Raw genomic sequence first — 57,671 nt, forward strand, 5'->3', positions numbered from 1 at the left:
ACCTGGCCTACCTCAAGCAAGTGTTCCATGTGACGCATTAAGGAGCCGCCATGCTCAAGATCACCCTGGCCCAGCTCAACCCCACCGTGGGCGACATGGACGGCAACATCGACCAGATGGTGGCCGCCGCCCGCCAGGCGCAGGCCGACGGCGCGCAACTGGTCGTGTTTGCCGAGCTGTCGCTGACCGCCTACTACCCCGGCGACCTGCTCGACGAGCCCGATTTTCTGGCCCGTGTGGATGCCGGCATTGCGCGGCTGCTGCAAGAGAGCCAGCAGCTGCCCGAGCTGCACTGGGTGCTGGGCGCGCCCACCCGCGCCGCCGGCCCCGGCAAGCATCTGCACAACAGCCTCTTGGTGCTGCACAACGGCGCCATCCGCCTGCAGTACGACAAGCAGCTGCTGCCCACCTACAACATCTTTGACGAACGGCGCCATTTCGAGCCCGGCCGCGATGTGGCCAAGGTGCTGCGCATCGGCCAGATGCAGGTCGGCTTTCTGATCTGTGAGGACGGCTGGAACGACAGCGGCGCCGACTACGCCACCAACCCCTTCGAGCGCATGGCCGATGCCGCCCCCGATGTGGTCGTCAGCATCAATGCCAGCCCCAGCCACCTGGGCAAGCGCGAGGAGCGCCACCAGATCTTCAGCCATGCCGCCCGCCGCCATGGCCTGCCGATCCTGTATGTCAACCAGATCGGAGGCCAGGACCAGATCGTGTTCGATGGCGCATCGTTTGCGGTGCAGCCCGAGCGCGGCATCGTCTGGGAAGCACCGCGTTTTGTGCAAACCGTCTGCACGCTGGGCTTTGACAACGGCGACTTCTGCCTGCCCGATGGCACACGACCCGCCACCCCTCCGGCAGAAGGCCTGCCGACGATGGAGTTCTACCGCCAGCAGATCATTCTGGGTCTGCGCGACTACGCGCGCCGCTGCGGTTTTCGCCAGGTGGTGGTCGGCAGCTCCGGCGGTATCGATTCGGCGTTGACCCTAGCACTGGCGGCCGAGGCGCTCGGACCCGAGAACGTGGTCGGCATCACGATGCCCTCGCGCTACTCCTCCAGCGGCTCGGTGGACGATTCGGTGGCGCTGTGCCGCAACCTGGGCATTGCGCTGCACACGCACCCGATTGCCGATCTGGTGCAGGGCTATGCCCAGCAGTTTGAGACCAGCTTTGGCGCGCCCTTGCAAGGCCTGCCGCTGGAGAACGTCCAGGCCCGCATTCGCGGCACCATCCTGATGGAGTACAGCAATGCCTTCGGCCACCTGCTGCTGACCACGGGCAACAAGTCCGAGATCTCGGTGGGCTACTGCACCTTGTATGGCGACACCAATGGCGGCCTGGGCCTGATCGGCGACCTGTACAAGACGGAGGTCTTCGCGCTCTCGCGCCATATCAACGCCAGCGCCGGGCGCGAGATCATCCCCGAAGCCATCATTGACAAGCCGCCATCGGCCGAGCTGGCCCCCGACCAGAAGGACGAGGACAGCCTGCCGCCCTATGCCCTGCTCGACGAGATCCTCAAGATCCTCATCGAAGGCCAGCGCCTGTCGAGCCTGGAGTACGACGCCGCCCGCCTGTTTGTTGATCGCTTTGTGCAAACCGAGGCCGGGCGCCAGACCCTTGCCAAGGTGCAGCGCATGGTCCATCGCAGCGAGTACAAGCGCCGCCAGGCGCCACCCATCCTGCGCCTGCGCCCGCGCGCCTTTGGCACCGGCCGGCAAATGCCGATTGCGGCCTACTACCCCTGAAACGCCCCGCCGCATCCGCAGCGCATAATCCCCAACCAGCACACCAGCAGGCACCAAGACAACGAGACATGACCGCAGCTACCGAGCACTATGACCTGGCCGTATTGATTGGCCGCTTCCAGCCGCCGCACCTGGGCCACCTGGCCTTGCTGCAGCAGGCACTTGCCCGCGCCAGCAAGGTGGTGGTGGTATTGGGATCTGCACTGCAGGCCCGCAGCCCCAAGAACCCCTTCACCTGGCAAGAGCGTGCGCAGATGTTTGCTGCAGCGCTGAGCCCCGCCGATGCGGCACGCCTGATGTTTGTGCCCATCCGCGACTACTACGACGAGCCGCGCTGGGTGACTGCCGTGCGCGAAGCCGTCACCAGCCACAGCAGCCCGGGTGCCCGCATTGGCCTGGTGGGCCATTTCAAGGACGAAAGCAGCAGCTATCTGGCCCACTTCCCCGGTTGGGAGCTGGTCATCCTGCCGCGCCAGAACAGCATCGACGCCACCCCCATCCGCGACGCCTACTTTGGCTTGCAAGGCGATGATTCCGCCGCAGGCCTGGCCGCCTTGGCCGAGATGCTGCCAGCCAGCTCGCTGCAGTTTCTGCAGCAGTTTCGCAGCTCCCCGGAATACGCCGCACTGCAAACCGAATGGCAGATGCTGCGCCGCTACCAGGCCTCCTGGGCGACAGCGCCCTACCCGCCAGTCTTTGTCACCGTCGATGCGCTGCTGCGCTGCGGCAACGAGGTGCTGCTCATCCGCCGAGGCCATGCGCCCGGCAAAGGCCTGCTGGCTTTGCCCGGCGGCTTTGTCGAGCCGCGCGACAACCTCTGGCAATCCTGCCTGCGCGAGCTGCAGGAAGAGACGCATTGCGCGCTGGACGAAGCGCAGTTGCAGGCCAGCCTGCAATCGGTGACCGTGTTCGACCACCCCGACCGCAGCCAGCGCGGCCGCACCATCACCCATGTGCACTACTTCGACCTGCAGCGCAGCCCCAAGCCCGCCGTGCGCGCCGACGATGACGCCGCCGAGGCCTTCTGGCTCAGCATCGATGCGATACGCGCCCGCGAGGCCGAGTTTTTTGAGGACCATTTCCAGATTCTGCAAAAACTGGTGGCAGCCTCGCATTGATGGGCAGCGCCAACGCAACGCGGGCGCAAGCTTCCCCATACCACAGCCAACCCTGTAGGCCGCCCGCTGCACGGCCTGCATTTATTGACTCGCCAGGGCTACCCTCTAGCCACCGACCTATGACAACAGCGCTTCACATCCGTCCCGCCACCATCGACGACACCAACACCATCCTGCGCTTTGTGCGCGATCTGGCGGTCTATGAGAACGCCGAGCACGAGGTGCTCTCCACACCCGCCCATGTGCACAAGACCATGTTCAACGCGGGCGCCACTGCGCATGGCCTGATCTGCGAGCAGGATGGCCAGGCCATTGGCTTTGCGGTGTATTTCTTCAACTACTCCACCTGGCAGGGTCGCAATGGCCTCTACCTGGAAGACCTCTATGTGGACCCCAGCCACCGTGGCAGTGGCGCGGGCAAGGCCTTGCTGCGCCATCTGGCGCGCATTGCCGTGGACAAGGATTGCGGGCGCTTCGAGTGGAGCGTGCTGGACTGGAACACGCCCTCGATCCAGTTCTATGACAGCCTGGGTGCCAAGCCGCAGAGCGAATGGATTCGCTACCGGATGACGGGCGAGACGCTGGAGGCTTTTGCCAAGGGTTGAGGACAAGGCTCAGCCCAAAGGGGCCGAGCCATCGCCTCAGACCGCTGCCGGGTCAAAATCCAGCTGGTAGTTTTGCGGGCCGCGTGCGGCGATCTTCAAGGCGCCCATGCGGTTGCCCAGTTCCACACAGCTGCGCAGCGGACGGCCTTGCTCCAGGCCCCAGAGCAAACCACCGCGCCAGGCATCGCCACAGCCGGTCGGATCGACGACGGCAGTAGCCTGGATGCCAGGCACATGGGTCCGCACACCGTTTTCCCAGAGGTCGCAGCCCTCGGCGCCCAGGGTCACCATCAGGCCTTGCACCTGGGTGGAGATCTCGGCAAACGACAGACCGGTGCGCTCGCTCAGCATTTTGCCTTCGTAGTCGTTCACGGTCACCCAGGTGGCCAGGCTGATGAAGTGGCGCAGGTCATTGCCATCGAACATCGGCAGGCCCTGGCCGGGGTCAAACACAAAGGGAATACCGGCGGCATGCAGCTGCTCGGCGTGCTGCAGCATGGCATCACGGCCATCCGGCGCCACGATGCCAATAGCGGCGCCGCAGTCCTTGGTGATGATGTTTTCATGGGCCTGCATCATCGCGCCGGGGTGGAAGGCGGTGATCTGGTTGTTGTCCATGTCGGTGGTGATCATGCACTGAGCGGTGTAGTGGTCGTCGAGCTTCTTGATGAAGCGCGTGTCGATGCCCAGCTGCTTGAAATGCGCCACATAGCCATCACCGTCATGGCCTACCACAGCCATCGGCAGGGCCTGGCCGCCCAGCAGGTGCAGCGCATAGGCAATATTGCCGGCGCAGCCGCCAAAATCCCGGCGCAAGGTCGGCACCAGAAAGGACACGTTCAGGATATGAATCTGATCGGGCATGATCTGGTCGGCAAAGCGGCCAGAGAAGGTCATGATGTTGTCAAACGCGAGCGAGCCGCAGATCAGCGAAGCCATGAAGCTATTCTTTCTGTTATCAAAAATTCAAGGGTAGAACGCGAGCACACGGTAGCCCACCACATCACCGGCAGCCTCTGCCACCTGGATGACCATCTCGGCCGTCCACTCGCCATGCGCGTCCAGCGCGGCCGGTGCCTGCAGCTCCTGTGGGCTCAGCACGCGGCGCAGCACCAGCTTTTCTGCCGCGTCATTGAGGCTCAGTTCCAACGCAGGCACTGCTACCGGGTAGTCCGCCCCATTGCGCAAGACCACCCGCAGCCGGAACTGGCGCGCCCCCACGGCGTTGAAACTGGTGCTGTCGATAGAGACGGCCTGCAGCAGCCGAGGCGGCGCAATCTCGCAATCCGCCAGGCGGCAAGCCGCTTGCAGTGCTGGCCGCCACTGGGGTTGGGCCAGCGCCAGGCGGTCCCGCTGGGTCAGCGCGATCTGCAGCAACAAGGCTGCCAACAGCAGCAGACTGAGCAACAGCGACAGCACGACCACCCAGGGCTTGCGCCAGAATGCCTTGCGCTTGGCAGCGCGCACAAAGCCTGGCTCTGCCGCTATATCCATGCCAATGGCAGCTGCGGCATCCGCGGCCGCCACGGCCTCATCCATCTGCGCCACATAGTTGGTCGGCGCGGACAGCGAGGGCTCCACTTTGCCGGCGTGCATGCTTCTGCCCGCCATCTCGGGCGCCAGCAGCAGCGCATCCTCTTGCCGCGCCACTGGGTCAGGGTCGGACAGATCATGGGCGCTGCTCTGCCTCAAATACGGCGGAGGTGAAGCAGGCTCCTGGACCTGCAGGTCTTTCGCAGCCGGGGCAGCGGCAGCTGCCACCACCTCCTCCGCGACCAGCGGTAAGGCCTCGGGCGCTGCCTCTGGCGGCACAGGCGCTGGTGCGGGCTTCTGGCGCTCGGCAATGGCTTCCAGCAATCGGCTCTCGCGGGCTTGCAGCTCTGCCAGGTCGTCGGTGGCCGAAAAATCTACCTTGCTGCTGCGCAGCGATTCGGGGCGCTGGTCCGCCATCGGCTGCCATTCGCTCTCCAGGCCGCTGCGGTCCTGGCCTGCAGGGGGCGCGACCGGGGTTTGCGCCTGGGCCTCTTCCTCATAGGCCTGCATCCAGGACGAGTCCACATAGCCCGAATCCCCGCTGGCATTGGCGCGGCGCGGAAACACCAGCACCGACAGCTCGGGCACCTGGGCATTGGGGTCGACCTGCAGCGAGTTCTCGGTCCGAAGCACGGCAGCCCCATCCTGCGCCGGCTCGGCGCTGGGCATGGGCACGACGGGCGCAGCCACCTGCGGCTGCGCCGCTTCCGGGGCCGGCGCGGCAACAGAGGCATGCTCCACAGCGGGTGCCTGCGGGCCGGCGGGCGCTGCCGCCGGCGCACCGGCTACCAGGTGCGTGAGCGCATCAAATACCGCCTTGCACTTGCCACAGCGCACCCAGCCATCGGAGATGCGCAATTGGTCATCCACCACCTTGAAGCGGGTCTGGCACTGGGGGCAACGCGTTATCTGGCTCATCGCAGTGGATTGTAGGGTCTGAAGTTCAGCGGCCTGTTCCGGCGGCGGAATCTGCTGCGCGCCGTGCTGTCATCAGCACCCAGCCGTCTTCGGTATCGGCTACGTCCAGCTGCAGATAAGGCGCATAGGCGGCCTTGAGCTCATCGGTCTGGCGCTCCAGAATGCCGGCCAGCACCAGGTGACCGCCCTGTGCAACATGGGCGCAGAGCAAGGGAGCCAGCACCTTCAGCGGGGTGGCCAGGATGTTGGCCAGCACCGTCTGGTACTCGCCCTGGGCCGCATCGGGCAAGCCGGCGCGCAGCTGCACATGGTTGGCCTGGGCGTTATACTCGGTCGATTCCACCGCAGCGGTGTCGATGTCCACCGCATCAATGTCCAGCGCGCCAAACTTGGCGGCGCCAATGGCCAGAATGCCGGAGCCGCAGCCGTAGTCCAGCACGCGGCCCAAGTCCTGCCCCTCTGCACCGCGCTGCGCAATCCAGCGCAGGCACATGCGGGTGGTGGGGTGGGTGCCGGTGCCAAAGGCCAGGCCCGGGTCCAGGCGGATGCTGCGGGTGGCAGCTGCTGGCAGCTCATGCCAGGTGGGCACAATCCAGAAATCCGGGGTGATGTCCACCGGCGCGAACTGCGATTGGGTCAGACGCACCCAGTCCTGTTCGGCCACTTCACGGATGCCCAGCAGGCTGCAGCCTGCAAAGAAATCCTGCAGCTGCAGCAGGCTCTGCGCCTCTTCGGCCGCACCGCGCTGTGGGAACAGCGCGACGATGCGGCTGCGCTGCCAACCATCCTTGGGCGGCGGCATGCCGGGCTCGCCAAACAGTGCCTGCTCGGCATCGGTCTGGGCATCGGCATCTTCGACCGAGACGCTGAGCGCATCGAGCGCATCCAGCGCTTCGCTCACGCTCTCGACCCGGTCTTCCGGGCACATCAGGCACAGTTCGTACATGACAGGGTTTCCTTAATGCAAAAAGCTGGCATTCCCTTGGAAATGCCAGCATCTATCACGATGAAAGGGGGCGCGTCAACGCTTGCGCGCAGCCAGCCACTCTTCCAGATAGTGGATATTGGTGCCGCCAGCATTGAACTTGGCATCCACCATCAGTTCAGCGTGCAGCGGGATATTGGTCGAAATTCCTTCGACCGCCGTCTCCAGCAGCGCGGTGCGCATGCGGGCGATGGCTTGCTCGCGGGTGTCGCCGTAGACGATCAGCTTGCCGATCATCGAATCATAGTTCGGTGGCACGAAGTAGTTTGCATACACGTGCGAGTCCACGCGCACACCAGGGCCGCCAGGCATGTGCCAGGTGGTGACCCGGCCAGGCGACGGGGTGAACTTGTAGGCATCTTCGGCGTTGATCCGGCATTCGATCGCATGACCGCGCATCTGTGCGTTGATCTGGCGCTGCGTGAACGGCAGTTTCTCGCCAGCAGCCACCATGATCTGGGTGCCGACCACGTCCACACCGGTGATCCATTCGGTCACCGGGTGCTCCACCTGCACGCGGGTGTTCATTTCGATGAAGTAGAACTCGCCGTTTTCGTACAGGAACTCGAAGGTGCCCGCACCGCGGTAGCCGATCTTCTTGCAAGCGGCCACGCAACGGTCGCCGATCTTCTCGATCAGGCGGCGTGGAATGCCAGGGGCCGGCGCCTCTTCGATGACCTTCTGGTGGCGGCGCTGCATGGAGCAATCGCGCTCGCCCAGGTAGACGGCGTTCTTGAACTTGTCAGCCATCACCTGGATTTCGATGTGGCGCGGGTTCTGCAGGTACTTTTCCATGTACACCGCAGGATTGCCGAATGCCGCACCGGCTTCGGCCTTGGTCATCTGCACGGCATTGACCAGGGCAGCCTCGGTGTGCACCACGCGCATGCCACGGCCACCGCCGCCGCCAGCGGCCTTAATGATCACCGGGTAGCCAATGGCCTTGGCAATGCGGCGGATCAGCGCAGGGTCGTCCGGCAGTTCGCCATCGGAGCCCGGCACGCAGGGCACGCCAGCCTTGATCATCGCCTGCTTGGCCGAGACCTTGTCACCCATGATGCGGATGGACTCGGGCGTCGGGCCAATGAACTGGAAGCCGCTCTTTTCCACGCGCTCGGCAAAGTCGGCGTTCTCGGAGAGGAAGCCGTAGCCAGGGTGGATCGCCTCGGCGTCGGTCACCTCGGCAGCCGAGATGATCGCAGGCATGTTCAGGTAGCTTTGGGCCGACGGAGCCGGGCCAATGCAGACGGCCTCATCGGCCAGCTTCACATACTTGGCGTCGCGGTCCGCTTCGGAGTAGACCATCACGGCCTTGATGCCCAGCTCGCGGCAAGCGCGCTGCACACGCAGTGCGATCTCTCCGCGGTTGGCAACCAGAATTTTCTTGAACATGGGCTAGGCCTTATTCAATGATGAACAAAGGCTGACCAAATTCCACGGCCTGGCCGTTTTCGCCCAGGATCTGCTTGATCGTTCCGGTCTTGTCGGCTTCGATCTCATTGAGGATCTTCATCGCTTCAATGATGCACACGGTGTCGCCTTCCTTGACCTGGCTGCCGACTTCGACAAAAGCCTTGGCGCCGGGTGCCGACGAACGGTAGAACGTGCCCACCATCGGCGACTTGACCGTATGGCCTTGCACCGCAGCGGGTGCAGCTTCTGCCGGCGCAGCGGCAGCAGCGGGCGCGGCTGCCACGGGGGCTGCAGCGGGCAGCACAGGTGCAGCCATCACTTGCTGCACCACAGCGCCGCCGCCCTTCACAATGCGAACCTTGCCTTCTGCTTCGGTGATTTCCAACTCCGAGACATTCGATTCGGACACGAGATCGATCAGGGTTTTCAGCTTGCGTAAATCCATGGGAGCTCCAACGGCTAGAAAATCAAACAGGGCGCAAATTTACTCCAATTTCGCCCTATTCGACTCAATATCTTTGATTTTTGATCAACGGCAATACTGCCGCCCCGGCTTGCACACCTTATAGACTTGCCCAATTTTGCAAGTCAGATGCAAGAAGTTGCCCCATTTTACGATGTTGAACGTCACCTTGCCTACCAAATACCACTGTGAACGGTAGGCCGCCCGCAGAATTGCCCAGATCGCGCGTCAGCTGCGTACCGCTCATGCCGGCAATGCCGACGGGGAAGTTCAGCGGCGTGCGCTGCAGAAAACGCTGCACCGCAGCATCCTGGTCGACCGCCAAACCGACCACCTGCCAGCCCTTGGCGCGCTGTGCCTCATAGAACTGGTTGAGCATGGGCAGCTCTTCGACACAAGGCGGGCACCAGGTAGCCCAAAAGTTCAGCAGCAGGGGCCTGCCCTGGAAGGCCTGCATGCGCACTTCGGCCTGCCCGCCGGGCGCCGCAAAGGCCTGGCTCCACAGCCCATCCAGCGCGGGGCTGTTAGGTTCGGCCAGGCGGTGGCGCCACCAGGCCCAGCCCGCACCGGCGGCCAAAGCGGCCGCCGCCACGCCACCGGTCAGCAAGCGACGGCGGCTGGCGTTCTGCGCTGGCAAGGTTTGCGCTGCATCGACAGGCGCGCGTTCAGGTGTCGGCATGGGGCATCACTCCGTGGGTTGGGTCAGCAGGCGGCGTACCGCCTCCAGCGAGCCGCGCGGCGTGCGGCCCTGGGCATCGGGCTTCAAGGCACCGCGCAGGTCATCCAGGTCATAGACCAGGTAGTGCACACCAATGCTTTCGTTGAGCGGCTTGCACAAGCTGCTGATCGACAAGGCATCCACCGTCTCACCGTGGAAACCGTTGATCGACGATACCTCATAGCGCACGCCATGGTCAATCAGCGCAATCTCAGCCGATTTGGAGTCATCGCAGAACAACTGTATGTATATATCAGAGAGGCGCGTGGCCGTTCCATTCCAGACCGCCCCAGCCAAATAGGGCCGAAAGGCCTGCATACGCTCCATCCACACGACGGCCATCTCGCGCAAGGCGCGCAACTCGGCGGGCTGGGTGTCGCCACAGAACAGCTCCAGGTACTCGCGCACCGCCGCTTCCAGCACATCGTTGTCGGGCAGCGCCGTGCGGCCTGGCAGCCCCAGCTGCTTGACGGCGCGCTTCTTGGCCGGCCCCCACTCCAGGCCTTCCTCCACCACCATGCGTGCGGCGGTATTGGCGATTTCCCAGCTTGCATCAGTCTTCATGCGTTCCATTGTGTCGGATTTACCCGGACCTCGCGGCACTTGCTTGCAATTACGGCCGCCGGGAGCGCGGGTTCTGCCTGGGCGCACCGTAGAATCGACCTCCATGCACATTCATATTCTGGGTATCTGTGGCACCTTTATGGGTGGCGTGGCAGCACTGGCACGTGAGGCCGGGCACAAGGTCACGGGCTGCGACAGCGGCGTCTACCCCCCCATGAGCGACCAGCTCCGCGCACTGGGCATCGAGCTGATCGAAGGCTTTGGCGCCGACCAGCTCGCGCTGCAGCCTGATATGTATGTGGTGGGCAATGTGGTCAGCCGCGCGCGGCTGGACGATGGCTCACCCAAGTTTCCGCTGATGGAAGCCATCCTCGACACGGGCGCCCCCTACACCAGCGGCCCCCAATGGCTGGCCGAGCATGTGCTGCAAGGCCGCCATGTGCTGGCCGTGGCCGGCACCCATGGCAAGACCACTACGACCTCGATGCTGACCTGGATTCTGGAAGCCGCCGGCCTGCAGCCGGGCTTTCTGGTCGGTGGCGTGCCACTGGATTTTGGCGTCTCCGCCCGCCTGGGCGCCCCCACCCGGCCCGGCGATGGCGACCCGCGCCCCGTGTTTGTGATCGAGGCCGACGAGTACGACACCGCCTTTTTCGACAAGCGCAGCAAGTTTGTGCACTACCGCCCCCGCACGGCGGTGCTGAACAACCTGGAGTTCGACCACGCAGACATCTTTGATGACCTGGCCGCGATTGAGCGCCAGTTCCACCACCTGGTGCGTACCGTGCCCGCCAGCGGCCGCGTGGTGGCCAATGGTGTTGAAGAGAGCCTGACCCGCGTGCTGCACCAAGGCTGCTGGAGCGAAGTGGTGCGCTTTGGCGCCGCCATCGACGATATGCGCGCTGAAGGCGACCCGTCGAACTTTGAGGTGTTCTATAAAGATGCGCCCGCCGGCAGGGTGCAGTGGGGCCTGAGCGGCGTGCACAACCAGATGAACGCACTCGCCGCCATTGCCGCCGCCCAGCATGTGGGCGTGGCGCCTGCAGAGGCGGCCCAGGCCTTGTCGCGCTTTCAGAACGTCAAGCGCCGCATGGAATTGCGTGGCACCGCTGCCGGTATTCAGGTCTATGACGATTTTGCCCACCACCCCACCGCAATCCGCACCACCCTGGATGGCTTGCGCCAGCAAGTTGGCAAGCAAACCCGCATTCTTGCGGTGTTCGAGCCGCGCAGCAACACGATGAAGCTGGGCACGATGAAGTCGCAGCTGCCCTGGTCGCTGGAATCGGCCGACCTGGCCTTTTGCCACACCGCCGGCCTGGATTGGGACGCCGCCCAGGCCCTGGCCTCCATGGGCGCCCGCGCCCAGACCGCCAACAACATCGACAGCCTGATTGCCCAAGTACTGCAGGCAGCCAAGGCCGGAGACGTGATTGTCTGCATGAGCAATGGCGGCTTTGGCGGTATCCACGACAAATTGCTAAAAGCGCTCGCCGCCCGCAACTGATCGGTCTGCGCGTCCGCCCTCTCCAAGAAAAAGGCGAGCCCCAGGTGCTCGCCTTTCTACTAATAGCGCACTGTGCAGCCATCAAGTGGCAGATGGCTCTGCCCGCTTGCGCTTGACCCACCAACGGTAGCCCATGGGCCCCAGCACCACAGCGGCAGCCAGCACCCAGAGGATGGTGCAGACGGTGCTGGCCCAGAGGATGGACACATCGCCATTGGTGATGGACAGCGCACGCCGCAGGTTCTGCTCCATCATAGTGCCCAGCACTACACCCAGCACCATCGGCGCCATCGGCACCTGAAGCTTGCGCAGCAGGTAGCCGATCACGCCGATGACCACCACCGCCACCAAGTCAAAGGTGGTGGCACTGATGGCATAGACCCCAATGAAGCTGATCGCCAGAATGCCCGGCACCAGCAGCCAGCCCGGGATGGACAGCATCGCAGCAAACACCCGCACCATGGGGATGTTCATCACCAGCAGCATCACATTGGCAATCAACAGCGAGGCGATCAGCCCCCAGACCAGCGCGGGCTGCTGCTCAAACAGCACCGGGCCGGGTGTGATGTTGTACAGCGTCAGCGCGCCCATCATCACCGCCGTCGTCCCCGAGCCGGGCACGCCCAAGGTGAGCATGGGGATGAAGGAGCCAGTCGCCGCACTGTTGTTGGCCGCCTCCGGAGCGGCCAGCCCACGCATATCCCCCTGGCCAAACTTGGCGTCCGGGTCTTTGTCTTCTATATAGCGCTTTTCATTGGCATAGGCCACGGCCGATGCCACACTGGCGCCAGCGCCGGGCAGTACGCCCATCACAAACCCGAGCAGGCTGCCACGCGCGGTGCTGCCCGAGGTAAAACGCAGCTCGCGCAGATTGAAGAGCTTGCGTTGGCTCGGCGGCACCTCTACGCTTTGGCCCGACAGCTTGTTCTCCAGCATCTGCAGCATTTCAGCGACGGCAAACAAGCCAATGACCACCACGACGAAATCCAGGCCATCGGTCAGGTGCGGAATGTCAAAGGTGTAGCGGTAAACGCCGGAATTGGCATCCACCCCGATGGTCGCAATCGACAGCCCGATGGCCGCCGCCAAAAGCCCTTTGATCGGCTGCTCGCTCAGCAAGCTGGTGAGCGCGCAGAAGGCAAACACCATCAGTACAAAGTACTCCGCCGGGCCAAATGCCAAGGCCCACTGCGCCAGGAACGGTGCAAACGCGGCGATGCCGACAATCGCGATCAGCGAGCCGACAAAGGAAGACCAGGCCGACAAGGACAGGGCCACACTCCCCAGACCCTGGCGCGCCAGCGGGTAGCCGTCCAAGGTGGTCATCACCGCAGCGGCTTCGCCGGGCACATTGATCAGAATCGAGGTAATCCGGCCACCGTATTCGGCACCCACATAGACGGCTGCCAGCAAGATCAAGGCGGTATCGGGCGGCAGGCCCATCGCAAAGGCAATCGGCACCAGCATGGCCACGCCATTGGTCGGCCCCAGGCCCGGCAATACACCAACGATGGTGCCAAAGAAGGAGCCAATCAGGGCCACCAGCAGGTTGGTGCCCGAGAAGGCAACACCAAACCCCAGGGCGAGGTTATCCAGCATCGAACTCATAACAGACCCTCCAGCCAGCCCAGCGGCAGCACCACGTCCAGCAAACGGTCAAACAGAAAATAAAACAGCAGGCTCAGGCTGGCCCCGCCAATGCTGCATTGCAGCCAACTGCCACCAAAGAGACGCCCCACGCAGGCAGCAACCACTGCCGTGGCCAAGACAAAACCAATAACCTGGAACAGCCAGGCATACACCAGCACCAGCAGCACCATCACCGCGATGCGGCTATTGGCGCCCGGTGGGTTGGGCGCAGCCGGGTTGCCGCCCTTCACGATCAGGCGCAGGCCACACAGGCCAATCACGGCGGCCAACAACAAGGGAAAGGCGCGCGGGCCCACGGGCTCATAGGCAAATGCTGCCTCCAATCCGTGTCCAAACCACGCCAGAAAGGCTGCGAGCAGCAGTGCCGCCACGCCCAGGGTGCGATCATTCAGAACCATAGCTATCTTTCTGCAAGAGTGGGAAGCGCAGCGGGCCAGGCGCGCCTGCGCCGTGGCCGCTGCGAGCCTTACTTGATCAGGTCAAAGGAGGTGGCCAGCTCGGTGTAGTGCTGGGTGCGGGCTTTCACATAGCTGTCGAGCTCGGCCCCGGTCTTGTTGAACGGCATGAGACCCAGCTGCGCCTGTGCCTTGCTGAACTCAGGCGTTGCCATGGCTTTGTCAAACGCCTTCTTCCACCACTGGTAATCGGCATCCGATACCTTGGGTCCGACGTAAAAGCCTCGGATGATCGGCCACTCGATGTTGAAGCCCTGCTCAGCAGCGGTAGGCACGTCGGCCAGCTTGCCGGGCAAGCGCTCGGAATGGAACACCGCCAGCACGCGGATAGGCGCACCGCCGTCGAGCATGGTCACAGCTTCGGCCGCATCACCCATAAAGGCCTGGACATGGCCACCGCGCAGCGCAGTCACCGCTTCACCACCGCCTTCAAAAGCGACAAAGCGCATTTTCTTGTAGTCCACGCCGGCGGCGCGCGCCGTCAGCGCCGCCTTCATCCAGTCCTGGCTACCGATGGAGCCGCCAGCGCCCAGCACAATCTTGCTGGGGTCTTCCTTGAAAGCAGCCATCAAGCCCTTGAGATCCTGGTGTGGAGAATCTGCCCGCACTACCGCCACGCCGTAATCCGCTCCCACGGTCGCAAGCCAGCGCACATCATCCACGCTGTATTTGCCAAATTTGCCCTGTGCCAGGTTGAGCAGTGAGCCACTGGAGAAGGCGGCTATGGCGCTGCCATCGGCTGGCCGCTGGGTGATGATGCTGTTGTAGGCCACTGCGCCAATGCCGCCAGGCATATAGACGATGCGCATCGGCCGCTGCAGTGCTTTGGACTCGCGCATTCCCGTCTGGGCCAGGCGGCAGGTCAGGTCAAAGCCGCCACCGGGCTGGGCAGGGGCAATGCATTCCGGGCGGCGCGGCTCTGCCTGCGCCATCGCTGGCACCAGGGTGCTCGCAGCCAGGGCAGCGCTGATAAAAAGGCGCGATGCCCGGCTTGATGAACGGCTTGAAAACATAGGCTTTGTCTCCTGTTATGGGGTGGGCGCTGGAATCAAAAGGTGGCTCAACCGAGACGGGGCGGGCACCTTTCACCAAACGCGAAACCTGGTCGGCTGAAAAGCTCAGCACCAAGGTAGACAAAGACTAAACATTTATCGCTTTCAATAGCCTTTCAATCCAGGGTTATTCCCAAGTCGGCATTCGTCCGCCGCATCCTGAAGCGGTAATGCAAACCCAGTTGCCCCTGTGCGTCGCAGCCATTGCTCAGCGTCAACGCAGCGCCATGCATCTGGGCAATGGTCTGCACGATGGCCAGGCCCAGGCCGGCGCCCTGCTGGTTCCTTCCCGCAGTGCCGCGCCGGAACCGGCTGCCAGCCTGCGCCCTGTCGTGGTCGCTCATGCCTCCACCGCTGTCAATGACCACCAAGGCAACAGAGGCGGCATCGCCCAGCACCTGCACGGTGACCTGACCGCCCGCCGGTGTGTAGCGAATGGCGTTGTCCACCAAGTTGCTGATGGCCTCGCGCAGCAGCCACTCCAAGGCCTTCACCTGGCAGCCTTGGTGGTCTGCTGCTGCCCTCACATCCAGCCCCAGGTCAATCTGCTTGGCGCGTGCCAGCGGCCACAGCGTTTTAACGACTTGCTCGGCCAGCGCTACCACATCGACATCAGCAAACTGCGAATGGATGCTGGCGGCCGCCCCGGCATCTCGCGCGCGTGCCAGTGCCAGCATTTGCTGGGTCAGGCGCTCGGCCCGGCCAAGCCCGTCCTGCATGGCATGCAAAGCAGCGCGCATCTGGGCCGGATCACGTTCGCGCAGTGCATAGCCCATCTGGGTGCGCAGCAAAGCCAGCGGCGTGCGCAGCTGGTGAGAGGCATCATCCAGAAACTGCCGCTGGGCAGCGGCACTGTGGGCATAGCGCTCCACCAAGTGGTTCAGCGATTGCACCAGGGGCCGCACCTCAGCAGGCAGGCTGGCCGCATCGATGGGAGACAGGTCATCCCAGGCCCGCGCATCCAGACGCTGACGCAGGCGCTTCAATGGTTGGAGCGCACGCACCACACCCGCCACCAGCAACACCACGCTGATGCCGACCAGAAGCACATCACGCAGGACGGCGCGCGCCACCATGCGCCTTTCCACCAAGGCGCGCTCCCGAAGATTTTCTGCCACCTGCACGACGATGCGGCTCTGCGGTTGGCCCGAGATCGCCGGCTGCGCGAGGTGCGCCCACGCGGCCACACGAATCGGCTCGTTCAGGTACACCGCGTCATAGAACTGCGGCACATCGAGCTCCAGCTCACCCTCTGGCAAAGGCAGGGCCGGGTTGCCGATCTCGACCAGGCCGTCCTCGGACGCGACCCGAAAGTACACGCGGCCGTTGACCGTCAACTCGAAAAACTCCAACAGCAAATACGGCTGCTCCACACTCAGGCCGCCGCTGGCCGTAGAGATGTTGTAGTTGATCGCGCGCAATGCGCCCGCCAGTGCGCGGTCATAGGCCTCATCGACCTGGGTGCGCAAGCTGTAGGTGGACCAGAGCAGGCTGCCCCCCATGCCCACCAGCAAACCCGGCACCAGCCACACCAGCAACGCAGCTTTCAGCGAACGGCTGCCCCATTGTGCGAGCTCGCTGAGGTCGATCTTCGGCCAGCTCACGGAGACTGCAGTGCAAGGTCGGTGGTCACCTCGCTCGGCACTTCTTCGAGGCAGTAGCCCAGGCCGCGCAAGGTAACAATCTGAACGCCACGGCCAACCAGCTTCTTGCGCAGGCGGAATACCATCACCTCGATGACCTGGAGATTCACATCCCGGTCGCCGATGAACACCCGGTCCAAAATGCTTTGTTTGCCCACTGGCTCGCCGCTGCGCTGGATCAGCGCCAGCAACACTGCATGCTCGCGGCGTGTCAGCGGCAAAGTGGCACCCTCCATGGAAAAGCGCTGTGCAGCCAGATCGAACTGCAAAGGCCCACAGGAGAGTCGAGGGTGCTCTCGGCCCCGGCTGCGCCGCACCAAGGCTTGCAGGCGCGCTTCCAACTCGTCCAGCAAAAAGGGTTTGGCCAGAAAGTCATCCGCACCGTTTTTGAGCGTGCCTACGCGCTCGGCCAAAGAGTCGCGCGCAGTCAGCACCATCACCGGCGTGCGGTCATCACGCTCACGCATGCGCTCCAGCACGGTGTGGCCATCAATGCCGGGCAGCCCCAGATCGAGCACCACCGCATCAAAGTCTTCCTGCTGCAGGCGCAGGTCTGCCATGAGCCCATCGCCTGCCCAGTCCACCACGATGCCGGACTGCTGCGCCAGGCTTCGGGCCAGCCAGTGCGCCAGTTCTTGTTCATCCTCCACCAACAGGATTCGCATCCACCCACCCTCCAGAGCCATCTTTCAGGTGCAGCCATCGTGCAAGCGACACCGTTTCCCATTCGCCATCCATAGCGAATGCTTAACAATGCATTCTCCACAATAGAAAAAACCCACTGTTTTACGAGTAGGTTTTTTGAGACGGGCTGAGCGAACACACGGGTTCAGCCATCAGCAGCAGGGAGTTGGCGTACTGGTTCTTAAAACGACGCCGTCATTGCCTTGGTGTTCACCACCACCGTGGGGCGGCCTACCGCGCCCACGCTGGCGCGGGCAAATTGGGCCAGCCACTGGGCATCGCTCAGCAACTGCGCGCCGGCCGCCTTGGCGACGACGACCACCTTGTCGACGATCAGAACCTTGCCGCTGGCGCGCAGCGGTTCACAGTCCATGCGCAGAAATTCCTGGTCCAGCCAGCGGCGCCCGTCTTCGTTGGACATGGCCTCCGCACTGTCAAAGCCATGGACAAATTCTTGCCCATCCTCCAGCAGAACCCGTACTTCATTGCGCATGACAATCCCTTATTGGTGGTGCAAACGGGGCGGACGGCTGCCGCCCCAAAGCCGCCAGCTTACACCGTTGCAGCGGCGGTCTCCTCGGTGTTTGCGCGCACGCGGCGGGCCTGCACCGCTTCGGACAGCTCGGCCAAGGTCTCCAGCGAATCCTCCCAGCCCAGGCAGGCATCGGTGATGCTCTTGCCGTATTCCAGGCTGTCCGGATCGTTCTTTCCTGGGGTGAACTTTTGCGCACCGGCTTGCAGGTGGCTCTCGATCATCACGCCAAAGACGCTGCGCGAGCCGCCTTCGATCTGCTGCGCGATATCGCGCGCCACCTCTTTTTGCTTCTCATGCTGCTTGCTGCTGTTGGCATGGCTGCAGTCCACCATCAAGGTGGCGGGCAGGTGCGCGGCCTCCAGGTCCTTGCAGGCGGCGGCCACATGCGCGGCGTCGTAGTTGGGTGTCTTGCCGCCGCGCAGGATCACGTGGCAGTTGGTATTGCCCTTGGTGTGCACGATGGCGACCTGGCCGTTCTTGTGCACCGACAGGAAGTGGTGCGGGCGGCTGGCCGACTGGATGGCGTCGGTGGCAATGCGGATATTGCCGTCGGTACCATTCTTGAAGCCCACCGGCGCGGAGATACCCGAGGCCAACTCGCGGTGCACCTGGCTCTCGGTGGTGCGCGCGCCGATCGCGCCCCAGCTGATCAGGTCGCCAATGTACTGGGGCGAGATCATGTCCAGGAACTCGCTGCCGGCGGGCACACCCTGGCGGTTGATCTCGATCAGCAGCTGGCGTGCAATGCGCAGGCCTTCGTCGATGCGGTAGCTCTCGTCGAGGTAGGGGTCGTTGATCAGGCCCTTCCAGCCCACCGTCGTGCGGGGCTTTTCGAAGTAGACCCGCATGACGATCTCCAAGGTACCTTCGTACTGCTTGCGCACGGCCTTGAGGCGGCGGGCGTATTCCAGCGCGGCTTGCGGATCATGGATCGAGCAGGGGCCGATGATGACCAGCAGGCGGTCATCCGCGCCGGACATGATGTTGTGGATGTTTTGGCGGGTGTTGCTGATCAGCGATTCAACGGGCGTTCCGTTGATGGGAAAGAAGCGAATCAGATGCTCGGGTGGCGGCAGCACAGTAATGTCCTTGATACGTTGGTCGTCGGTTTGGCTTGTTTTCTCGACACCGCGATACCAAGCATCGCTTGTGGGTTGGGCTTGCTGAGTCATCTGAGGATCCTGAATGTGTGGGTGGTTTATGCAACAAAAAACCGCCGGGCTTTTCAGCTTCGGCGGTTGTCTGGAGGTTTAGGTGCTCGCGCGCTTTTAGACCTCTCGTCCGCCTTGGACAGAGAACCAAAAGTAAAAGTAAAAAGCGCTACGTGCTTGCATGTTTTTCAATGTACCACATCCGGGAGCGACGGAATTCATCATTTTGTACAAAACGCACAAAAATTGCAAAAAACCAGATTTCAAAGTTTAAATCACATTATTACTTTGACAATTTGTTCCTATACACAGTTTTATTGCGCAACCAACAAAGGCACACTACGGAAAGATGTCAAAAAACAAACGCCTGCGCGGCAGAAACCGCGCAGGCGTTTGGTTGATTCTGGCATGAGCCGCCGCCTAAGCAGCGGCTATTTGTGACGCTCAGGCCGTACCGCCCACCGTCAAACCATCGATACGCATGGTCGGTTGGCCCACACCGACTGGCACGCTCTGGCCTTCCTTGCCGCAGGTGCCCACGCCGCTGTCCAGGCGCATGTCGTTGCCGATCATGCTGACATGCTTCAGGCACTCAGGGCCGCTGCCCACAATGGTGGCGCCCTTGACGGGGTACTGGATCTTGCCGTTCTCGACCCAATAGGCTTCGCTGGCCGAGAACACAAACTTGCCGCTGGTGATGTCAACCTGGCCGCCACCAAAATTGGTCGCGTACAAGCCCTTTTGCATCGAGGCGATGATTTCCTGCGGATCCTTGTCGCCACCCAGCATGTAGGTATTGGTCATGCGCGGCATGGGAATGTGCGCATAGCTCTCGCGCCGGCCATTGCCGGTGGGCTTGACCTTCATCAGGCGCGCATTCATCGCATCCTGGATATAGCCCTTCAAGATGCCGTCCTCGATCAGCACATTGCGCTGGGTCGGTTGGCCCTCGTCGTCCACATTCAGCGAGCCACGGCGGTCGGCAATGGTGCCGTCGTCCAGCACCGTCACGCCCTTGGCGGCCACGCGCTGTCCGATCATGCCGCTGAAGGCGCTCGAGCCCTTGCGGTTGAAGTCGCCTTCCAGGCCATGGCCCACCGCCTCGTGCAGCAACACGCCGGGCCAGCCTGGGCCCAACACCACGGTCATCACGCCGGCAGGCGCGGGGCGCGATTCCAGGTTGACCAGGGCCGCCTTGACGGCCTCGTCCACATACTGCTGCACCAGCTCATCATCAAAATAGGCCAGACCGAAACGGCCACCGCCGCCGGCCGAGCCCACTTCGCGGCGGCTCTTGCTCTCGGCGATTACCGTGACCGACAGACGCACCAGCGGGCGCACATCGGCCGCCAGGGTGCCATCGGCGCGGGCGACCAGCACCACATCGTGCTCGGCAGCCAGGCCGGCCATCACCTGCTTGACGCGCGGATCCTTGGCACGGGCCAGTTTCTCGACCTTTTCCAGCAAGGCCACTTTGGCGGTGCTGTCGAGGGTGGAGATCGGGTCCAGATCGGGGTAGAGCGAGCGGCTCAGCGCAATCTTCTTGCTCGGCACGCGTACCTGGCGCGACTGGCTTTGTGCGCCAATGCTGCGCACCGTGTGTGCGGCATCCAGCAGCGATGCCAGCGAGATGTCGTCCGAATAGGCAAAGGCCGTCTTCTCACCGGCGACGGCACGCACGCCCACGCCCTGGTCGATCGAGAAGGAGCCGGTCTTGACGATGCCCTCTTCCAGACTCCAGCCTTCGGCCCGGGTGTACTGGAAGTAGAGGTCTGCATCGTCCACCTTGTGGGCGCGGATATCCGCCAGCGCGCGCGCCAGATGGCTGTCATCCAGACCAAAAGGCGTCAGCAGCAGGCTGCGCGCTATATCCAGTCGTTGTTCGGTAGAAGCCGCCAGCGGCTTGGCCACAGCAAGGTCAAAAGGTGCATTCATAGGGACGATTTTAGGGCTTGCGCAATGGCCGTGGGCACATGCGTTGATTTGCGGCGGCCAGCAAACCCGCCGCGACCTCTTCCGTATCTGCGGCTGGCGGGGGTGTTTTCAATGGCAGAGCCCCTGCCAGCCCTCCCCAACGGGGCTCATAGCCGCGGCGCCTGCTCCCGCGCCAGCTGGCGCTGCGATCTGGCGACCGACATCAAAATCCCCAGCGCAAGCCCCAGGGTGACCATGGCCGTGCCCCCGTAGCTGACAAAGGGCAAGGGCACGCCCACGACCGGCAGGATGCCGCTGACCATGCCCATGTTGACAAAGGCATAGGTGAAAAAGATCATCGCCACCGCACCCGCCATCAGCCGGCCAAACAAAGTCGGTGCGCGCATCGCAATGGCCAGGCCGCGCCAGACCAGCAGCAGGAAGAAAAAGATCAGCAGCAGATTGCCGGCCAGGCCGAACTCTTCGGAAAACGCGGCAAAGATAAAGTCGGTGGTGCGCTCGGGGATGAACTCCAGATGGGTCTGCGTGCCCGCCATGAAGCCCTTGCCCATAAAGCCGCCCGAGCCAATGGCGATCATCCCCTGGATGATGTGAAAGCCCTTGCCCAATGGGTCGCGGGTCGGGTCGAGCAAGGTACAGACGCGCTGGCGTTGGTATTCATGCAGCACCACCAGGTCCATGCCGTCTTCACAGAGGTGGTGGCCATAGATGGCGATCAGCAGCAGCCCGATCACGCCCAGCAGCACCGGCGGGATGATCAGTTTCCAGGACAGGCCGGCAAAATAGATCACCGCCAGGCCGGCGGCCATCACCAACAGCGATGTTCCCAGATCCGGCTGTTTCATGATCAGGCCGACCGGAATCACCAGGATCGCAAACGCCACGACAAAATCGGCCGGGCGCAAGGCCCCTTCGCGGCGCTGGAACCACCAGGCCAGCATCAGCGGCATCGCAATCTTCAGCAGCTCACTGGGCTGAATGACGATGCCCAGGTTCACCCAGCGCTGCGCGCCCTTCTTGGTGATGCCAAACAGCGCCACCGCCACCAGCAAGGCAACGCCCAGGCCATACAGGGGCAAGGCAAAGCTGGCCAGCCGGTGCGGCGGAATCTGGGATACGACCAGCAAGATGCCCAGCGCCAGCAGCATGTTGCGGCCATGGTCAGAAAAACGGGTGCCGTGGTCAAAACCGGCGGAATACATGGCCGTCAGTCCGATGGCGGCTAGCATGCCGATGATGAAAATCAGTGGCCAGTCATAACCGCGCAGCATCGGCATCAGACGCTGGAACAGATTCGGTTTATCAAGAACTTCGGACATGGCCGCCATTATCCCTGCTTGGCACAGAACGCCCGCCAGCGCTAGCGGTAAAGACCGGTTTTACATGTGTCACCCGGGCCAAATCAATTCAACAAAAGCACTAAGGTTGTCAACGCCTTAGCAGTGGCCGCTTGCGCGCTATCATTTGTGCATGACGACCACCCACTTGCTGTACCTGCACGGCTTTCGCTCTTCCCCCCAATCGGCCAAGGCCCAACGCCTGCAGCGCCATATTGCAGACACCCGCCCGCATGTCGTGTGGTCCGCGCCACAACTGCCCGCCTCGCCCCGGCAAGCGGCCGATCTGCTGCTGGACACCACCCGCAGTTGGGCCGGCCTGCCGCCCGAGAGCGTGGCCGTGGTCGGCTCCTCGCTGGGCGGCTTCTACGCCAGCTGGGTGGCCCAGCAGTTGCGCTGCAAGAGCGTGATGATCAATCCCTCGACAACACCCTGGGTCACCCTGGAGCAGCACCTGGGCGAGCAAACGGCCTGGCACAACCCTGAAGAATCCTTTTTCTTCCGCCCGGAATACCTGGAAGAGCTGCAGGCGCTGAACGTCAACGGCCAGCCTCCTGCCGCCCCGCAGTTGCTGATTTCCGCGATGGGGGATGAGGTGCTGCACTGGCAGGACATGGTCGCGCGCTACCCGGCCGCCCAGCTGCTGCTGGACGAGGGCAGCGACCATGCGCTATCGAACTTCGACAGCTATCTGCCACAGATCGACAAGTTTTTGGGCTGGTAACACCAGCGCTGGCGGGCCCGCCCGCAGGGGGCCAGCCAGAACCCCCACGCAAAAAACCCTGCGGCCGCGCCCCGGCACCATCCAGCATGGGAAAATGCGCGGCTATGTATGCACTGTTTGACGACGCTGGCAAATTTCTGGCTGGCCGTATCCTCTCCGAAGCTGAAAGTTCCGCGCAAATTGAATTGGACTCCGGGAAACGGGTCAAGGTCAAAGCTGCGAACATGCTTCTCAAATTTGACAAGCCCACGCCTGCGGAGCTGATCGCACAGGCGCAAACCCTGTCGGACGACATCGACCCCCAGCTCGCCTGGGAGTTTGCGCCCGAGCAGGAGTTTGGCTTTGCCGACCTGGCGCGCGACTACTTCTCCGAGAACGCCTCGATCACCGAACAGGTGGCGGCGCTCTTCAAGTTGTTTGAGGCACCGCACTACTTCCGCCGCGCCGGCAAGGGCCGCTTCAAGAAGGCCCCGGCCGAGATCGTGCAGCAGGCACTGGCCGCCATCGAGAAAAAGGCCCAGATCCAGGCGCAGATCGACGGCTGGGCCGCCGAGCTTGTCAATGGCCAGTGCCCCGCACCGGTGCAGCAGCAGCTCTACAAGATCCTGTTCCGCCCGGACAAGAACGCGCCCGAGTACAAGGCCGTGGTCGAAGCCAGCCGCAAGGCGCAGCTGGCGCCGCTGGCCCTGCTGCAAAAGGCCGGCGCCATCGACTCGTCCTACCAGTTCCACTGGCAGCGCTTCCTGTTCGACAACTTCCCCAAGGGCACGGGCTTCCCGGCCGTCACTGCGCCGCTGCCGCCTGGTGATCTGCCGCTGGCCACGGTCGAGGCCTACTCCATCGACGATTCGGCCACGACCGAAATCGACGATGCGCTGTCGGTGCAGGGCCTGGGCTCTGGCCAGGTGATTGTCGGCGTGCACATTGCCGCGCCCGGTCTGGCGATCGAGCCCGGCTCGGCACTCGACCATCTGGGCCGCAGCCGCTATTCCACCGTCTACATGCCGGGCTACAAGGTCACGATGCTGCCGGACGAAGTCGTGCAGATCTACACCCTGGATGAGGGCCGCGCCAACCCGGCCGTGTCGCTCTACGTCACCTACGACGAAGCCACCCTGGAAGTGCTGAACAAGGAAACGCGCCTGGAGCGCGTGCCCGTCGTCACCAACTTCCGCTACGACAAGCTCGACCACATCGCCACCGAAGCCTGGCTGACCGATCCGGCGCTGCAGGTCGAAGACACGCCCCAGTCGCTGCTGGACAAGCGCGATGAGCTGAGCTTCCTCTACCGCCTCTCGCGCCACCTCAAGGCCGGCCGCGAAGTGGTGCGCGGCAAGCCCGAAAACTTCAACCGCCCGGACTACAACTTCCGCCTGCAAGGCAATGGCGACCAAGTACCCAACGGCAGCGAGACCGTGCAGATCTCCGTGCGCAAGCGCGGCGCGCCGCTCGATCTGATCGTGGCCGAGGCGGCCATCGTCGCCAACAGCAGCTGGGGCCAGTTGCTGGCCGACCATGGCGTGCCCGGCATCTACCGCAGCCAGGCCAGCCTGGCACCGGGCATCAAGGTGCGCATGTCCACCAAGGCCTTGCCGCACGCAGGCATCGGTGTCAAAAGCTATGTCTGGGCCACCTCGCCGCTGCGCCGCTATACCGACCTGGTCAACCAGTGGCAGATCATCGCCTGCGCACGCAACGGCGCCACGGCCGCGCTGGTCGCCCCGTTCAAGCCCAAGGATGCGGAGCTGTTCTCCATCATCAGCGGTTTTGATGCCGCCTACAGCGCCTACAACGGCTACCAGGCCGGCATGGAACGCTACTGGACCCTGAAGTACCTGGCCCAGAACCACATCAGTGACCTCACTGCAACAGTTATGAAGGAAGGCCCGGCAGGCAGCATGCTGGTGCGTGCAGATGAACTACCATTGGTGTTTCCCGTGCTGGGCGCGCAGAGTCTGCCGCGTGGTGCCCAGGTCCGGGTCAAGCTTGGCGAGATCGACGAGATCACGCTGGATGTGACCGGAACCGTGCTGGAGAGACTGGACGACGAACAGGCCAACCAGGCCGAGATAGAGTCGCCAGAAGATGAGGAGGAGGCTGTGGCCGGGCCCATCGCAATCGCGGTGGACGTGAGCGACGGTGAGGACGCGGCGACCACAAAAACCGATTAACCCGGAACCGTGAAGTTTTTCCAATTTCTTCGATCCCTGTCCACGCTGCAACTGGCGCTGGCCGTGTCTGTGCTGGTGCACGCTGCCATCTTGAGCATCCGCTTTGTCGACCCCCAGGCCTTTGACCGGGTGTTCGAGGACACCCCGCTCGAAGTGATTCTGGTCAACGCCAAGTCCAATGACGCGCCGCCTGACAAGGCCCAGGCCGTCGCCCAGGCCAACCTGGCCGGCGGCGGCGAATCGGCCAACAGCCAGGAGCGCGCCACCAGCCCCTTGCCCTACTCGGCCATCACCAACATGGGGGATGACTTTGAAGAGCGCCAGCGCCAGCTCGATGCCATGCAGGCCCAGCAGATGCAGCTGCTGGCCGATCTGCGCAACCAGCTGGCCCAGTACCAGCCGCCCGATACGCGCAAGGCCAGTGCCTCGCAGGCCGAGATCGAGCAGGAAGAAAAGCACAAGCAGCTGCTCAAGATGCTGGCCGAGATCGAAAAGCGCATCCACGAAGAAAACGCCCGCCCCAAGAAGCGCTACATCAGCCCCGCCACGCGCGAAGAGGTGTTTGCCATCTACTACGACCAGCTGCGCCGCAAGGTTGAGGACCGGGGCACCAGCAACTTCCCCGAAGCCGGTGGCCGCAAGCTCTATGGCGAGCTGGTGATGATCATGACCGTCAACCATGACGGCCGGGTGCTGGGCACCGAGGTCTACAAAAGCTCGGGCAACCAGCAGCTGGACCGACGGGCCGAGGCCATTGCTGTCAGCAGCGGGCCCTTTGGCCACTTTGGCCCGGCGCTGCGCGCCAAGGCCGACCAGATTGCCGTGGTCTCCAAATTCCGCTTCACCCGCGAGCAGACATTGGAAACGGCCAATTTGCAGTAAAGTGGCAGGCGCCTTCACGGCATCCTGAGAGGCGTCGATACCTCGCCACCGGGTGCCAGGCACCCGCCCTTTTTCTGCGATGCGCGGCCAGCGCCCTCCCCGCGCAGCCGCCATGGCCCAGGCCCTTACGACCATGTCCCCTCCAGACCGCTATTGCGTGATGGGCAACCCGATTGCCCACAGCCGCTCCCCCCGCATCCACACGCTGTTTGCGCAGCTGACCGACCAGGCCCTGGTCTATGAGGCCGAGCTGGTGGCGCTGGACGGTTTTGATGCAGCACTGCGCCAGCTGGTGCAAACAGGCACCCGGGGCATGAATGTGACCGTGCCCTTCAAGCTGGACGCCGCGCGCCTGGCCGACAGCCGCAGCGACCGTGTGCTGCGCGCAGGCGCAGCCAACACCCTGGTGGTGGGCGCCGATGGCCGCGTTCACGCCGACAACACCGATGGCCTGGGCCTGGTGGCCGACATCGTGCGCAATGCCGGTGTGGCATTGGCCGGCCAACGCGTGCTGCTGCTGGGCGCCGGCGGCGCTGCTGCCGGAGCACTGGCACCGCTGATCGCCCAGGCACCGGCGCTGCTCGTGGTCTGCAACCGCACCCATGCCAAGGCCCAGGAACTGGTGGCCCAGCATGCCGATCTGGTCGAGGGCTCGGCCACCCAGTTGCTGGCGCTGGAAGCCGGCGCGCTCGAAGGCCCCTTCGATGTGGTGATCAACGCCACCGCCAGCAGTCTGCAAGGCGCAGCCATCCCGGTGGCCGGCCATTTGCTGCGCCCCGGCGCGCTGGCCTACGACATGATGTACGGCCCCGCTGCCCAGCCCTTTTTGCAATGGGCTGCCCAGCACGGTGCCCAGGGCCGCGACGGCCTGGGCATGCTGGTGGAGCAGGCGGCCGAGGCTTTTGCACTGTGGCGCGGTGTGCGCCCGCCTTCCCAGCCAGTGCTGGCGCAGCTGCGCAGCGAACTGGACGCCCACTGAGCGCAGGCGCCGATGGCCACCCGCCTACCTTCCCTTAGGCCCCGCCCATGAAAGCGATTGCGCGCTGGATCGGCTGGGCGCTGCTGCTGGGCATCGCGCTGCAGCTGTTCTTTGTCGCGCGCATTGCAATGATGGCCAGCGTGGACCCGGCCTCCACCGCCTTCGAGCGCAGCGAAGCCTGGCGCCAAGTGCGCCAGGATGGGCGCTTGCACTGGCGCCAGCAATGGCGGCCCTTGTCGCAGATATCGGCCAACCTGCAGCGCGCGGTGATCGCCTCCGAGGACGACGACTTTGTCAACCACGATGGCGTGCTCTGGGATGCGATTGAAAAGGCCCGCGCGCGCAATGCCAAGGCCATGGAGCGTGCCGAGCAGCGCCAGGAAAAAGCCGTGGCGCGCGCCCAGGCGCAGGCCGAGCGGCGCGGCGAAGCCTTTGACCCCAGCTCGGTGCAAGCCGGCCCGCCAGCCAGGATCATGGGCGGCTCCACCATCACCCAGCAGCTGGCCAAGAACCTGCTGCTGTCGTCGGAGCGCAGCCTGCTGCGCAAAGGCCAGGAGCTGCTGTTGACCTACACCCTGGAGTTCCTGCTGAGCAAGCAGCGCATTCTGGAGCTGTACCTGAACCATGCCGAATGGGGCGATGGCATCTTTGGCGCAGAGGCCGCCGCGCAACGCTACTTTGGCAAATCGGCCGCCCAGCTGAGCGCGAACGAGGCAGCGCGCCTGGCCGTCATGCTGCCCAACCCCAAGGGCGCCGACAAGAACCCCAACTCCGCCTATCTGAACCGCCGCACCGCGACCATCGCGGCACGCATGCGCTATGCTGAGCTCCCCTGACCGGCGCCCCCTCCGCCCCCTCTTTTGAACCGCATGAGAATCCTTGGTATCGACCCTGGCCTGCAGACCACCGGCTTTGGCGTCATCGACGTCGATGGCCAGCGCCTGTCCTATGTGGCCAGCGGCACCATCCGCACCACCACGCTGAACCTGGGCGACCTGCCCGGCCGCTTGAAGATGATCTTTGACGGCATATGCGAAGTCAGCCAGCGCTACCAGCCCGACATGGCCTCGGTGGAAATCGTGTTCGTCAACGTCAACCCGCAATCGACCCTGCTGCTGGGCCAGGCCCGGGGCTGTGCGCTGACGGCCCTGGTGTCGCAAAACCTGCCGGTCGCCGAGTACACCGCGCTGCAGATGAAAAAGGCCGTGGTTGGCCATGGGCGCGCGGCCAAGAACCAGATCCAGGAGATGGTGCGCCGCCTGCTGCAACTGCCTGGCCTGCCCGGCACCGATGCGGCCGATGCGCTGGGCCTGGCTATCACCCACGCCCATGCCGGCCTGGCAATGGCGCGCATGGCCGAGGTCAGCCCCTTGCAGCGCCGCCAGCACGCCATGTACAAGGGCGGGCGCAGCTACTAAGCCTGCACGGCCCAAGCCCCGGCCAAGCTAGGGTTGCCTGGTGAGCCACCACCTGCAGCGCGCAGGCAAAAAAAAACCTGTGCATCGCTAGGTGCACAGGCCTGGTCGGCTACAGGCTCCTTGTGCGTGGATCCGTGCGCTCCGTGAAGCAGCGCTCGGCACAAGGTGCAACCACCAAAGTAAGCTTTGGAGCGGGGCGCCATACAAAGGTTCGGTATGGCGCCATGCGAACTCTCAATTATCGCAACTTCGTGGCGGCTCAATAACCATTGATGACAATATTGGCGATCAAACCGCTGCCGATTGCGATCAGCAGGTAGTCACCGCCGTACTGGATCCACTGGTAGCCCCGGGGTGGTGCGCTGAGGCGGTGGCCGCGCCAGTCGCCGACGACATAGCTGTAGCCACGGTAAGGTGCGGGCACATAGCCGCCACGGTACCAGTCGTTGCGCGGGCCAATGCCACGGCCCCGGTCTGGCACGACCACGACACGGGGTGGTGGACGGTGGTCGTGGCGGTAGTCACGGCGCTGCTGCTCGCGGTAGCGGCGGTCGCGCTCGCGTTCGCGCTCCCAGCGGCGGTGGTCGGCATGGTCACGGCGGTCATCGCGCTGGTAATGGCGATCATGGCGGCCATCCGGCTGGGCCTGTGCAGGTGCACTGAAGGCCAGCGCGCCGGCCAATGCCAGCGCCAGGCTACCAAGACCCGCCAGGCGGCTGAAACGGCTTCGGTGGTTGTTCATGACGGAATCCTTTCTGTGGAACCAGCGGCTGCTGGTGCGAGCGGCAAGCTTGCCCCCATGCAGATTTAACGCCTTTGGGCGCGCCACCGTTTACCCAGGACGGGTTCCCCGCAGTGGCATGTGGCATTTGTAAAGTTGGGGAGGCGGTGCGAAAACCGCATGGGCAGAGGGCTGTGCCGCTGATGGGCCTGCCTGGCGCAGGCCTGGGTTTACCGCACTTTACCTGCAGCGCGGCCTGCCAAAGACCGATGGGCGGCCTCAGACCATGCGGCCCACAAAGAGCACCGCAAAGAAGGCCAGGCCCGCTACCACGGTCCATTTGACCAGCAGCAGCGACCAATGGCGGTAGCGGCGCTTGCCTGTGCCCAGGTAGAAGCAAAAGCTGAGCGCTGCCATCAGCACCAGCAGCATGAAGATCCAGCGGAACAGCAGCATCAGAGCAGCCCGGCCTTACCAGGCCAGCGCAGACTGTGCAAAGCCCTGTGGGGCTTCACGCACATGGTCAAAGGTGACGATGTCCCAGGCGTCCTGGCGCTGCATCAGCTCGCGCAGCAGCAGGTTGTTCAGGCCATGGCCGGAGCGGAACGCGCTGTAGGCGGCCAGCAAGGGGTAGCCGACGATGTACAGGTCACCAATGGCATCGAGGATCTTGTGTTTGACGAACTCGTCGTCATAGCGCAAGCCATCGCTGTTGAGCACCTTGTAGTCGTCCATCACGATGGCATTGTCCAGGCCACCGCCCAATGCCAGGCCGTTGGAGCGCAGCATTTCCACATCCTTGGTAAAGCCAAAGGTGCGGGCGCGGGCGATATCGCGGCTGTAGTTGCCGATGCCCAAGTCAAACTCAAAGGTCTGGCCGGTGGAATCCACCGCCGGGTGCGAGAAGTCGATCTCGAAGCGCAGCTTGTAGCCGTGATAAGGGTCCAGGCGCGCCCATTTCTCGGCAGCGCCCTCCCCCTGGCGGATTTCGACCGGCTTGGTCAGGCGCAAAAAGCGCTTGGGCGCGTTTTGCAGCTCGATGCCAGCGCTCTGCAGCAAAAACACAAAGGAGGCGGACGAACCGTCGAGGATCGGAATCTCCTCGGCCGTCACATCGATATAGAGGTTGTCGATGCCCAGGCCGGCGCAGGCCGACATCACATGCTCCACCGTGTGGATGCGCACATCACCCTTGCCCAGGGTCGAGGCCATGCGGGTGTCCACCACGGCTTCGGCGTTGACGGGGATATCCACCGGCTCGGGCAGATCCACCCGGCGAAACACAATGCCGGTGTTGGGCTGTGCAGGGCGCAAGGTGAGCTCGACCCGCTGGCCGCTGTGCAGACCCACGCCCACGGCACGGGTTAAAGACTTGATGGTTCGTTGCTGGAGCATAACTCGTTGATTTTACGCCGTACGCCCGCTTGGGACGCGCAAAAATGCCAATCACCCAGATAGCGCAAGCCTTGTAGGACAAGCACTTGCCTTGTCGGCCAATCTGTGCACAAAGCCGACGGCGCAGGGCTGCACCGGCGGGCGACAGGACAGCGAACAACCACGCAGCCCCCTAATAACAACGCGCTGAACCCCCGAAAGGTTTCAGCGCGTTGTATTCAAAGTCCGGTCCACATCAACATCTGGACCGGCTTTTGCGAAAGCCCAGCAAGGCGATCAGTCAGCCTGCTTGCGCAGGAAGGCAGGGATCTCCAGGTCTTCCATGCCGCTCGAAGACATAGCATCGACGCGGGCCGACGCCGCATTGCGGCCGGTGCGCCAGACCGATGGGGTCTTCTTGTCGGCAAAGTCGTTGGCAAAGGCATTGCCCATGGGCACCGCATTTTGCACGCCCAGACCCGAGACGGGGCTGTTGACCGACTGGGGCGTGTAGGCGATGTCGTCGGTACCGGTACGCAGACCAGCGCTGCCCTGGATGACCGAGATCGGCTGGCGCTTGGCCACGGGACGGGACAGGCCGGTGGCCAGCACGGTCACGCGGATCTCGTCGCCCAGGGATTCGTCATAGGCCGCGCCGAAGATGACGTGCGACTCTGGCGAGGCGTAGGCATTGATGGTGCTCATGGCCTGGCGCGATTCGGCCAGCTTCAGGCTGCCCTTGGTCGCGGTCACCAGCACCAGGATGCCCTTGGCGCCCGACAGATCGATGCCTTCCAGCAGCGGGCAAGCAACGGCTTGTTCCGCAGCGATGCGTGCACGGTCCGGGCCGCTGGCCGTTGCCGTACCCATCATCGCCTTGCCTGGCTCGCTCATCACGGTCTTCACGTCGGCAAAGTCGACGTTGATGTAGCCGTGGTCGTTGATGATTTCGGAGATGCCGCCCACGGCGTTCTTCAGCACATCGTTGGCATGGGCAAAAGCCTGGTCCTGGGTGATGTCATCGCCCAGCACGTCAAGCAGCTTCTCGTTGAGCACCACGATCAGCGAGTCGACATTGGCTTCGAGCTCGCTCAGGCCGCCGTCGGCGTTGGACATGCGGCGCTTGCCTTCCCATTCGAAAGGCTTGGTCACCACGCCCACGGTCAGGATGCCCATTTCCTTGGCCACGCGAGCGATCACAGGGGCTGCACCCGTGCCGGTACCACCGCCCATGCCGGCGGTGATAAACAGCATGTGTGAGCCCACGATGGCAGCGCGGATGTCTTCGATCGCGGATTCGGCAGCCTCGCGGCCGTTCTCAGGCTTGCTGCCCGCGCCCAGGCCGGTTTCACCCAGCTGGATCACGCGGTGGGCATGGCAACGCTCCAGCGCTTGCGCATCGGTGTTGGCCGAAATGAATTCGACACCTTGCACGCTGTTGGCGATCATGTGCTCGACCGCGTTGCCACCACCGCCACCGACGCCGATCACCTTGATCTGGGTGCCTTGGTTGAATGTGTTGCCTTCATACATTTCGATGGTCATTGCCTGCTCCTCTCGCTCTCGCGTCAATTTGGAAAAAATGGTCTACGGATAATTCACTCTTTAATGAACATTGGTTGCTTGGTGGCCCTTTAGGTCTCCAAGGGTCATACCCTTTGAGCCTTGAAGGGCCGCTTTGCGCCAGCCAACAAGGGGTGTCATGCATGGTTAAAAGTTCCCCACAATAAAGTCCTTCAAACGCCCAAATGCCGATTTCACCGAACCGGACTTCTGGGCCACCTTGTAGCCACGCATGCGGGCCATGCGGGCCTCTTCCAGCAGGCCCATGACGGTGGCAGCACGGGGCTGCGCAACCATCTCGGCCAGGGTGCCGGAATACTTGGGAATGCCGCGTCGCACGGGCTTGAGGAAGATGTCTTCCCCCAGCTCCACCATGCCCGGCATCACGGCGCTGCCGCCCGTGAGCACAATGCCCGACGACAGCACCTCCTCATAACCAGACTCGCGGATGACTTGCTGCACCAGCGAGAAAATTTCTTCGACGCGCGGCTCGATCACGCCCGCCAGCGCCTGCTTGCTCAACAGGCGCGGGCCCCGGTCACCCAGACCGGGCACATCCACCTGCGTATCGGGATCGGCCAGCAGCTGCTTGGCGCAGCCGCTCTCGACCTTGATGTCCTCGGCGTCCTTGGTCGGTGTGCGCAGCGCCATCGCGATGTCGCTGGTGATCAGGTCACCGGCAATCGGGATCACCGCCGTGTGGCGGATCGCGCCACCAGTGAAGATCGACACATCGGTGGTGCCGGCGCCGATATCGACCACGCAGACACCCAGCTCGCGCTCGTCATCGGTCAGCACTGCCTGGCTGGAGGCCAGCGGGTTGAGCAGCAGCTGCTCCACCTCCAGGCCGCAGCGGCGCACGCATTTGATGATGTTCTCGGCCGCGCTTTGCGCACCGGTCACGATGTGGATCTTGGACTCCAGGCGCAGACCGCTCATGCCGATGGGCTCGCGCACATCCTGGCCGTCGATCGCAAACTCCTGCGGCTCCACCAGCAGCAGGCGCTGGTCCGACGGGATGTTGATCGCCTTGGCGGTGTCCAGAACGCGCGCCACATCGGCGGCCGAGACTTCCTTGTCCTTGACGGCTACCATGCCGCTGGAATTGATGCCGCGGATATGGCTGCCGGTGATGCCGGTGTAGACCCGCTGGATGTTCAGGTCGGCCATCAGCTCGGCCTCCTTGAGCGCCTGCTGAATGCTCTGCACCGTGGCATCGATATTCACCACCACACCGCGCTTGAGCCCGTTGCTGGGGGCCACGCCCAGGCCGGCCAGCTTGAGCTCGCCATTGCCCAGCACCTCGGCCACGACCACCATGATCTTGGCGGTGCCGATGTCCAGGCCGACTACCACGTCTTTGCTATCTCGCGCCATAGTCAGTTGCCCTCGCTGATCAAGTGATTGGTATGGTTCATGTTTCGCATCTCTGTGTTTTATTTTTTGACTGCAGCCCGGCCCGATGCCGAGGTGCCCGTGGTCACCCCTTGCATACGCACCGCATAGCCACCGGCATGGCGCAGATCCGCCGACGTCAGCGATGCCACGCTGCGTCTGTAGGTACCGGTGACTTCAGGCAAAGATTCAACAAATTTACGTACCCGCTCGCTCAGGGCCTCCTCCTGGCCCTGGCCCATTTCAATGACCGCCCCCGATTGCAGGGTGGCCTTCCAGCTGCCGCTGTTCGATTCGGCCAGCGCCACCAGCGCGTTGTCGAGCTTGGCGTAGACCGGTGCCAGCGCGCGGAACATGGCCAGCACCTCTTGCGAGCGGCCAGCCGGGCCCGACAGGTGCGGCAGGTGCAGCAGATCCGGGTCGGCCGAGTCGCCCTCGAACATCTGGCCTTCGCTGTTGAGCAGGCGGGACTCGCCCTCTGCACCCCAGATCGCCGTCGCATCCTGCTCGGTGATGGTCACCGCCAGGGTGCTGGGGAACTCGCGCTTGATCCGCGCCTGGCGCACCCAGGGCGCCTGCTCGAAGATCCGGCGTGTCTCATCCAGGTCCATCGTGAAGAAATTGCCCTTCAAGGACGGCATCACATTGGCCTGCAGCGACACGGCGCTGTTGTGCTCCAGCTCGCCCTGCACCACGATGCGCGCAATGCTCAGCGCCGGATGGTGGATGGCCCAGCGCACCCCCGCCAGCACCAGCAACGCGCCGCAGCCGAGGAACAACGCCGTGGCCAGCATGTTCATCAGCTTGACGTCGAAGGGGACTGGCATGGTCTGCTCCATGGATCTCATCTCCTTGTCTTAGAGCTCCGCACCCTGGGCCGCATCGCTCGATGCATTGGCCAGCAGGTGCAAACACAGGTCTTCATAGCTCATGCCAGTGGCACGGGCAGCCATGGGCACCAGCGAATGGCTGGTCATGCCCGGCGAGGTATTGATCTCCAGCAGGAAGAGCTGCTGGTCCGAGGCACGCACCATCACATCGGCGCGCGACCAGCCCCGGCAGCCCAAGGTGCGGAACGCCTTTTCCGCCAGGTCGCGGATCGCCGCTTCCATCTCGTCAGGCAGCTCGCTGGGGCAGAAGTACTGGGTGGTGTCGGTAAAGTACTTGTTCTGGTAGTCGTAGTTGCCTTCGGGCGCGACGATCTTGATCACCGGCAGCGCCTTGGCGCTGCGGCCCTGGCCCAGCACGGCGCAGGTCGTTTCCATGCCTTCAATGAACTGCTCGCACAGCACTTCAGGGTCGTAGCGGGAGGCCAGCGCATAGGCCTGGGCGCATTCTTCGGGGGTGCTGATCTTGGACAGGCCAATGGTCGAGCCCTCGCGTGCGGGCTTGACGATCATCGGCGCGCCCAGTGCGGCCAGCGCATCGCGCGTGTCCTGCTCGCTGGCGGCCATGCGCCACTCGGGGGTGGACAGGCCTTCAAAGCGCCAGATGCGCTTGGTCATGATCTTGTCCATCGCGATGCTCGAGGCCATCACGCCGGGACCAGTGTAGGGAATGCCCAGCAGCTCCAGCGCGCCTTGTACCGTGCCGTCTTCGCCATGGCGGCCATGCAGCGCGATGAAGCAGCGCGCAAAGCCCTGCTTGCGCAGCTCGCCCAGATCCTGCTGCGAGGGGTCAAACGCATGCGCGTCCACGCCCTTGGCCTGCAGCGCAGCCAGCACGCCCTTGCCGGACATCAGCGACACCTCGCGCTCTGCCGAGCTCCCGCCCATCAGCACCGCGACCTTGCCCAAGGCCTTCACATCAATATTGTTCATGGTTTCACTCATACCGCGCTCCCTTGCGGCGCTACACGCTCTTGCCCATCGGCCAATGCCATCACCTTGGCAGCCACCGCACCAATCGATCCCGCGCCCATGCACAGCAGCACATCGCCGTCCTGGGCCTGGTCCAGAATCTGCTGGGGCAGGCTGCTGATCTGCTCGACAAACACCGGCTCCACCTTGCCAGCCACACGCACTGCGCGTGCCAGCGCACGGCTGTCGGCCGCCACGATCGGTGTTTCACCGGCGGCATAGACCTCGGCCAGCAGCACCGCATCGGCGCCGCCCAGCACCTGGACAAAGTCCTCAAAGCAATCCCGCGTGCGGGTGTAGCGGTGCGGCTGGAAGGCCAGCACCAGCCGGCGGCCCGGAAACGCGCCGCGCGCGGCCGCAATGGTGGCAGCCATTTCGACAGGGTGATGTCCGTAATCGTCAATAACAGTGAACTCGCCGCCGTTGGGCAGCTGGGCCTGGCCATAACGCTGGAAACGGCGCCCCACGCCCTTGAAGCCTTGCAGCGCCCGCTGCAGGGCCCCGTCGTCAATGCCGATGGCAGCCGCCACACCGACCACCGACAGTGCATTGAGCACGTTGTGCTCGCCCGGCAGGTTCAGCACCAGCTCCAGATCGGGCAAGGGCTGGGCCAGGCGGCGCTGTACGGTAAAGCGCATCTGGCCGTTGTCGGCCTGCAGGTTCACCGCGCGGATCTGGGCGTTCTCGCTCAGGCCATAGGTCGTGACCTTGCAGGCCACGCGCTCGATGATGTCGCCCACGGCCGGGCTGTCGATGCAGACCACGGCATTGCCATAAAACGGCATGCGGTTGAGAAAATCGACAAAGGCCGTCTTGAGCCGGCCAAAGTCATGGCCATAGGTGTCCATGTGGTCGGCATCGATGTTCGTGACCACCGCCATCACTGGCAACAGGTTCAGGAACGAGGCATCGGATTCGTCCGCCTCGACCACGATGTACTCGCCACTGCCCAGGCGCGCATTGGCGCCGGCGCTGTTGAGCTTGCCGCCAATGACAAAGGTGGGATCCAGGCCGGCCTCGGCCAACACGCTGGTCACCAGGCTGGTGGTCGTCGTTTTGCCATGGGTGCCGGCAATCGCGATGCCCTTGCGCAGGCGCATCAGCTCGGCCAGCATCAGCGCGCGCGGCACCACCGGAATGCCCATGGCCCGAGCGGCCACGACTTCGGGGTTGTCGGCCTGCACGGCCGTCGATGTCACCACCGCCTGGGCCTGGGCGATATGCGCCGCATCATGGCCCACAAAGGTGGTAATACCGGCATCGCGCAGATGCGCCATGGTGCTGCTGTCCGACAGGTCCGAGCCCGAGACGACATAGCCCAGGTTGTGCAGCACTTCGGCAATGCCGCTCATGCCTGCACCACCAATACCGACAAAATGAATGCGTTGGATGGCGTGTTTCATCGTGCCACCTCCTCGCAGGCATCCGCCACCACGTGGGCGGCTTCCAATTTCTGCATTTTCTTCGCCTTTTGGGCCATATCCACCAGGCCCGTCCGCTGCATATTCTCTAGCATCTGAGCCAGGTTTTCCGGGGTCAAAACGCTTTGTTGCACCAACCAGCCAGCGCCGGCATCCACCAGGAAGCGGGCATTGGCCGTCTGGTGGTCATCCACCGCCGCTGGAAACGGCACAAACACCGCCGCCGCGCCCACGGCAGCCAGCTCGGTGACCGTGCTGGCGCCTGCGCGGCAGACGATGACATCGGCATCCGCATAGGCCTTGGCCGCATCGTCGATAAAGGGGGTCAGGCGGGCTTGCACGCCTGCGGCCGCGTAGTTGGCCTGCAGCGCATCGATCTGCTTGGCGCCGCTTTGGTGCGTCACCACGGGGCGGGTCTCGGGCGCCATCAGCGCCAGTGCCTTAGGTACTACCTCGTTCAAGGCCTTGGCACCCAGGCTGCCACCCACCACCAGCAGCTGCAGCGGGCCGCTGCGGCCGGCAAAGCGCTGTGCCGGTTCAGGCTGATGCAGGAAATCGGCGCGCAGCGGATTGCCCACCCACTGGCCGCCGGCAATCGCATCCGGGAAGGCATTGAACACACGCTGGGCCATGCGGGCCAGCAGCTTGTTGGCCATGCCCGGCACCGAGTTCTGCTCATGCAGCACGATGGGCACACCCGCCAGTTTGGCCGCCAGGCCACCGGGCACGGTGATATAGCCGCCCATGCCCACAACCACATCGGGGCGGACCTTGCGCAGCACGGCGCGCGCCTGCTGCAAGGCCTTCAACAGGCGCAGCGGCAGACCAACCAGGGACAGCAGGCCCTTGCCACGCACACCCGAGAACGCCACGCGCTCCAGTGCAAAGCCCTGGGGCGGCACGAGACGCTCTTCCATGCTGTCGGGCGCGCCCAGCCAGTGCACGGTCCAGCCACGGCTGCGCAGCTCCTGGGCCACGGCCAGGCCGGGAAAGATATGGCCGCCGGTGCCGCCAGCCATGATCAGTGCCGTCTTGCCGCTCATGATCGCGTCCCCCCGGCACCCATGGCCTTGTTTTCACAATCGATGCGCAGCACGATGGCAATGGCCACCAGGTTCATCAGGATCGCCGACCCCCCGAAACTCATCAGTGGCAAGGTCAGGCCCTTGGTGGGCAAGGCGCCCAGGTTCACACCGGCGTTGATGAAGGTCTGGAAGCCCAGCCAGATCGCAATACCCTGCGCCACCAGGCCGGAGAAGATGCGGTCCATGCGGATCGCCTGGCGGCCGATCTCGACAATGCGGCGGATCATGAAGAAGAACAGACCCAGCAGCGCAATGATGCCCACCAGGCCCAGCTCCTCGCCGATCACGGCCAGCAAGAAGTCGGTATGCGCCTCGGGCAGCCAATGCAGCTTCTCGACGCTGCCACCCAGGCCCACGCCAAAGATCTCACCGCGGCCAATGGCAATCAGCGAATGCGAGAGCTGGTAGCCCTTGCCCAGTGCATGCTTTTCGCTCCAGGGATCAAGGTAGGCAAAAATACGTTCGCGCCGCCATTCCGAGGTCATCACGATCAGCGCAAAGGCCGCTACCAGCACCAGCGCGATCAGGAAGAACATGCGGGCATTGACACCGCCCAGGAACAAAATGCCCATGGCGATCACGGCGATCACCATGAAGGCGCCCATGTCGGGCTCGGCCAGCAGCAGCGCGCCGACGATACCCACGGCCAGCCCCATCGGCAGCACGGCGCGGAAGAAGCGCTCCTTGACCTCCATCTTGCGCACCATGTAATCGGCGGCATACATGATGACCGCGATCTTGGCCAGCTCGGAAGGCTGGAAGTTCATGATGCCCAGCGACAGCCAGCGGCGCGCACCGTTGACCACCGTGCCCACATGCGGGATCAGCACCGCAATCAGCAGCAGGATGGAGGCGATGAACAGCCAGGGCGCCCAGTGCTCCCAGACCTTCATCGGGATCTGGAAAGTGAGCACCGCCGCCACAAAGCCCAGCCCCACGCTCATCAGGTGGCGCTGGAAGAAGTAGTAATGCGCGATCTTGCCGAAGCGCGGGTTGTCCGGCATCGCGATCGAGGCCGAGAACACCATGACGATGCCCCAGGACAGAATGGCCACCACCAGCCAGATGAGCACCTGGTCGGCACCAAAGATATTGGTGGCGTTCGATGGCGTCTGGCGGTACTCATTGCCACCCACGCGCACCGGCAGGATATCGACAGGCTTTTCCCCGGCCGGTTTGAACCAGCCCGAGAACCTGTTGCGCAGTCCGGTGTCGGCGCTCATGGCTGCACCTCCAGGCTGGTACCGCGTTCCTCGGCCAGCGCCGCAACGGCCTGGCAGAAGACTTCGGCGCGGTGGCCGTAGTTTTGGAACATGTCAAAGCTGGCGCAGGCCGGCGACATCAGCACCGCGTCGCCTGCGACCGCCTTCTGGCTGGCCAGCAGCACGGCATCGTCCATGCTGGATGCATGCAACATCGGCACACCGGTGTCGGCCAGTGCAGCTTCGATCAGCGGCGCATCGCGGCCAATCAGCACCACGGCACGCGCATAGCGCAGCACGGGCGCGGCCAGCGGCGAAAAATCTTGGCCCTTGCCCTCGCCGCCCAGGATCAGCACGATGCGGCGCTCAGCACCCAGGCCCATCAGCGCAGCCACGGTGGCGCCCACATTGGTGCCCTTGCTGTCGTCAAAATATTCCACGTCGCTGACGATGCCGATGGGCTCGACCCGGTGGCGCTCGCCTCGGTATTCGCGCAGGCCAAACAGCATGGGGGCAAAACCGGCGCCTGCCGCATGGCCCAGCGCCAGCGCGGCCAGCGCATTCATCGCGTTGTGGCGGCCCCGGATACGCAGCGCATCGGCGGGCATCAGCCGCTGCAGGAACACATCGTCCGCTGCCGCCTGGTTGCGCTTGTTGCTGGCACTGTTTCCATCGTCCTGCGCACGCACCAGCCAGGCCATGCCGTTGACCACTTCCAGGCCGTAGTCACCCACCTGGGTAGGCAGATCCAGGCCAAAGCTGATGTGCGGGCGCAGTTGGGGGCGCTGCAGCTTGACACGCACCGGCGGCGGCAACATGGCCATCACGGCCGGGTCGTCGCGGTTGAGCACCATCAGCGCATCACTGCCAAAAATCTTGGCCTTGGCGCCCGCATAGGCCTCCATGCTGCCATGCCAGTCCAGGTGGTCCTGGCTGATGTTGAGCACGGTCGCTGCCGTCGGGTTGAAGGCATGCGCATCTTCGAGCTGGAAGCTGGACAACTCCAGCACCCAGGCCTGGGGCAGGCTCTGGGCATCGATGTGCTGTGACAGCGTATCGAGCAGGCTGGGGCCGATATTGCCGGCCACGGCCGTACTCATGCCGGCATGCGCCAGCAGTTGACCGGTGAGCGAGGTGACCGTGGTCTTGCCATTGGTCCCCGTGATGGCCAGCACCTTGGGCGCATAGCCATGGGCCTGGGCCAGCGACTGCAGGGCCAGGCTGAAAAGATCCAGCTCACCGCTGACCGGCAAGCCAATGGCACGCGCCGCATCAACAACCGGGGCCACGGTCTCGGGGCTCAGGCCGGGCGAGCGGTAGACCACGCGCACCGGCTGGCCATCGACCAGCGCGGCGGACAATGCACCCGCGACAAAACGCACGTCGGGCAGCTCACTGCGCAGTTGTGCCAGCTGGGGCGGCGCATCGCGCGTATCCGCCACCGTGACCTGGGCACCACAGCGTGCGCACCAGCGCGCCATCGCCAAGCCGGACGTGCCCAGACCCAGCACCAGCACCTGCTGGCCTTGCAGCGCATGCGCTTGCCCTTGCGGCCACTGGGCCGGCACCGGGGCATAGACCACTTCGGCCTCCTGGGGCTGCACATCGACCGCAGTGACCTCGCTGCTGGCCGCGTCAGACACACTGGGGTCGGCAAAGATCTGCGCGACAAAGGCAGCCGCATCCTTGGCCGCCGTCAGGGTCGACACATCGGGCACCGGCGCCATGTCCACTGCCGAGGCGTCGGCTGCAGGGGGCACTTCAGCATCCGCTGCATCGGTGACCACAACGGCTGCTTCATCGGCAGCCGCGTCCACGGGGGCTTCATCTTCAGCCAAGGGTTGCGCCAACGCTTGCGCATCGGCGCCAGCGGCTGCCAGCGCAGGCTGCTGCTCGGCAGGCTGAGCCAGGTCGTCCGCAGCCACGGGCGCTACCGCTGGCGCCAACGGCGCAGCAGCGGCCTCTGCCGAGGGATCAAGGGGGTGGAGGTGCTCGGTTGCCATGGTGCTCACCGCAGCTTCAGGGTAGACAGACCGATCAGACACAGCAGCATCGTGATGATCCAGAAACGCACAACGACCTGGGTTTCGCGCCAGCCGCTCTTTTCAAAGTGGTGGTGCAAGGGGGCCATCTTCAGCAGGCGCCGGCCTTCGCCATAGCGCTTCTTGGTGTACTTGAACCAGACCACCTGCATCATCACGGACACGGCCTCGGCCACAAAGATGCCGCCCATGATGGCCAGCACGATTTCTTGGCGAACGATCACCGCAATCGTGCCCAGCGCACCGCCCAGGGCCAGCGCGCCCACATCGCCCATGAAGACCTGGGCCGGGTGGGTGTTGAACCACAGGAAAGCCAGGCCCGCGCCCGTCATCGCGCAGCAGAACACCAGCAGCTCCCCGGTGCCGCCAATGTGCGGGAACAGCAGGTAGCGCGAGAAATTGACGCTGCCGGTCACATAGGCGAACACGCCCAGTGCCGAGCCGACCATGACCACCGGCATGATGGCCAGGCCATCGAGGCCATCGGTCAGGTTGACGGCATTGCTGGCGCCGACGATGACCAGGTAGGTCATGATCACAAAGCCCAGCACACCCAGCGGGTAGTTCACCTGCTTGAAGAAGGGCACCATCAGGCCGGCATTGGGCGGCAGATCCAGCGAGAAACCCGACTGCACCCAGTTGACGAACAGGCTCCAGACCTCGGCATTGGTGTTTTCCGAGATGCAGAACACCAGGGCCAGCGCAGCGGCCAGGCCCAGCACCGACTGCCAGAAATACTTTTCGCGCGAGCGCATGCCTTCGGGGTCCTTGTTGACCACCTTGCGCCAGTCATCGACCCAGCCAATGGCACCAAAGCCCCAGGTGACGATCAGCACCACCCAGACAAAGCGGTTGGACAGGTCAAACCACAGCACGGTCGAGATCGTGATCGCCAGCAGAATCAGCACGCCGCCCATCGTGGGGGTGCCGCTCTTGCTCAAATGGCTTTGCATCGCATAGCCGCGGATGGGCTGGCCGATCTTCAGCGCCGACAAGGTGCGGATCACCTTGGGGCCGGCCACCAGGCCGATCACCAGCGCCGTCATCGCCGCCATCACGGCGCGGAAGGTCAGGTACTGGAAGATGCGCAGAAAGCCGAATTCGGGCGACAGGCTTTGCAACCAGCTGGCGAGCACAATCAGCATGCGGCCTCCTCACGGGCGCTGTGCCCCTTGTCTGCGCACGACTGCATTGCCTGCACCACTTGCTCCATCTTCATGAACCGCGAACCTTTGACCAACACACTGCCCAATTGAGGCATCAATTTGCACACCGCATCCTGCAAGGCAGGCATGCTCTCGAAATGCTGAGCACCTTCACCAAAGGCCTCGGCGGCCGACCGGCTTTGGGCACCCAAAGTAAACAACTGGGCGATGCCTTGCTGCTTGGCCAGCGCGCCGGCTTCGGCATGGAACTGGGGTCCTTGGTCGCCCACCTCGCCCATATCACCCAGCACCAGGAGCTGGGCAGCCGGCAGCTCGGCCAGCACCTTGATGGCGGCCTCTACCGAATCCGGGTTGGCGTTGTAGCTGTCGTCGACCACCGTCAGGCTGCGGCCCGCGACAGGCATCGCCAGCGCACGCGAGCGGCCCTTGACCGGCTCAAACGCCGACAGGCCCTGTGCAATCGCGGCCAGCGGCACACCCGCGGCATGGGCCGATGCGGCGGCGGCCAGTGCATTGCGCACGTTGTGGCGGCCGGCAATCTGCAGCACCACAGGCGCAGCGCCATCGGGCAGGTGCAGCTGCAGCTGCCAGGCGCCATCGCGCCACAGCACATCGCTGGCATAGGCCTGGGCACCATCGGCCTGTTCGCCGAACAGGCAGGTCGCCCGGCCGGCAGCTAACTCTTGCCACAAGGGGGTGTAGACATCACCGGCAGGAAACACGGCCACGCCATCGGCCGGCAGCGCGGCCAGCACACTGCCGTTTTCGCGGGCCACGGCTTCCACCGTGTGCATGAACTCCTGGTGCTCGCGCTGGGCGTTGTTGACCAGGGCCACCTGGGGCTGCGCCATCGCGGCCAGCACGGCGATTTCGCCAGGGTGGTTCATGCCCAGCTCAACCACGGCAGCGCGGTGCGCAGCCGTCAGGCCCAGCAGGGTCAGCGGCACGCCGATCTCGTTGTTCAGGTTGCCACGCGTGGCCCAGGCGGCATCGCCGGCATGGGCGCGCAGGATGCTCGCCAGCATCTGGGTGACCGTGGTCTTGCCATTGCTGCCCGTCACCGCAATCAGCGGCAGCGGGAACTGTGCACGCCAACCGGTGGCCAAGGCACCCAGTGCAGCCAGGGTATCGGTCACCACAATGCCGGGCAGGCCGGCCTCGGCGGGGTCGGCATGGCACAGCGCGGCCGCCGCACCTGCTGCCTGGGCCTGAGCCAGAAACTGGTTGGCATCAAAGCGCTCACCCTTGAGCGCCACAAACAAATCACCGGCTTGCAAGCTGCGCGAGTCCGAGTGGACGCGCAGCAGCGGCACTGCACCATCCCCCACCAGTCGGGCCTGGGGGACAAGGGGCTCAATGAAACCCAGCGCCTGGTGCAGGGTCATCATGCTCATAGTTGTTCTTTCCGCTTGGCCAGCGCAGCATGGGCCTGCGCGGCATCGAGAAAGGGCAGCTTCACGCCGGCCACTTCCTGGTAATCCTCATGGCCCTTGCCGGCCAGCAAAATCACATCCCGGCTGGACGCGCGCAGCACCACCTCTTCGATGGCGGCCGCACGGTCGGCCTGTACATGCCAATGTGCATCGGGCGTCATGCCGCGCAGAATGTCGTCGATGATGGCCTGGGGCTGCTCGCCGCGCGGGTTGTCGCTGGTCACGACCACCTCGTCGGCACATGCCTGGGCAATGCGGCCCATCAGCGGGCGCTTGCTGGCATCGCGGTTGCCACCACAGCCAAACACGCACCACAGCCGGCCGCCGCGCTGCTCAGCCAGCGGGCGCAGTGCCTGCAAGGCCTTGTCCAGTGCATCAGGGGTATGGGCATAGTCGATGGCCACCAAGGGCGCATCGGCCTGGCTGACCTGTTCCATGCGACCCGGCACGGCCGCCAGCACCGCGCAGGCCTCAGCCGCCTGCTGCAAGCTCGCACCCAGCACCCGCAGGCTGGCCATCACCTGCAGCAGGTTGAGCACGTTGTACTGGCCAATCACCTGGCTGTGCAGGGTCACGGCAGCGCCTTCGGCGCCGGCCTCTACGACCTCGAACACCAGGCCACGGTCGCCCGCGCGGATGGCCTGGGCAGACAGACGGGCCTGGCTTGGGTTATCCACGGAGACGGTCCACAGATCCAGCGCGCCACCAGCCAAGGATGCCGCCAGTGCCGCGCCCCGGGCGTCGTCCAGGTTGACCACGGCCGATTGGAGGCCGGACCAGTGGAACAGCGCTTCCTTGGCGGCCCAGTAGGCATCCATGCTGCCGTGGTAGTCCAGATGGTCCTGGGTGAAATTCGTAAAGATGGCCAGGCGGATGCGCGTGCCTGCCAGGCGGTGCTCGGCAATACCGATGGACGAAGCCTCGATCGCGCAAGCGCCGTAGCCGGCATCAACAAAACCCCGGAAGGCGCGTTGCAGCAGCACCGGATCGGGGGTGGTCATGCCGGTCACATCCAGCTGGTGCGGCGGAATGCCGACGCCCAGGGTGCCGACCATGGCGCAGCCCCGGTGCTGCAGCACGCCGGCTTCGCAGAGATGGCTTACCGCCTGGGCCAGCCACCAGCTGATGCTGGTCTTGCCATTGGTGCCCGTCACGGCCAGCACATCCAGCTGCTCGCTGGGCTGGCCAAACCAGGCGCTGGCGATCGGGCCGGTGGCGGCCTTCAAACCCGGCATGGCCGCGACCGGCATGCCTTGCAGATCAAATTGTTCCAGACCAGACTGCTCTACCAGGCAGGCGGCCGCACCGCGCTGCACGGCCTGCGCTACATAGGCACGGCCGTCATTGACGCCGCCGGGCCAGGCAATGAAGGCATCGCCGGCTTGCACCTGGCGGCTGTCGGTGTGCAGGGTTCCGCTGGCCACGCGCTCACGCAGCCACTCCACGGCAGCGGCGGTGCTGTGCACCGTGGTCGCGGTGTTGGTGGTGGCGCTCATAACGGCTCCTCCACATCGTTGGCCACGATCTGCGGCTTGACCGACATATCGGGCTGCACGCCCATCAGACGCAGGGTCTGCTGCACCACTTCGCTGAACACCGGGCCGGCGACGGTACCGCCGTAAAAGCTGCCCTGGCTGGGCTCGTCAACCATCACGGCTACGATGATGCGTGGGTTCTCAATCGGTGCAATGCCGGTGAACCAGGCGCGGTACTTGCCTGCGGCATAGCCCCGGCCTTGCTGCTTGCGGGCGGTACCCGACTTGCCGCCGATGGAGTAGCCCACGGTCTGCGCCTTCTGGCCCGTACCGCCGGGGCCGGCAGCCATCCACAGCATGTGGCGCACCAACTCGGCGGTCTTCTTGGAGAACACCGGCGTGCCAGCGGGGCGGCCTGTGCGCTTGAGCATGGTCGCGGGAATCACATTGCCGTCGTTCGAGAACACGGTGTAGGAACGCGCCATCTGGAACAACGAGGCTGACAGGCCGTAGCCGTAGGAGATGGTGGCCTGCTCGACCGGCTTCCAGGTCTTCCAGGGGCGCAGGCGGCCACTGGCGGCGCCTGGGAAGGCGATCTGGGGCTTTTGCCCATAACCCAGCGCCGAGTGCACATTCCACATCTCTTGGGGCGTCATCTTCTGCGCCACCTTGAGCGCGCCCACATTGCTGGACTTCTGGATCACGCCGTCCACCGTCAGCGCGCCGTAATTGTGGGTGTCGCTGATGGTGAAGCCGCCAATGGCATAGCGCCCTGGGCTGGTATCGATGATGGTGGTGTTCTTGACCCGACCCAGCTCCAGCGCCGTTCCCACGGTGATGGGCTTCATCGTCGAGCCGGGCTCGAAAGTGTCGGTAATCGCGCGGTTGCGCAGCTGCTCGCCGGTCAGGCGCGAGCGGTTGTTCGGGTCATAGCTGGGGTAGTTGGCCAGTGCCAGCACTTCGCCGGTGTGGGCGTCCATCACCACCACGCTGCCGGCCTTGGCCTTGAAGGCCGCTACCTGATCGCGCAGCTTCTGGTAGGCGAAGAACTGCACCTTGCTGTCGATGGACAGCTGGATGTCCTGGCCTTCTTGCGGCGGCGTCTCTACACCGACACCCTCGACGATACGGCCCAAGCGGTCCTTGATCACACGGCGCGAGCCGGCCTTGCCACCCAACTCGGTGTTGAAGGCCAGCTCCATGCCTTCCTGGCCCTGGTCTTCCACATTGGTAAAGCCCACAACGTGGGCTGCTGATTCACCTTCGGGGTACTGGCGCTTGTATTCCTTGCGCAGGTAGATGCCCTTGACATCCAGCGCCTTGATCTTCTGCCCGATGTCCCAATCGAGCTGGCGCTTGATCCAGACAAAGGACTTGTCCTCATCGGCCAGCTTGGCATCGAGCTGCGCCTGGGGCATGCCCATCAGCTTGGCGATCTCGACAATCTTGGCCTTGATCGCCGGGTCGGCCTGGTCCACATCTTCGGGAATCGCCCATATGCTGGCGGCTGGCACGCTGGAGGCCAGAATCAGGCCATTGCGGTCCAGAATGCGGCCGCGGTTGGCGGGCAGCTCGATGGTGCGGGCAAAGCGCACTTCGCCCTGGCGCAGAAAGAAATCATTGCCGATGACCTGCACATAGGCAGCACGGCCGATCAGGCCGGTAAACGCCAGCGCCAGGCCAATCATGATGAAGCGGCTGCGCCACATCGGCGTGCGCTCGGCCAGCAAGGGGCTGGTGGAGTAGCGCATGTCCTTGCTCATGGGGCCACCGATCCGTTGCCTGGCTCAGGCACATACACCGTGACGGCCGGCGTGGCGGTCTGCATGCCCCACTTTTCGCGGGCGAGTTGCTCCAGGCGCAGCGGCGTGGCCTGGGCCCGCTTTTCCACCTGCAGACGCTGGTGGTCCGTCTCCAGCTGGCGCGACTCGGCCAGCGCGCGGTCGAGTTCGGTGAACAGCTTGCGCGATTCATACTGCGACTGCACCAGCGCCATCGCGCTGACGATCGTCACCATGAGCAGCAGAATGTTCAGGCGCAGCAGCACAGCCACCCCCTGCTGCAGATGTCGGGCCAGCTGCGGGTTGTCATGCAGCCACCTCGGTACGTTCGGCCACGCGCATCACCGCACTGCGGGCGCGTGGGTTGGCAGACACCTCCGCCTCGCTGGGCTTGATGCGGTCCAGCGCCTTGAGCAGCATCGGCTTGGGCGCTGCAAAGGGGGCGCGGCGATCGAACACCTCTTTGGAATGCTTGGCGATGAACTGCTTGACGATGCGGTCTTCCAGCGAGTGGAAGCTGATCACCACCAGACGGCCGCCGGGTGCCAGCACCCGCAGGCTGGCCTCTAGCGCCTGCTCGAGCTCTTCGAGCTCGGCATTAATGAAAATCCGAAGAGCCTGGAATGTCCGCGTGGCTGGATTTTGCCCAGCCTCGCGGGTCTTGACTGTGCCAGCCACGAGCTCGGCCAGATCGGCAGTGGTGGCGACTGGCGAGCCAGCCTCCCGCCGCGCAACAATCGCCTTTGCAATGGGCCCAGCAAACCGTTCTTCACCGAAGTCACGAATCACCTCCGCTATTTGCTGTGTTTCCGCCTCTTGCAACCACTCGGCCACACTCTGGCCTCGGGTGGTGTCCATGCGCATGTCGAGCGGGCCATCGAAGCGGAAACTGAAGCCGCGCTCGGGACTGTCGATCTGCGGGGAGCTGACCCCCAGATCCAGCAGCACGCCCGCCACCGAAGCGGCTGGCAGCTGCGCCATGTGGCTGAAGCCCTCATGGCGAATGGCAAACCGGGCGTCGGCGATCTTGCCGGCCTCGGCAATCGCCTCCACGTCCTTGTCAAAAGCAATGAGCCGGCCCTCGGCCGGCAGCTTGGACAGCACCAGGCGGGAGTGCCCGCCTCTGCCGAAAGTTCCATCGACAAAGACCGGGTCCATGTCGACCCTGGCCTCCAACAAGGCATCGACGGCCTCGTTCAGCAGGACGGTGGTGTGCAGGTAGTTCTTGGTTTCCACATGCACCTCAGAATGCAAAGTTATCCAGGGCGTCGGGCGGCAGATTCTGCAGGGCTTCAGCCTCCTGCTTCTCGTACGTCGCCTTGTCCCACAATTCAAAATGGCTGCCCATCCCCATCAGGATCGCGTCCTTGGTGATGTTGGCAGCAGCACGCAGTTCGGGGGACACCAGCACACGGCCAGTGCCATCCATTTCCACATCCATCGCGCTACCCAGAAAAATCCGCTTGAGCACCTGCTCAGCCATCTTGACCTGCGACATGCGCGCACTGAAAACCGCCCAGGCATCCTGCGGGAAGATCATCAGGCAGCCATGGGGATGGCGGGTAATGGTGAGGGTGGGCCCGGGCTTCGTCAGCGCGTCACGATGCCGGGTCGGTATCGATAACCGACCTTTCGCATCAAGACTGAGTGAGGAAGCTCCTTGAAACACGGCGTGGTCTCTGGTTGGGGTTTCGGAGGACAGTGAAGTGCACGATTTCCCACAAAACTGCACTTTTCCCCACTGTATCAGGAATTCCAGATTGCGCCACAGTGCAACACAATGATTTGCAATGAAAATACAAGTAAATCAATAACTTATAACGCACTTCACGCAAAAACCGCTATCAAATTTTCCTTATTTGATAGGCACTTACAATCACCTCTATATCCAGACTCTTAGCAAAATTGACGCAATCAGGGATTACCATCTCCCCGCGTTTTGTTACAAAACTAGATGTTCTCCTACAAGCCCGCATGTGGTCGCTGGCCGAAAAGCAAGTGCCCGCCAACCAGGGCGGGCACTTGCATCAAATTGCGCCACAAAGCGCAATCCGGGTTAGAGAATGTAACGAGACAAATCCTCGTTCTGGCTCAAGGATCCCAGGCGCTGGTCGACGTAGGCGGCGTCAATCACCACCGTCTGTCCACCGAGCTTGGTGGCGTCAAAGCTGATCTCTTCTAGCAGGCGCTCCATCACCGTGGCGAGGCGGCGGGCACCGATGTTTTCGGTGCGCTCATTGACGTCAAAGGCAATGCGCGCCAAACGGGTGATGCCCTCGACCTCAAACTGCAGCTTCACGCCTTCGGTGGCCAGCAGCGCTTCGTACTGCTTGATCAGCGATGCATGGGTCTGCGTCAGGATGGCCTCGAAATCCTGCACCGAGAGCGAGCCCAGCTCGACACGGATCGGGAAACGCCCTTGCAGCTCAGGGATCAGATCGCTGGGCTTGGCCAGATGGAAGGCGCCCGAGGCAATGAACAGGATGTGGTCAGTCTTCACAATGCCGTACTTGGTCGACACGGACGTGCCTTCGACCAAGGGCAGCAGATCGCGCTGCACACCCTGGCGGGAGACATCGCTGCCGCTGGTTTCCTGGCGCGTCGCCACCTTGTCGATCTCGTCAATGAAGACGATGCCGTTCTGCTCCAGGTTCTCGATCGCCCGGGATTTGACATCTTCCTCGTTCACCAGCTTGGCCGCTTCCTCATCGGTGATCAGCTGCAGCGCTTCGCTGAGCTTGAGTTTGCGCACTTTGCGCTTTTCTTGGCCCATCTGGCTGAACATGCCGCGCAGCTGCTCGGCCATCTCTTCCATGCCCTGGGGGCCCATGATCTCGAGCTGGGGCTTGGCCTCGGCGACTTCGATCTCAATGTCCTTGTCGTTCAGCTCGCCCTGGCGCAGCTTTTTGCGGAAAACCTGGCGCGTGCTGGTATCGGGTGCGGCTTCGCCGGTGCGGGCGGGCGGCAGCAGCACATCCAGAATGCGCTCTTCGGCAGCATCCTCGGCACGCACGCGCAGCTTTTTCACATCCGATGCACGGGTCTGCTTGACGGCCACCTCGGCCAGGTCGCGGATGATGGCATCCACATCCTTACCCACATAACCCACCTCGGTGAACTTGGTCGCTTCCACCTTGATGAAGGGCGCATCGGCCAGCTTGGCCAGGCGGCGCGCAATCTCGGTCTTGCCCACGCCGGTGGGGCCGATCATCAGGATGTTCTTGGGCGTAATCTCCTGGCGCAGGCCGTCAGCGACCTGCTGGCGGCGCCAGCGGTTGCGCAGCGCGATAGCGACGGCCCGCTTGGCATTGGCCTGGCCGACGATGTGGTTGTCGAGTTCGGAAACGATTTCCTGGGGTGTCATCGAGGACATAGTGCAAAAATCCGGTTGGCACCCGCCTGGCAACGGGTACAGCTGTCGATCAGTGGGGAGATGGCGGGGCTGCCGGCGGTAGGCTTACAGCGTCTCAATGGTGTGGTGCATATTGGTGTAGATGCACAGTTCACCGGCAATGCCCAGCGATTTGCGCACCACCTCTTCGGCCGACAGATCGGTGTTGTTCAGCAGCGCCTTGGCGGCCGAATGCGCATAAGCGCCGCCCGATCCAATCGCCACAATGCCCTGCTCGGGCTCCAGCACATCGCCATTGCCGGTGATGATCAGCGAGGCCGAGTGGTCGGCCACCGCCAGCATTGCCTCCAGGCGGCGCAGCACGCGGTCGGTGCGCCAGTCCTTGGTCAGCTCGATGGCGGCGCGGGTCAGCTGGCCCTGGTGCTTGTCCAGCTTGGCCTCGAAACGCTCAAACAAGGTAAAGGCATCGGCGGTGGCGCCGGCAAAGCCCGCCAGGACCTTGCCGCCATAGAGCTTGCGCACCTTGCGCGCGGTGCCCTTGACCACAATATTGCCCAGGGTGACCTGGCCATCGCCGCCGATAGCGACCTGGATGCCTTGCGGGGTTTCGCGCCGCACGCTGAGGATGGTTGTGCCGTGATACTGTTCCATAGTCTTGCCTATATAGAGCCTGGCCCGGCTTTTCCAAGAAGGCCGCCGCGCTGCAGTCAGAAAAAAACGCACCCGGGGGTGCGTTTGTTACCAGGCATTGCTTGCCCGATCAATTTTCCCGCTGGTTGACGATGGAGTGCTCGTTGATGCCGATCAGGTTGAAGAACACGGCATTCAGGCGGTGCAGGTTGCCAAAGCGCACCAGCGCATTCTTCTGCTGGCATTCGGCTACCCAGTTGAGCACCGAGCCGGCCGCAACAAAATCGATGCGCATCAGGCGGTCGCAGCGCACCGTGAACGGCATGCCGGGCTCCACCATTGGCGTAAAGCTATCGAGCTGGCGGGAAACATCGCCTTCGACAACGCCTTCGAGCACAGCCTGCGGGCTGTCGGCCACCACGGGCTTTCTCTCGGGCAGATCCAGCACCAAGGACATATCTGGCGCAGCAGGTGCACCCGTGCGGGCGCTGTCGCTGCTCGTCTCAGCCCGGGGCGGCACCCAGGAAGGGGGCGATACCTCGTAGGTAATGCAGTAATCCAGCGCTGCGGCTTCGAAATCCTGCTCCAGCTGCAGCAAACGCAAATAGGCCATGCGCAGCGACCAGCGGTCCTGGGCTACTGCGCTGTCACCTACCGGCGTTTGTGCTTCCAGCACCGACAGCAGATGGTCGGCACCCACAAACACCAGCCGTGCATCGGGCTTGTCCGCCCACATCCGGAACTGCGCCAGCAGCCCGGCCACCACCTCGTCGCGGACCTCGGTCACGCGCGACCAGTTCAAGGTCCAGGGTGGGGCAAAGCGCTTGAGGTTGCCTTGCAGGCCATTGAGCGCAGCGGTGCTGAGCACCGGTGGCGCCTGCCAGTTGAGCAGGCGGACGTCTTCGGCGGGGGCATCACCAGCCTGCAGCGCCTTGGCGCCGACCTCTTCCGGCATCGAGAACCAGACAGGCGCTGAACGGCCGTATTTGCTGGCAAATTCAATCGCGTGGAAGTCAAACTTGGTCTGGTCGCCGGTGGCACGGTACAGGTCAAACAGGGTCAGCCAGATCGTCAGCTGCCCCATCAGATCGCCACGGCGCTGCTGCACCAGGGCCAAAAGCGAGGCCTCTGCACCTGCGGCATCGCCATTGGCGAACAGCACCGCCGCTTCTTCCAGATCGGTATCGTGGATAAACCGGCCAGACTCGACCTGGGCATCAAAAGCGCCAGCGGGCAAGGCCGCAGGGGCGGCTTGCGGAACGGCCGCCGATGCTGCAGCCACAGCGGGAGCTGCAGCCACCTCGGCCTGTGCAGACAAAGGTGCAGAACCAGAAGCAACGGGAACTGGCGCGCTGGTCGGTACAACCTCGCCAAGCACGGTGGGATCCGCAGCAGGCGCGCCGGCGCCATCGCCAGACCACCACTGCTTGGACATCTGCCGTTCAATCTGGTTGATTTTCTCGATGGTGTGCGAGGGATGGGCAGGCTTGCCGGCAGCCAGCGCTGCGGCATCAGGTGCCACACCGCCTTCGAGCAGGGCGGCCGAGCTGACGGCGCCCTGGCCATCGGCGCTGCTGGATTTGTTGGCCTCGCGCCGGATCTTGCGCAGCTGGTCAAACTCCAGCTTGCGCACAAAATCATTGCGGCGCTTGCGCTCCATGATTTCCTTGAGCGCCTGCTTGGAAAACTGCGCCTCAGGGTTCTCCGGCTCCGGCGTCTTGTCCAACTCCGACCACTGGGTGGTCGGTTTGGTTACAAAGCGCACCACTTTGGACAACAAACCCTTGTTTGGCTTCTGAGCCTCACTCATGGTTACTCCCTCCCCTTGTGTGTCCGGTGCGCTGCCTCAGCCTCAATCACCAAACATTTTTTGTTTCAATTCACGGCGCTGCTGCGCTTCCAGCGACAAGGTTGCCGTAGGACGTGCCAGCAGACGGCCCACTCCGATGGGCTCGCCCGTCTCATCGCAGTAGCCATAGTCGCCCGCATCAATGCGGCTGATCGACTGGTCGATCTTCTTCAAGAGCTTACGCTCACGGTCACGCGTGCGCAAGACGAGCGCATGCTCTTCCTCAATGGTAGCGCGGTCTGCCGGATCGGGCACGACAACGGTGTCTTCCCGCAGATTTTCCGTCGTGGCATCGGCATTGAGGTGGATACCGGTCTTCAGCTCCACCAGCTTCTTGCGAAAGAACGCCAGTTGGACCTCGTTCATGTATTCGCTCTCCGGCATGGACAGCACCTCATCGTCAGTGAGGGTGTCTACCGTCTTGGACTTCCAAGCATTGGCCAGCTTGGCGTCGCGTTTAGGGATGGTTTGCGTAGTGGTAGGCATAGTTCTCTCGACTGGCTAGCGCAGTTCTTACATGCGACGGATGTCCGTCTCGTTACAAAAGGTGCAAAGCCCGACAGGCTCCGCCCCCTGATCAACTTGCCCGAATCCCAGCGGGACCCAGGCACATCTTGAAGTCGGGCCGGTGCCCGCAACTCCGTCTTGCAGGCCCACACTGCCAGCACCTGGCAGCGTACAGCTCGCTTGCACAAGCCTCCTTCTCCTTCAGCACCGTGTCCAACAGGCCAAAGCCCCTCGAAACACCGCACTCTCTCATTGATAACTTATGGACGAACCACGGAAACCGTATCTCGCCGCTGGCCTGCTTTGCTGCATTTCGGGCCGCGATTGTATATGGCATCGCTGCACAGCAACAAGTGAATGCTGCCCCGGCGCAACGCGGGGTTTCCCCGGGGTCTGATTCCGGGGCCGCCCCGCCTGGGCGATCAGGCCTCAACCACGCACTGGTCCAGGCCCTGGCGCAGGATGTCCTGCGGCAAATCAATGCCAATGAAGACCATCTTGCTCTGGCGGCGCTCATCGGCAGCCCACTCAGGGCCCAGATCGCTGCCCATTAGCTGGTGCACGCCCTGGAAAATCACCTTGCGGTCGGTGCCCTTCATCGCCAGAACGCCCTTGTAGCGCAGCATGCGCGGGCCATAAATGTTCACAATGGCGCCCAGGAAGTCTTCCAGCTTGGCGGGGTCAAAGGCCTTGTCCACGCGGTAGACGAAGCTCTTCACATCGTCGTCATGGTGGTGGTGGTGCGGGTGGTTGCAGTGCTCGCCATGTTCGTGGTCGTGGCCATGGTCGTGCCCGCAGTTTTCATCGTGCACATGGCCGTGGTCATGGTCGTGCCCGCAATGCTCGTCATGCACATGCTCGTGGTCATGGCCCTCTTCCTTGAGGAAGTCCGGGTCGATGTTGAGCGTGGCATTCAGGTTGAAGCCGCGCAGATCGAACACGTCCTTCAGCGGCACATCGCCAAAATGCACGGCGCGGATCGGCGCGCGCGGGTTCATGTGCTTGAGGCGGTGAACCAGCGCGTCCTTGTCAGCCTCGCTCACCAGGTCGGTCTTGGACAGGAAGATCTGATCCGCAAAGCCCACCTGGCGGCGTGCTTCCTGGCGCGTGTCCAGCTGCTGGCCGGCATGCTTGGCATCCACCAGGGTGATGATGGAGTCGATCAAATAGGTTTCGGCGATCTCTTCATCCATGAAGAAGGTCTGCGCCACCGGGCCGGGATCGGCCAGGCCCGTGGTTTCGATCACGATGCGCTCGAAATCCACCAGGCCCTTGCGGCGCTTGGCCGCCAGCAGCTGCAGCGCTTCGCGCAGGTCTTCGCGGATGGTGCAGCAGATGCAGCCATTGCTCATCTGCAGAATCTGTTCCTTGGATTCCGTCTTCAGAATGTCGGTGTCGATGTTTTCTTCGCCGAACTCGTTCTCGATCACGGCAATCTTCATGCCGTGCGACTCATGCAGCACGCGCTTGAGCAGCGTGGTTTTGCCCGAGCCCAAAAAGCCCGTGAGGATGGTGACTGGAATGAGTGACATAGGACCCCTGATAGTTACACATAAGGCAGCGATCGCAAGCCGCGCCACGTGCCAGACTTGCCCGCCCACCGGCCCATCGCGCAAGCACAGGCCTTTGTATCAAACACCGTTATGTGGGGCCATGCCAGGCGATATCAAGACAGCTGCAGGTAAATTCTGTGGCTATGCCAAGAGCGGGCTATTGTGGCATGTTTTGCAGGCGGGGCATTTTCGGAGCTTGGCTTGCATCAAACCCAAGCCAGATCAGCGCAAAACGCTATCAAATTGATACCAAAACTGCGCCGAACTATCCGCCTGAGGCCTCCCCCCAGCCGCTGGACGCCTTAAAACCGCTCGTAACCCTGCAGATAGCGCCAATGGCCCTGGGGCAGCTTGCTCAGCGAGATCCGGCCAAGGCGCAAACGCTTCAGCGACACCAGCTCCAGCCCCAGTGCGGCGCAGATGGCGGGCAGCCATTCGGGCGCCACGCGCTTGAGCGCAAAGCGCAGATGGGTCTCGTTCTGCCAACTGGCCTTCAGCGGTGGCAGGCGATCGCCATCCATATACAGGCCATTGGCCAGCAGGGCCAGGCCATCCTCGATCATCTCGCCTTGCACCTCGACCAGGCATTCCTGCTCCAGCAAATCCGCCTCTTCCGTCAGGTGGCGGATGATGCGGGGATCCTGGCTGTAGACCACCAAGCCGCTGGCGGCGCGGGGAATGGGCAGCAGGAACTGCTGGTGGCGAAAATGGCGCGGCAAGGGCCGGACGGGCTGTGGCGTGTCCACCTCGGCCAGGTGCTCGGGCGTCAGCAGGTCCAGCGCGCTGAGGCCTGTGCGGCCGGGCTCCAGCGCGCGCAGGCTGTAGCCTGCGGGCTTGTGCAGCAACAGGGTCACGGGCTGGATCGGGCGCAGATCGGCGCCGGTCTGTAGCTCCACGGTCTGGCTGGGCAACACGCGGGCGCCCGGGGTGTCCTGGATCTGGCCATCCACTGTCACAAAGCCGGCATCGATATAGTGCTCGGCCTCGGCGCGCGAGCAACCGATGTCGCTCGCCAGGCGCTTGGACAGGCGAATGGCTTGGGGGTCTTGGGCTTGCATGGGCAGCAACTCTGCGGCGTGGCACGGTTCCGCGCCATCCGCTCCTTCAAAAAAAGCAAAAGCCCTGCAGTTGCAGAGCACAGACGCCATTTTAGTCGCCGGCCAGGGTTGGTGCCTGGCCAGCGCTGTGCAGCCCCGCCTCAGGCCGGTGCAAAACGCAGCCGGAACAGTGCGCCGCCCCGGGCTGAGCTTTCGGCATGCGCCACCCCACCCTGCAGCTCGGTCAGCGCCTGCACGATGGACAGGCCCAGGCCCGAGCCCTCTCGCTTGCGCCGGCCCGGCGCCATCGCAAAGCGCCGGAAAGGGTGGTTGCGCAGCTCCTGCGGCAGACCGGGCCCGGCATCGCTGACCAGTAGTTCGATCCAGATATGCCCTTGTGCATCGCGCATGTTGCGCACTTCTACCTCCAGCCAGTGCCCGCTGGCGGCATGGCGCAGCGCATTGCCCACCAGGTTGGCAATGATCTGGCGCATGCGCAAAGGATCGGCGCGGATCGCGCTGATGGCATCGTCCTCGGGCAGTACCTGGGACAGCGCCATCTCGGCCAGTTGCAGCTGGGGCTGCAGCTCCTGCAGGCTCTCGCGCACCAGCGCACCAAGGCTCAGGCGCTCCTTGCGCAGCGACATTTCACCGGCCTCGGCCATCGCCAAGGTATGCAGGTCGTCAATCAGCCGGCCCAGGTGCTCGGTCTGCGCCAGCAGCAGCCGAAACTCCAGCTCGCTGGGCGCGATGACCCCATCGCACATCGCATGCAAATGGGTCTTGAGCACCGACAGCGGCGTGCGCAGCTCATGCGAGATGGATGCCGCCGAGGCCTGGCGCTCGGCATTGAGCTTTTGCAGCGCATCGATCATCGCATTGAAGGTGTGCACCACCTCCTTCAACTCGCCATGCGCACCCTCTTCGACCACCCGCGTCGAGCTGAAATCCCCGTGCGCCACGCGCTGCGCCACCTCCACCATCGATGCCAGCGGCCGGGTGATGTAGCGCGAAACAAAAAAGCCCATCGCCAGGCCAAACGGCAGGCAGACCAGCAGACCGATGAACAGCGACACCTGTTCGCCAAAGAACACCTCGCCGCGCCAGTACTCGCCATAGATCTGCATGGCGCGCGGGCTGTTGTCCAGATCGCGCTCGATCAGGTCGTCCAGCTCCACCCGCACCGAGCTGGGCAGGCTTTGGTAGAACTGGTTGTACTGCACCGCATTGAAGGCCCAGGCGCAGGCGCTGAGCAGCGCAATGGTGCTGAGCAGCGTACCGGCAATCCAGAAACCAAAGCGGACCCAGATGCGGTTCAGTCCCCGGGCCATAGACGGTATCCAATGCTGCGCACAGTCTCGATCATCTCCTCCTGGCCAGCCAGCTGCAATTTGCGGCGCAGCTTGGACAGGTGCGAGTCGATCACCCGCTCCAGCGCATCGCTCTCAGGCAGGCAGTGCTCGATCAGCTGCGCGCGGGAGAAGCAACGCCGGGGCTGCGAGGCCAGCAAGGCCAGCAGGCGGAATTCGGTCAGGGTCAACGGCAGTGGTGTGGCCTGGCCTTGAGGGTCATAAACCCGGGCACTGTGCTCGGCGGGGTTGATCTCCAGCGCACCCACCCGGATCGGCGCCATCGGCGCAGCGGCGGCCTTGGGCTGGCTGCGGCGCAGCACGGCACGCACGCGCGCCACCACTTCGGCCGGGTTGAAGGGCTTGACCACGTAGTCATCCGCCCCCAGGCGCAAGGCCACCAGCTTGTCCACATCATCGGCCAGCGCCGTCACCATGATCACCGGGGTCTGGCCCTGGTCGCGGATAAAGCGCAGCACATCGACGCCGTCCATGCCCGGCAGGTGGATGTCCAGCAGCACCAGATCGGGCTGGTTTTGGCGAAAAAGCTGCACGGCCTGCTCGCCATCGCGCGCAAACAGGGTGCGCATGCCGTCGCGCTCCAGGTAGGCAACCAGGATTGTGGCGATGCCTGGCTCATCCTCCACGACGAGCACCAGCGGCGCTGCCACAGGTGGCGTAGGTAG

Annotated in this window: 52 protein-coding genes and 1 pseudogene (2 of these 53 running past the window's edge); 11 read left to right on the top strand and 42 right to left on the bottom strand. The window is 63.7% G+C overall.

What is annotated here, in order from left to right; translation table 11 throughout:
- From pncB to EDF71_RS12600, 4 genes are all read left to right on the top strand, one after another.
- Positions 1–41, top strand: the 3' portion of a protein-coding gene (gene pncB / locus EDF71_RS12585) for a nicotinate phosphoribosyltransferase (RefSeq protein WP_133856929.1). The gene continues 1,147 nt to the left of window position 1, outside the view; 41 of the gene's 1,188 nt are visible here — the last part of the coding sequence; its start codon lies off the left edge, out of view; the stop codon is at positions 39–41.
- A 9-nt stretch (positions 42–50) separates the two neighbouring features.
- On the top strand, positions 51–1,751 hold the full coding sequence (locus EDF71_RS12590) for an NAD+ synthase (RefSeq protein ID WP_133856930.1): 1,701 nt from the start codon (positions 51–53) through the stop codon (positions 1,749–1,751).
- A gap of 68 nt (positions 1,752–1,819) precedes the next feature.
- Positions 1,820–2,869, top strand: coding sequence for a bifunctional nicotinamide-nucleotide adenylyltransferase/Nudix hydroxylase (locus EDF71_RS12595; RefSeq protein ID WP_133856931.1), 1,050 nt, complete (start codon positions 1,820–1,822; stop codon positions 2,867–2,869).
- A gap of 119 nt (positions 2,870–2,988) precedes the next feature.
- The gene (locus EDF71_RS12600) at positions 2,989–3,474 is read left to right on the top strand and encodes a GNAT family N-acetyltransferase (protein WP_133856932.1); all 486 of its coding nucleotides are present in this window, start codon (positions 2,989–2,991) and stop codon (positions 3,472–3,474) included.
- A 36-nt stretch (positions 3,475–3,510) separates the two neighbouring features.
- Here the strand turns inward: EDF71_RS12600 and EDF71_RS12605 are convergent, their stop codons facing one another.
- The 7 genes from EDF71_RS12605 to EDF71_RS12635 all read right to left on the bottom strand — a co-directional run bounded on the left by EDF71_RS12605 (position 3,511) and on the right by EDF71_RS12635 (position 10,068).
- Positions 3,511–4,413, bottom strand: a complete 903-nt coding sequence (locus EDF71_RS12605) for a carbohydrate kinase family protein (protein WP_133856933.1) — start codon at positions 4,411–4,413, stop codon at positions 3,511–3,513.
- A 27-nt stretch (positions 4,414–4,440) separates the two neighbouring features.
- On the bottom strand, positions 4,441–5,925 hold the full coding sequence (locus EDF71_RS12610) for a zinc-ribbon and DUF3426 domain-containing protein (protein ID WP_133856934.1): 1,485 nt from the start codon (positions 5,923–5,925) through the stop codon (positions 4,441–4,443).
- 25 nt (positions 5,926–5,950) lie between these two features.
- Positions 5,951–6,871 (bottom strand): 50S ribosomal protein L11 methyltransferase, encoded by a 921-nt coding sequence (gene prmA, locus EDF71_RS12615; RefSeq protein WP_133856935.1) that lies wholly within the window; start codon positions 6,869–6,871, stop codon positions 5,951–5,953.
- A 75-nt stretch (positions 6,872–6,946) separates the two neighbouring features.
- Entirely contained in the window at positions 6,947–8,302 is a 1,356-nt protein-coding gene (accC, locus tag EDF71_RS12620) for an acetyl-CoA carboxylase biotin carboxylase subunit (protein ID WP_133856936.1), read from the bottom strand.
- 10 nt (positions 8,303–8,312) lie between these two features.
- Positions 8,313–8,768 carry an acetyl-CoA carboxylase biotin carboxyl carrier protein gene (gene accB, locus EDF71_RS12625; RefSeq protein WP_133856937.1) on the bottom strand — a complete coding sequence of 152 codons (456 nt, stop codon included), beginning with the start codon at positions 8,766–8,768 and terminating at the stop codon, positions 8,313–8,315.
- Positions 8,769–8,886: 118 nt separating this feature from the next.
- Positions 8,887–9,465, bottom strand: coding sequence for a TlpA disulfide reductase family protein (locus EDF71_RS12630; protein ID WP_133856938.1), 579 nt, complete (start codon positions 9,463–9,465; stop codon positions 8,887–8,889).
- 6 nt (positions 9,466–9,471) lie between these two features.
- Positions 9,472–10,068, bottom strand: coding sequence for a hypothetical protein (locus EDF71_RS12635; RefSeq protein WP_133856939.1), 597 nt, complete (start codon positions 10,066–10,068; stop codon positions 9,472–9,474).
- A gap of 103 nt (positions 10,069–10,171) precedes the next feature.
- Between EDF71_RS12635 and mpl the strand changes: the two genes are divergently transcribed.
- Complete coding sequence (mpl, locus tag EDF71_RS12640) at positions 10,172–11,575, top strand: UDP-N-acetylmuramate:L-alanyl-gamma-D-glutamyl-meso-diaminopimelate ligase (RefSeq protein WP_133856940.1); 1,404 nt, start codon at positions 10,172–10,174, stop codon at positions 11,573–11,575.
- Between the two features lie 81 nt (positions 11,576–11,656).
- Here the strand turns inward: mpl and EDF71_RS12645 are convergent, their stop codons facing one another.
- The 9 genes from EDF71_RS12645 to rodA all read right to left on the bottom strand — a co-directional run bounded on the left by EDF71_RS12645 (position 11,657) and on the right by rodA (position 21,999).
- Positions 11,657–13,183, bottom strand: a complete 1,527-nt coding sequence (locus tag EDF71_RS12645) for a tripartite tricarboxylate transporter permease (RefSeq protein WP_133856941.1) — start codon at positions 13,181–13,183, stop codon at positions 11,657–11,659.
- Positions 13,180–13,617, bottom strand: coding sequence for a tripartite tricarboxylate transporter TctB family protein (locus EDF71_RS12650; RefSeq protein WP_133857027.1), 438 nt, complete (start codon positions 13,615–13,617; stop codon positions 13,180–13,182). Before EDF71_RS12650 ends, EDF71_RS12645 begins: the two co-directional genes overlap by 4 nt.
- 74 nt (positions 13,618–13,691) lie before the next feature.
- Positions 13,692–14,612 (bottom strand): tripartite tricarboxylate transporter substrate binding protein, encoded by a 921-nt coding sequence (locus EDF71_RS12655; RefSeq protein WP_243854292.1) that lies wholly within the window; start codon positions 14,610–14,612, stop codon positions 13,692–13,694.
- Between the two features lie 236 nt (positions 14,613–14,848).
- Complete coding sequence (locus tag EDF71_RS12660) at positions 14,849–16,336, bottom strand: sensor histidine kinase (RefSeq protein WP_133856943.1); 1,488 nt, start codon at positions 16,334–16,336, stop codon at positions 14,849–14,851.
- Positions 16,333–17,040 carry a response regulator gene (locus EDF71_RS12665; protein WP_133856944.1) on the bottom strand — a complete coding sequence of 236 codons (708 nt, stop codon included), beginning with the start codon at positions 17,038–17,040 and terminating at the stop codon, positions 16,333–16,335. Before EDF71_RS12665 ends, EDF71_RS12660 begins: the two co-directional genes overlap by 4 nt.
- A gap of 200 nt (positions 17,041–17,240) precedes the next feature.
- Positions 17,241–17,552 (bottom strand): hypothetical protein, encoded by a 312-nt coding sequence (locus tag EDF71_RS12670; RefSeq protein WP_133856945.1) that lies wholly within the window; start codon positions 17,550–17,552, stop codon positions 17,241–17,243.
- A 59-nt stretch (positions 17,553–17,611) separates the two neighbouring features.
- Entirely contained in the window at positions 17,612–18,766 is a 1,155-nt protein-coding gene (locus EDF71_RS12675) for a 3-deoxy-7-phosphoheptulonate synthase (RefSeq protein WP_133856946.1), read from the bottom strand.
- A gap of 423 nt (positions 18,767–19,189) precedes the next feature.
- Positions 19,190–20,680, bottom strand: a complete 1,491-nt coding sequence (gene tldD / locus EDF71_RS12680) for a metalloprotease TldD (protein WP_133856947.1) — start codon at positions 20,678–20,680, stop codon at positions 19,190–19,192.
- Positions 20,681–20,826: 146 nt separating this feature from the next.
- On the bottom strand, positions 20,827–21,999 hold the full coding sequence (gene rodA, locus EDF71_RS12685; protein WP_133856948.1) for a rod shape-determining protein RodA: 1,173 nt from the start codon (positions 21,997–21,999) through the stop codon (positions 20,827–20,829).
- A 151-nt stretch (positions 22,000–22,150) separates the two neighbouring features.
- On the opposite strand from rodA, the gene EDF71_RS12690 reads away from it, so the two are divergent.
- From EDF71_RS12690 to ruvC, 6 genes are all read left to right on the top strand, one after another.
- Positions 22,151–22,741, top strand: a complete 591-nt coding sequence (locus EDF71_RS12690; RefSeq protein ID WP_133856949.1) for a YqiA/YcfP family alpha/beta fold hydrolase — start codon at positions 22,151–22,153, stop codon at positions 22,739–22,741.
- A 104-nt stretch (positions 22,742–22,845) separates the two neighbouring features.
- Positions 22,846–24,912, top strand: a complete 2,067-nt coding sequence (locus EDF71_RS12695; RefSeq protein ID WP_133856950.1) for a ribonuclease catalytic domain-containing protein — start codon at positions 22,846–22,848, stop codon at positions 24,910–24,912.
- 9 nt (positions 24,913–24,921) lie between these two features.
- Positions 24,922–25,794, top strand: a complete 873-nt coding sequence (locus EDF71_RS12700; RefSeq protein ID WP_133856951.1) for an energy transducer TonB — start codon at positions 24,922–24,924, stop codon at positions 25,792–25,794.
- A gap of 133 nt (positions 25,795–25,927) precedes the next feature.
- A complete protein-coding gene (aroE, locus tag EDF71_RS12705) occupies positions 25,928–26,773 on the top strand; it encodes a shikimate dehydrogenase (RefSeq protein ID WP_243854284.1) in 846 nt (281 codons plus the stop codon).
- 47 nt (positions 26,774–26,820) lie between these two features.
- Positions 26,821–27,609 carry a transglycosylase domain-containing protein gene (locus tag EDF71_RS12710; RefSeq protein WP_133856953.1) on the top strand — a complete coding sequence of 263 codons (789 nt, stop codon included), beginning with the start codon at positions 26,821–26,823 and terminating at the stop codon, positions 27,607–27,609.
- Positions 27,610–27,642: 33 nt separating this feature from the next.
- Positions 27,643–28,191, top strand: a complete 549-nt coding sequence (ruvC, locus tag EDF71_RS12715) for a crossover junction endodeoxyribonuclease RuvC (protein WP_133856954.1) — start codon at positions 27,643–27,645, stop codon at positions 28,189–28,191.
- 259 nt (positions 28,192–28,450) lie between these two features.
- On the opposite strand, the gene EDF71_RS12720 is transcribed toward ruvC, so the two are convergent.
- From EDF71_RS12720 to EDF71_RS12840, 26 genes and pseudogenes are all read right to left on the bottom strand, one after another.
- Positions 28,451–28,933 (bottom strand): RcnB family protein, encoded by a 483-nt coding sequence (locus tag EDF71_RS12720; protein ID WP_133856955.1) that lies wholly within the window; start codon positions 28,931–28,933, stop codon positions 28,451–28,453.
- Positions 28,934–29,191: 258 nt separating this feature from the next.
- Complete coding sequence (locus EDF71_RS25030; RefSeq protein ID WP_166656527.1) at positions 29,192–29,368, bottom strand: hypothetical protein; 177 nt, start codon at positions 29,366–29,368, stop codon at positions 29,192–29,194.
- A 15-nt stretch (positions 29,369–29,383) separates the two neighbouring features.
- Entirely contained in the window at positions 29,384–30,307 is a 924-nt protein-coding gene (lpxC, locus tag EDF71_RS12725) for a UDP-3-O-acyl-N-acetylglucosamine deacetylase (protein ID WP_133856956.1), read from the bottom strand.
- 276 nt (positions 30,308–30,583) lie between these two features.
- Positions 30,584–31,831 (bottom strand): cell division protein FtsZ, encoded by a 1,248-nt coding sequence (gene ftsZ / locus EDF71_RS12730; protein ID WP_133856957.1) that lies wholly within the window; start codon positions 31,829–31,831, stop codon positions 30,584–30,586.
- Between the two features lie 165 nt (positions 31,832–31,996).
- On the bottom strand, positions 31,997–33,226 hold the full coding sequence (ftsA, locus tag EDF71_RS12735) for a cell division protein FtsA (protein WP_021026170.1): 1,230 nt from the start codon (positions 33,224–33,226) through the stop codon (positions 31,997–31,999).
- Between the two features lie 59 nt (positions 33,227–33,285).
- Positions 33,286–34,071 (bottom strand): cell division protein FtsQ/DivIB, encoded by a 786-nt coding sequence (locus EDF71_RS12740; RefSeq protein WP_243854285.1) that lies wholly within the window; start codon positions 34,069–34,071, stop codon positions 33,286–33,288.
- A gap of 30 nt (positions 34,072–34,101) precedes the next feature.
- On the bottom strand, positions 34,102–35,076 hold the full coding sequence (locus EDF71_RS12745) for a D-alanine--D-alanine ligase (RefSeq protein WP_133856959.1): 975 nt from the start codon (positions 35,074–35,076) through the stop codon (positions 34,102–34,104).
- Positions 35,073–36,506, bottom strand: coding sequence for a UDP-N-acetylmuramate--L-alanine ligase (murC, locus tag EDF71_RS12750; RefSeq protein ID WP_133856960.1), 1,434 nt, complete (start codon positions 36,504–36,506; stop codon positions 35,073–35,075). The genes EDF71_RS12745 and murC overlap by 4 nt, the downstream gene beginning before the upstream one ends.
- Positions 36,503–37,567 carry an undecaprenyldiphospho-muramoylpentapeptide beta-N-acetylglucosaminyltransferase gene (gene murG / locus EDF71_RS12755; RefSeq protein ID WP_133856961.1) on the bottom strand — a complete coding sequence of 355 codons (1,065 nt, stop codon included), beginning with the start codon at positions 37,565–37,567 and terminating at the stop codon, positions 36,503–36,505. Before murG ends, murC begins: the two co-directional genes overlap by 4 nt.
- Positions 37,564–38,832 (bottom strand): putative lipid II flippase FtsW, encoded by a 1,269-nt coding sequence (gene ftsW, locus EDF71_RS12760; RefSeq protein WP_133856962.1) that lies wholly within the window; start codon positions 38,830–38,832, stop codon positions 37,564–37,566. The genes murG and ftsW overlap by 4 nt, the downstream gene beginning before the upstream one ends.
- On the bottom strand, positions 38,829–40,538 hold the full coding sequence (gene murD / locus EDF71_RS12765; RefSeq protein ID WP_347876667.1) for a UDP-N-acetylmuramoyl-L-alanine--D-glutamate ligase: 1,710 nt from the start codon (positions 40,536–40,538) through the stop codon (positions 38,829–38,831). The genes ftsW and murD overlap by 4 nt, the downstream gene beginning before the upstream one ends.
- A 281-nt stretch (positions 40,539–40,819) precedes the next feature.
- The gene (gene mraY / locus EDF71_RS12770; protein ID WP_133856964.1) at positions 40,820–41,998 is read right to left on the bottom strand and encodes a phospho-N-acetylmuramoyl-pentapeptide-transferase; all 1,179 of its coding nucleotides are present in this window, start codon (positions 41,996–41,998) and stop codon (positions 40,820–40,822) included.
- Positions 41,992–43,407 (bottom strand): UDP-N-acetylmuramoyl-tripeptide--D-alanyl-D-alanine ligase, encoded by a 1,416-nt coding sequence (gene murF, locus EDF71_RS12775; RefSeq protein ID WP_133857028.1) that lies wholly within the window; start codon positions 43,405–43,407, stop codon positions 41,992–41,994. The genes mraY and murF overlap by 7 nt, the downstream gene beginning before the upstream one ends.
- 2 nt (positions 43,408–43,409) lie before the next feature.
- Complete coding sequence (locus tag EDF71_RS12780) at positions 43,410–44,948, bottom strand: UDP-N-acetylmuramoyl-L-alanyl-D-glutamate--2,6-diaminopimelate ligase (RefSeq protein WP_133856965.1); 1,539 nt, start codon at positions 44,946–44,948, stop codon at positions 43,410–43,412.
- Positions 44,945–46,690, bottom strand: coding sequence for a penicillin-binding protein 2 (locus EDF71_RS12785; RefSeq protein ID WP_133856966.1), 1,746 nt, complete (start codon positions 46,688–46,690; stop codon positions 44,945–44,947). Before EDF71_RS12785 ends, EDF71_RS12780 begins: the two co-directional genes overlap by 4 nt.
- The gene (gene ftsL, locus EDF71_RS12790; RefSeq protein ID WP_133857029.1) at positions 46,687–46,971 is read right to left on the bottom strand and encodes a cell division protein FtsL; all 285 of its coding nucleotides are present in this window, start codon (positions 46,969–46,971) and stop codon (positions 46,687–46,689) included. The genes EDF71_RS12785 and ftsL overlap by 4 nt, the downstream gene beginning before the upstream one ends.
- A 43-nt stretch (positions 46,972–47,014) precedes the next feature.
- Positions 47,015–47,926, bottom strand: coding sequence for a 16S rRNA (cytosine(1402)-N(4))-methyltransferase RsmH (gene rsmH, locus EDF71_RS12795; protein WP_133857030.1), 912 nt, complete (start codon positions 47,924–47,926; stop codon positions 47,015–47,017).
- Positions 47,927–47,951: 25 nt separating this feature from the next.
- Complete coding sequence (mraZ, locus tag EDF71_RS12800) at positions 47,952–48,377, bottom strand: division/cell wall cluster transcriptional repressor MraZ (protein ID WP_133856967.1); 426 nt, start codon at positions 48,375–48,377, stop codon at positions 47,952–47,954.
- A 387-nt stretch (positions 48,378–48,764) separates the two neighbouring features.
- Positions 48,765–50,081, bottom strand: coding sequence for an ATP-dependent protease ATPase subunit HslU (gene hslU, locus EDF71_RS12805; RefSeq protein ID WP_133856968.1), 1,317 nt, complete (start codon positions 50,079–50,081; stop codon positions 48,765–48,767).
- 84 nt (positions 50,082–50,165) lie between these two features.
- Positions 50,166–50,711: an ATP-dependent protease subunit HslV gene (hslV, locus tag EDF71_RS12810; protein ID WP_116926500.1), complete on the bottom strand. Its 546-nt coding sequence runs from the start codon at positions 50,709–50,711 to the stop codon at positions 50,166–50,168.
- Positions 50,712–50,820: 109 nt separating this feature from the next.
- The gene (locus EDF71_RS12815) at positions 50,821–52,500 is read right to left on the bottom strand and encodes a hypothetical protein (RefSeq protein ID WP_133856969.1); all 1,680 of its coding nucleotides are present in this window, start codon (positions 52,498–52,500) and stop codon (positions 50,821–50,823) included.
- Positions 52,501–52,542: 42 nt separating this feature from the next.
- Positions 52,543–53,016, bottom strand: a pseudogene (gene dksA, locus EDF71_RS12820) (RNA polymerase-binding protein DksA); the annotation flags it as partial.
- A gap of 452 nt (positions 53,017–53,468) precedes the next feature.
- On the bottom strand, positions 53,469–54,578 hold the full coding sequence (locus EDF71_RS12825) for a GTP-binding protein (RefSeq protein ID WP_133856971.1): 1,110 nt from the start codon (positions 54,576–54,578) through the stop codon (positions 53,469–53,471).
- 323 nt (positions 54,579–54,901) lie between these two features.
- Positions 54,902–55,657 (bottom strand): RNA pseudouridine synthase, encoded by a 756-nt coding sequence (locus EDF71_RS12830; RefSeq protein ID WP_133856972.1) that lies wholly within the window; start codon positions 55,655–55,657, stop codon positions 54,902–54,904.
- A gap of 140 nt (positions 55,658–55,797) precedes the next feature.
- The gene (locus tag EDF71_RS12835; RefSeq protein ID WP_133856973.1) at positions 55,798–56,967 is read right to left on the bottom strand and encodes an ATP-binding protein; all 1,170 of its coding nucleotides are present in this window, start codon (positions 56,965–56,967) and stop codon (positions 55,798–55,800) included.
- A protein-coding gene (locus EDF71_RS12840; RefSeq protein ID WP_133856974.1) for a response regulator crosses the window boundary here: on the bottom strand, positions 56,952–57,671 show its 3' portion. It continues 6 nt past the right edge of the window; 720 of the gene's 726 nt are visible here — the last part of the coding sequence; its start codon lies beyond the right edge, outside the window — the gene reads right to left on this strand; the stop codon is at positions 56,952–56,954. Before EDF71_RS12840 ends, EDF71_RS12835 begins: the two co-directional genes overlap by 16 nt.

This window comes from Comamonas sp. JUb58 (genome assembly GCF_004364775.1).
In the GTDB taxonomy this organism is placed as follows: domain Bacteria; phylum Pseudomonadota; class Gammaproteobacteria; order Burkholderiales; family Burkholderiaceae_C; genus Comamonas.

Coding starts and splice junctions, on each gene's coding strand:
- EDF71_RS12605 (WP_133856933.1), bottom strand. CDS start 4,413: ATGGCTTCGCTGATCTGCGGCTCGCTCGCGTTTGACAACATCATGACC.
- EDF71_RS12600 (WP_133856932.1), top strand. CDS start 2,989: ATGACAACAGCGCTTCACATCCGTCCCGCCACCATCGACGACACCAAC.
- EDF71_RS12830 (WP_133856972.1), bottom strand. CDS start 55,657: ATGCAAGCCCAAGACCCCCAAGCCATTCGCCTGTCCAAGCGCCTGGCG.
- EDF71_RS12670 (WP_133856945.1), bottom strand. CDS start 17,552: ATGCGCAATGAAGTACGGGTTCTGCTGGAGGATGGGCAAGAATTTGTC.
- hslV (WP_116926500.1), bottom strand. CDS start 50,711: ATGGAACAGTATCACGGCACAACCATCCTCAGCGTGCGGCGCGAAACC.
- accC (WP_133856936.1), bottom strand. CDS start 8,302: ATGTTCAAGAAAATTCTGGTTGCCAACCGCGGAGAGATCGCACTGCGT.
- mpl (WP_133856940.1), top strand. CDS start 10,172: ATGCACATTCATATTCTGGGTATCTGTGGCACCTTTATGGGTGGCGTG.
- EDF71_RS12780 (WP_133856965.1), bottom strand. CDS start 44,948: ATGAGCGCCACCACCAACACCGCGACCACGGTGCACAGCACCGCCGCT.
- murD (WP_347876667.1), bottom strand. CDS start 40,538: ATGGCGCCGGTGCCCGATGTGTCGACCCTGACGGCGGCCAAGGATGCG.
- murG (WP_133856961.1), bottom strand. CDS start 37,567: ATGAGCGGCAAGACGGCACTGATCATGGCTGGCGGCACCGGCGGCCAT.
- rodA (WP_133856948.1), bottom strand. CDS start 21,999: ATGTCCGAAGTTCTTGATAAACCGAATCTGTTCCAGCGTCTGATGCCG.
- EDF71_RS12825 (WP_133856971.1), bottom strand. CDS start 54,578: ATGTCACTCATTCCAGTCACCATCCTCACGGGCTTTTTGGGCTCGGGC.
- EDF71_RS25030 (WP_166656527.1), bottom strand. CDS start 29,368: ATGCTGCTGTTCCGCTGGATCTTCATGCTGCTGGTGCTGATGGCAGCG.
- EDF71_RS12675 (WP_133856946.1), bottom strand. CDS start 18,766: ATGACTCAGCAAGCCCAACCCACAAGCGATGCTTGGTATCGCGGTGTC.
- EDF71_RS12690 (WP_133856949.1), top strand. CDS start 22,151: ATGACGACCACCCACTTGCTGTACCTGCACGGCTTTCGCTCTTCCCCC.
- EDF71_RS12745 (WP_133856959.1), bottom strand. CDS start 35,076: ATGAGTGAAACCATGAACAATATTGATGTGAAGGCCTTGGGCAAGGTC.
- EDF71_RS12635 (WP_133856939.1), bottom strand. CDS start 10,068: ATGAAGACTGATGCAAGCTGGGAAATCGCCAATACCGCCGCACGCATG.
- EDF71_RS12785 (WP_133856966.1), bottom strand. CDS start 46,690: ATGAGCAAGGACATGCGCTACTCCACCAGCCCCTTGCTGGCCGAGCGC.
- ftsW (WP_133856962.1), bottom strand. CDS start 38,832: ATGAGCGCCGACACCGGACTGCGCAACAGGTTCTCGGGCTGGTTCAAA.
- mraY (WP_133856964.1), bottom strand. CDS start 41,998: ATGCTGATTGTGCTCGCCAGCTGGTTGCAAAGCCTGTCGCCCGAATTC.
- ftsZ (WP_133856957.1), bottom strand. CDS start 31,831: ATGACCATCGAAATGTATGAAGGCAACACATTCAACCAAGGCACCCAG.
- murC (WP_133856960.1), bottom strand. CDS start 36,506: ATGAAACACGCCATCCAACGCATTCATTTTGTCGGTATTGGTGGTGCA.
- ftsA (WP_021026170.1), bottom strand. CDS start 33,226: ATGGCGCGAGATAGCAAAGACGTGGTAGTCGGCCTGGACATCGGCACC.
- EDF71_RS12595 (WP_133856931.1), top strand. CDS start 1,820: ATGACCGCAGCTACCGAGCACTATGACCTGGCCGTATTGATTGGCCGC.
- lpxC (WP_133856956.1), bottom strand. CDS start 30,307: ATGCTCCAGCAACGAACCATCAAGTCTTTAACCCGTGCCGTGGGCGTG.
- EDF71_RS12645 (WP_133856941.1), bottom strand. CDS start 13,183: ATGAGTTCGATGCTGGATAACCTCGCCCTGGGGTTTGGTGTTGCCTTC.
- EDF71_RS12610 (WP_133856934.1), bottom strand. CDS start 5,925: ATGAGCCAGATAACGCGTTGCCCCCAGTGCCAGACCCGCTTCAAGGTG.
- EDF71_RS12665 (WP_133856944.1), bottom strand. CDS start 17,040: ATGCGAATCCTGTTGGTGGAGGATGAACAAGAACTGGCGCACTGGCTG.
- ruvC (WP_133856954.1), top strand. CDS start 27,643: ATGAGAATCCTTGGTATCGACCCTGGCCTGCAGACCACCGGCTTTGGC.
- prmA (WP_133856935.1), bottom strand. CDS start 6,871: ATGTACGAACTGTGCCTGATGTGCCCGGAAGACCGGGTCGAGAGCGTG.
- hslU (WP_133856968.1), bottom strand. CDS start 50,081: ATGTCCTCGATGACACCCCAGGAAATCGTTTCCGAACTCGACAACCAC.
- aroE (WP_243854284.1), top strand. CDS start 25,928: ATGTCCCCTCCAGACCGCTATTGCGTGATGGGCAACCCGATTGCCCAC.
- tldD (WP_133856947.1), bottom strand. CDS start 20,680: ATGAATGCACCTTTTGACCTTGCTGTGGCCAAGCCGCTGGCGGCTTCT.
- accB (WP_133856937.1), bottom strand. CDS start 8,768: ATGGATTTACGCAAGCTGAAAACCCTGATCGATCTCGTGTCCGAATCG.
- EDF71_RS12710 (WP_133856953.1), top strand. CDS start 26,821: ATGAAAGCGATTGCGCGCTGGATCGGCTGGGCGCTGCTGCTGGGCATC.
- EDF71_RS12740 (WP_243854285.1), bottom strand. CDS start 34,071: ATGCCAGTCCCCTTCGACGTCAAGCTGATGAACATGCTGGCCACGGCG.
- murF (WP_133857028.1), bottom strand. CDS start 43,407: ATGATGACCCTGCACCAGGCGCTGGGTTTCATTGAGCCCCTTGTCCCC.
- EDF71_RS12655 (WP_243854292.1), bottom strand. CDS start 14,612: ATGGCGCAGGCAGAGCCGCGCCGCCCGGAATGCATTGCCCCTGCCCAG.
- EDF71_RS12630 (WP_133856938.1), bottom strand. CDS start 9,465: ATGCCGACACCTGAACGCGCGCCTGTCGATGCAGCGCAAACCTTGCCA.
- EDF71_RS12815 (WP_133856969.1), bottom strand. CDS start 52,500: ATGAGTGAGGCTCAGAAGCCAAACAAGGGTTTGTTGTCCAAAGTGGTG.
- EDF71_RS12695 (WP_133856950.1), top strand. CDS start 22,846: ATGTATGCACTGTTTGACGACGCTGGCAAATTTCTGGCTGGCCGTATC.
- EDF71_RS12720 (WP_133856955.1), bottom strand. CDS start 28,933: ATGAACAACCACCGAAGCCGTTTCAGCCGCCTGGCGGGTCTTGGTAGC.
- EDF71_RS12835 (WP_133856973.1), bottom strand. CDS start 56,967: ATGGCCCGGGGACTGAACCGCATCTGGGTCCGCTTTGGTTTCTGGATT.
- EDF71_RS12590 (WP_133856930.1), top strand. CDS start 51: ATGCTCAAGATCACCCTGGCCCAGCTCAACCCCACCGTGGGCGACATG.